The 55,808-nt window shown below is 60.7% G+C and carries 43 protein-coding genes, 2 tRNA genes and 2 pseudogenes; 30 read left to right on the top strand and 17 right to left on the bottom strand.

The window, feature by feature from the left end; all coding sequences use genetic code 11:
- The first annotated feature begins 466 nt into the window (after positions 1–466).
- The 7 genes from U9R61_RS01265 (at position 467) to U9R61_RS01235 (ending at position 9,173) form a co-directional block, all read left to right on the top strand.
- Positions 467–1,606: a tyrosine-type recombinase/integrase gene (locus U9R61_RS01265; RefSeq protein WP_322487014.1), complete on the top strand. Its 1,140-nt coding sequence runs from the start codon at positions 467–469 to the stop codon at positions 1,604–1,606.
- Positions 1,607–1,804: 198 nt separating this feature from the next.
- Entirely contained in the window at positions 1,805–3,121 is a 1,317-nt protein-coding gene (bchY, locus tag U9R61_RS01260) for a chlorophyllide a reductase subunit Y (RefSeq protein WP_322487013.1), read from the top strand.
- Entirely contained in the window at positions 3,118–4,599 is a 1,482-nt protein-coding gene (gene bchZ, locus U9R61_RS01255) for a chlorophyllide a reductase subunit Z (protein WP_322487012.1), read from the top strand. Before bchY ends, bchZ begins: the two co-directional genes overlap by 4 nt.
- A gap of 456 nt (positions 4,600–5,055) precedes the next feature.
- Complete coding sequence (gene surE, locus U9R61_RS01250; RefSeq protein WP_322487011.1) at positions 5,056–5,835, top strand: 5'/3'-nucleotidase SurE; 780 nt, start codon at positions 5,056–5,058, stop codon at positions 5,833–5,835.
- 880 nt (positions 5,836–6,715) lie between these two features.
- Positions 6,716–7,282 (top strand): peptide deformylase, encoded by a 567-nt coding sequence (gene def, locus U9R61_RS01245; RefSeq protein WP_322487010.1) that lies wholly within the window; start codon positions 6,716–6,718, stop codon positions 7,280–7,282.
- A gap of 169 nt (positions 7,283–7,451) precedes the next feature.
- On the top strand, positions 7,452–7,895 hold the full coding sequence (locus U9R61_RS01240) for an RpiB/LacA/LacB family sugar-phosphate isomerase (RefSeq protein ID WP_322487009.1): 444 nt from the start codon (positions 7,452–7,454) through the stop codon (positions 7,893–7,895).
- A 414-nt stretch (positions 7,896–8,309) separates the two neighbouring features.
- Positions 8,310–9,173 carry an SDR family oxidoreductase gene (locus U9R61_RS01235; protein WP_322487008.1) on the top strand — a complete coding sequence of 288 codons (864 nt, stop codon included), beginning with the start codon at positions 8,310–8,312 and terminating at the stop codon, positions 9,171–9,173.
- 140 nt (positions 9,174–9,313) lie between these two features.
- On the opposite strand, the gene U9R61_RS01230 is transcribed toward U9R61_RS01235, so the two are convergent.
- Both U9R61_RS01230 and U9R61_RS01225 read right to left on the bottom strand, forming a co-directional pair.
- Positions 9,314–10,474 carry an ATP-binding protein gene (locus U9R61_RS01230; protein ID WP_322487007.1) on the bottom strand — a complete coding sequence of 387 codons (1,161 nt, stop codon included), beginning with the start codon at positions 10,472–10,474 and terminating at the stop codon, positions 9,314–9,316.
- A complete protein-coding gene (locus U9R61_RS01225; RefSeq protein WP_322487006.1) occupies positions 10,467–11,342 on the bottom strand; it encodes a response regulator in 876 nt (291 codons plus the stop codon). The genes U9R61_RS01230 and U9R61_RS01225 overlap by 8 nt, the downstream gene beginning before the upstream one ends.
- A gap of 329 nt (positions 11,343–11,671) precedes the next feature.
- Here U9R61_RS01225 and U9R61_RS01220 point away from each other — a divergent pair, with 329 nt between their 5' ends.
- Positions 11,672–12,721, top strand: coding sequence for an HD domain-containing phosphohydrolase (locus U9R61_RS01220; RefSeq protein ID WP_322487005.1), 1,050 nt, complete (start codon positions 11,672–11,674; stop codon positions 12,719–12,721).
- A gap of 70 nt (positions 12,722–12,791) precedes the next feature.
- Here the strand turns inward: U9R61_RS01220 and U9R61_RS01215 are convergent, their stop codons facing one another.
- From U9R61_RS01215 to ruvB, 5 genes are all read right to left on the bottom strand, one after another.
- Complete coding sequence (locus tag U9R61_RS01215) at positions 12,792–13,415, bottom strand: SH3 domain-containing protein (protein WP_322487004.1); 624 nt, start codon at positions 13,413–13,415, stop codon at positions 12,792–12,794.
- 93 nt (positions 13,416–13,508) lie between these two features.
- Positions 13,509–14,432 (bottom strand): DUF3445 domain-containing protein, encoded by a 924-nt coding sequence (locus tag U9R61_RS01210; RefSeq protein ID WP_322487003.1) that lies wholly within the window; start codon positions 14,430–14,432, stop codon positions 13,509–13,511.
- On the bottom strand, positions 14,425–15,375 hold the full coding sequence (gene mmuM, locus U9R61_RS01205) for a homocysteine S-methyltransferase (protein ID WP_322487002.1): 951 nt from the start codon (positions 15,373–15,375) through the stop codon (positions 14,425–14,427). Before mmuM ends, U9R61_RS01210 begins: the two co-directional genes overlap by 8 nt.
- Positions 15,376–15,484: 109 nt before the next feature.
- On the bottom strand, positions 15,485–16,261 hold the full coding sequence (locus U9R61_RS01200; protein ID WP_322487001.1) for a glycosyltransferase family 2 protein: 777 nt from the start codon (positions 16,259–16,261) through the stop codon (positions 15,485–15,487).
- 1 nt (position 16,262) lies between these two features.
- Positions 16,263–17,315, bottom strand: a complete 1,053-nt coding sequence (gene ruvB, locus U9R61_RS01195; RefSeq protein ID WP_322487000.1) for a Holliday junction branch migration DNA helicase RuvB — start codon at positions 17,313–17,315, stop codon at positions 16,263–16,265.
- 237 nt (positions 17,316–17,552) lie between these two features.
- Here ruvB and U9R61_RS01190 point away from each other — a divergent pair, with 237 nt between their 5' ends.
- The 7 genes from U9R61_RS01190 (at position 17,553) to U9R61_RS01160 (ending at position 22,106) form a co-directional block, all read left to right on the top strand.
- Positions 17,553–18,992 (top strand): deoxyribodipyrimidine photo-lyase, encoded by a 1,440-nt coding sequence (locus U9R61_RS01190; protein ID WP_322486999.1) that lies wholly within the window; start codon positions 17,553–17,555, stop codon positions 18,990–18,992.
- On the top strand, positions 18,985–19,833 hold the full coding sequence (locus tag U9R61_RS01185) for a pepsin/retropepsin-like aspartic protease family protein (RefSeq protein ID WP_322486998.1): 849 nt from the start codon (positions 18,985–18,987) through the stop codon (positions 19,831–19,833). Before U9R61_RS01190 ends, U9R61_RS01185 begins: the two co-directional genes overlap by 8 nt.
- A 398-nt stretch (positions 19,834–20,231) precedes the next feature.
- The gene (locus U9R61_RS01180) at positions 20,232–20,438 is read left to right on the top strand and encodes a hypothetical protein (protein WP_322486997.1); all 207 of its coding nucleotides are present in this window, start codon (positions 20,232–20,234) and stop codon (positions 20,436–20,438) included.
- A 54-nt stretch (positions 20,439–20,492) separates the two neighbouring features.
- Complete coding sequence (locus U9R61_RS01175) at positions 20,493–20,909, top strand: hypothetical protein (RefSeq protein ID WP_322486996.1); 417 nt, start codon at positions 20,493–20,495, stop codon at positions 20,907–20,909.
- A gap of 3 nt (positions 20,910–20,912) precedes the next feature.
- Entirely contained in the window at positions 20,913–21,680 is a 768-nt protein-coding gene (locus U9R61_RS01170; RefSeq protein ID WP_322486995.1) for a DUF2341 domain-containing protein, read from the top strand.
- The gene (locus tag U9R61_RS01165; RefSeq protein ID WP_322486994.1) at positions 21,617–21,853 is read left to right on the top strand and encodes a hypothetical protein; all 237 of its coding nucleotides are present in this window, start codon (positions 21,617–21,619) and stop codon (positions 21,851–21,853) included. Before U9R61_RS01170 ends, U9R61_RS01165 begins: the two co-directional genes overlap by 64 nt.
- Positions 21,854–21,890: 37 nt before the next feature.
- On the top strand, positions 21,891–22,106 hold the full coding sequence (locus U9R61_RS01160) for an IPT/TIG domain-containing protein (RefSeq protein ID WP_322486993.1): 216 nt from the start codon (positions 21,891–21,893) through the stop codon (positions 22,104–22,106).
- Positions 22,107–22,538: 432 nt separating this feature from the next.
- Here U9R61_RS01160 and U9R61_RS01155 read toward each other — a convergent pair whose 3' ends face one another.
- Positions 22,539–22,730, bottom strand: coding sequence for a hypothetical protein (locus U9R61_RS01155; protein ID WP_322486992.1), 192 nt, complete (start codon positions 22,728–22,730; stop codon positions 22,539–22,541).
- 480 nt (positions 22,731–23,210) lie between these two features.
- Here U9R61_RS01155 and U9R61_RS01150 point away from each other — a divergent pair, with 480 nt between their 5' ends.
- From U9R61_RS01150 to U9R61_RS01130, 5 genes are all read left to right on the top strand, one after another.
- Positions 23,211–24,905: a collagenase gene (locus U9R61_RS01150; RefSeq protein WP_322486991.1), complete on the top strand. Its 1,695-nt coding sequence runs from the start codon at positions 23,211–23,213 to the stop codon at positions 24,903–24,905.
- A gap of 251 nt (positions 24,906–25,156) precedes the next feature.
- Entirely contained in the window at positions 25,157–25,567 is a 411-nt protein-coding gene (locus tag U9R61_RS01145) for a YkvA family protein (RefSeq protein ID WP_322486990.1), read from the top strand.
- A gap of 47 nt (positions 25,568–25,614) precedes the next feature.
- Entirely contained in the window at positions 25,615–25,893 is a 279-nt protein-coding gene (locus U9R61_RS01140) for a hypothetical protein (RefSeq protein ID WP_322486989.1), read from the top strand.
- Between the two features lie 192 nt (positions 25,894–26,085).
- Positions 26,086–26,277, top strand: coding sequence for a hypothetical protein (locus tag U9R61_RS01135; RefSeq protein WP_322486988.1), 192 nt, complete (start codon positions 26,086–26,088; stop codon positions 26,275–26,277).
- The gene (locus U9R61_RS01130) at positions 26,255–26,524 is read left to right on the top strand and encodes a hypothetical protein (protein ID WP_322486987.1); all 270 of its coding nucleotides are present in this window, start codon (positions 26,255–26,257) and stop codon (positions 26,522–26,524) included. Before U9R61_RS01135 ends, U9R61_RS01130 begins: the two co-directional genes overlap by 23 nt.
- Positions 26,525–26,658: 134 nt before the next feature.
- Here U9R61_RS01130 and U9R61_RS01125 read toward each other — a convergent pair whose 3' ends face one another.
- From U9R61_RS01125 to U9R61_RS01115, 3 genes are all read right to left on the bottom strand, one after another.
- Complete coding sequence (locus U9R61_RS01125; RefSeq protein WP_416208800.1) at positions 26,659–27,537, bottom strand: isoaspartyl peptidase/L-asparaginase family protein; 879 nt, start codon at positions 27,535–27,537, stop codon at positions 26,659–26,661.
- Positions 27,538–27,789: 252 nt separating this feature from the next.
- A tRNA-Ala gene (locus U9R61_RS01120) sits at positions 27,790–27,865 on the bottom strand.
- 5 nt (positions 27,866–27,870) lie between these two features.
- A tRNA-Ala gene (locus U9R61_RS01115) sits at positions 27,871–27,946 on the bottom strand.
- Positions 27,947–28,372: 426 nt separating this feature from the next.
- Between U9R61_RS01115 and U9R61_RS19880 the strand changes: the two are divergent.
- The 10 genes and pseudogenes from U9R61_RS19880 (at position 28,373) to U9R61_RS01065 (ending at position 36,333) form a co-directional block, all read left to right on the top strand.
- Positions 28,373–29,029, top strand: a pseudogene (locus U9R61_RS19880) (nucleoside phosphorylase).
- Positions 29,030–29,077: 48 nt separating this feature from the next.
- Positions 29,078–29,860: a class I SAM-dependent methyltransferase gene (locus tag U9R61_RS01105; RefSeq protein ID WP_322486984.1), complete on the top strand. Its 783-nt coding sequence runs from the start codon at positions 29,078–29,080 to the stop codon at positions 29,858–29,860.
- A 108-nt stretch (positions 29,861–29,968) separates the two neighbouring features.
- Entirely contained in the window at positions 29,969–30,565 is a 597-nt protein-coding gene (locus U9R61_RS01100) for an MBL fold metallo-hydrolase (protein WP_322486983.1), read from the top strand.
- Between the two features lie 146 nt (positions 30,566–30,711).
- A pseudogene (locus tag U9R61_RS01095) lies at positions 30,712–31,095 on the top strand (type II toxin-antitoxin system death-on-curing family toxin).
- Positions 31,096–31,127: 32 nt separating this feature from the next.
- Positions 31,128–31,874, top strand: coding sequence for a dienelactone hydrolase family protein (locus U9R61_RS01090; protein ID WP_322486982.1), 747 nt, complete (start codon positions 31,128–31,130; stop codon positions 31,872–31,874).
- A complete protein-coding gene (locus tag U9R61_RS01085; RefSeq protein WP_322486981.1) occupies positions 31,843–32,163 on the top strand; it encodes a hypothetical protein in 321 nt (106 codons plus the stop codon). Before U9R61_RS01090 ends, U9R61_RS01085 begins: the two co-directional genes overlap by 32 nt.
- A gap of 523 nt (positions 32,164–32,686) precedes the next feature.
- Positions 32,687–33,355: a hypothetical protein gene (locus tag U9R61_RS01080; RefSeq protein WP_322486980.1), complete on the top strand. Its 669-nt coding sequence runs from the start codon at positions 32,687–32,689 to the stop codon at positions 33,353–33,355.
- A gap of 102 nt (positions 33,356–33,457) precedes the next feature.
- The gene (locus U9R61_RS01075; protein ID WP_322486979.1) at positions 33,458–34,030 is read left to right on the top strand and encodes a hypothetical protein; all 573 of its coding nucleotides are present in this window, start codon (positions 33,458–33,460) and stop codon (positions 34,028–34,030) included.
- A gap of 15 nt (positions 34,031–34,045) precedes the next feature.
- Complete coding sequence (locus U9R61_RS01070; protein ID WP_322486978.1) at positions 34,046–34,558, top strand: hypothetical protein; 513 nt, start codon at positions 34,046–34,048, stop codon at positions 34,556–34,558.
- A 989-nt stretch (positions 34,559–35,547) separates the two neighbouring features.
- On the top strand, positions 35,548–36,333 hold the full coding sequence (locus U9R61_RS01065; RefSeq protein ID WP_322486977.1) for a sulfite exporter TauE/SafE family protein: 786 nt from the start codon (positions 35,548–35,550) through the stop codon (positions 36,331–36,333).
- A gap of 38 nt (positions 36,334–36,371) precedes the next feature.
- On the opposite strand, the gene U9R61_RS01060 is transcribed toward U9R61_RS01065, so the two are convergent.
- From U9R61_RS01060 to U9R61_RS01035, 6 genes are all read right to left on the bottom strand, one after another.
- Positions 36,372–47,840, bottom strand: a complete 11,469-nt coding sequence (locus tag U9R61_RS01060; RefSeq protein WP_322486976.1) for a LamG-like jellyroll fold domain-containing protein — start codon at positions 47,838–47,840, stop codon at positions 36,372–36,374.
- Positions 47,841–48,571: 731 nt separating this feature from the next.
- On the bottom strand, positions 48,572–49,777 hold the full coding sequence (locus U9R61_RS01055) for a glycosyltransferase family 4 protein (RefSeq protein ID WP_322486975.1): 1,206 nt from the start codon (positions 49,775–49,777) through the stop codon (positions 48,572–48,574).
- A 46-nt stretch (positions 49,778–49,823) separates the two neighbouring features.
- Positions 49,824–50,954, bottom strand: coding sequence for a glycosyltransferase family 4 protein (locus tag U9R61_RS01050; RefSeq protein ID WP_322486974.1), 1,131 nt, complete (start codon positions 50,952–50,954; stop codon positions 49,824–49,826).
- Between the two features lie 3 nt (positions 50,955–50,957).
- Positions 50,958–53,204, bottom strand: a complete 2,247-nt coding sequence (locus U9R61_RS01045) for a hypothetical protein (protein WP_322486973.1) — start codon at positions 53,202–53,204, stop codon at positions 50,958–50,960.
- A 23-nt stretch (positions 53,205–53,227) separates the two neighbouring features.
- A complete protein-coding gene (locus tag U9R61_RS01040) occupies positions 53,228–54,883 on the bottom strand; it encodes a polysaccharide biosynthesis C-terminal domain-containing protein (RefSeq protein ID WP_322486972.1) in 1,656 nt (551 codons plus the stop codon).
- Complete coding sequence (locus U9R61_RS01035; RefSeq protein ID WP_322486971.1) at positions 54,880–55,728, bottom strand: class I SAM-dependent methyltransferase; 849 nt, start codon at positions 55,726–55,728, stop codon at positions 54,880–54,882. Before U9R61_RS01035 ends, U9R61_RS01040 begins: the two co-directional genes overlap by 4 nt.
- Between the last annotated feature and the right edge of the window lie 80 nt (positions 55,729–55,808).

Raw genomic sequence — 55,808 nt, 5'->3', positions numbered from 1 at the left:
TGAGGGGCGGAAGGCAGCAGTGCCCCGCTCCCGCGCCAGTGAGAAAGGGACTGGAGGGTAGGATCAACCGGTCTCCGTATGTCATTGCGAGGGCGTGCAGTGCCCGAAGCAATCTCCTGCTTCAACACGAACGAACGCTGAGGGCACATCATCTGCACACGAAGGAGATGGCTTCGCCGCGCGACGGAAACGAGGTGAAACGTCGGAATGGCCACGAAAATATACAAAAGCCACATAACAACCCTTGTGACGCTTGTGGCTTTTGGTGGCTATGCTCTTAGCCCCTCTCCCGCAGCGGGGTTGAGGGGCTAAGGGTGGGAGCACTTCCCCGCAGCAGTGACAACAGAATAGCCACGAACACACACAAAACACACATAAAACCTTTGTGACCCTTGTGTCTTTTGGAGGCTATTCCATCACATCTCTTGTGGCTTTTTGCGGCTACTCCATCTTCCATGGCGCCATTATGACCGAACTCGCCGAACAACCACTCACGTCTGACACACCGATCGCCGTCGCCGGCGCGATCTGGCTGGCACGGTTATCCAGCGCCGGCCTCGCCGAGAGCGATGACGATGACGAGCTCGATGAGGATACCCGCGAGCGCCAACGCCACCATGCGCGCCAGACTATCGCCAGCTACGAGACGGCGGTGCGCATCTTTACCCGCTGGGCCGAACGCAACGGGAAAAACCGGCTGGGTGATTTGCAGATCGGCGATCTGGTGGCATACGCGCGCGCGCTGCGCAAACGTAGCTACGACCTCTCGCAGCGAGCAGCGACGGCACGAGCCGGCAGCCAGAGCATACGGCTCTCTGAGCGCACGGTGCATGCCTACGTGCGCCCGCTGTTCGGCTTTCTGGCGCTGGCTGACTCGCAAGGAGCGATTCCGTTTCGCGTCGCCGCGGCTCGCCCCGAAGTGAGCCGGGTCTTGCCGCGCTTGCCTACCCCGATCGCACCCACTCCGCCCGATCTACGCCGGTTAGTGCGTTTTTATGACAAGCCAGCCGGCGAAGAGCGTGAGCGGCAGATGCTAACTCGCCTGCGCAACGCTGCGCTGCTGCACCTGCTCTTTTCCAGCGGGGCGCGCATCTCCGAGGCGCTCAGCCTCGATGTGGGCGATGTAGCGCGCGACCGGCGCATCTTGGCGCGGGTGATCGTGCGCGGCAAAGGCCGGCGCGAAGGCACCCTCTTCATCCGCAAACACGCCGAACAAGCGCTGCACCGCTACCTCGCCGCGCGAAACTGGCCGCCGGCCCGCGAACCGCTGTTTGTCGCCTTCGATCCGCGCACCGGCGGCGGCAGGCTGTCGCGGATCAGCGGCTGGCGGATTGTCACCAGCGCAGCCAACGCGCTGGCCGATCAGCTCGTGTGGGAAGGCAAAGCTGATGAGGCTGAATTATTACGTCAAGTCACACCGCACACCTTCCGCCACTTTGTCGGCTATCATCTACTCAACGAAGGGGTTGCCCTCGCTGAAGTATCGCAAATCTTGCGCCACCGCAGCGTTGAAGTGACGCGCAGCTTCTACGCCAGCTACGCCGATGTGCAACTACAAGAGGTGCATGACCAGTTTAGCGCCGATCCGTGGCCGCTGGATGAATAGGGCACAGATTAGCACAGGTGTGACGGATTTTCATGGATCGGCCATCTGTGCCCATCCGTTTCATCCGGGTAGATCCGTATCCCAAGTTCATTCATATCTATTATGCAAGAAAATTGTTGTATAATACCAACTATTCGCGTCCCTGTTTGATCATCCCGGCATGCAGCAGAGCGGCTGTGTCCGGGCAGAGGAGTTGTTATGGCCGAGATCATTCCCCTGACGCCGGCCGGCGCCGAGGCCCCCGCCGAACCGTTTCGCGGCGGCGCGTGCAAGCTCCATCCGCAGACAATGTGCCCTGCGTTTGGTGCGTTGCGCGTGCTCACCCGGATTGAGGGCGCGCAGCCGGCAATGGTGACCGATACCGGCTGTCTGTACGGGTTGACGTTTGTCACCCACTTTTACGCGGCGCGCAAGAGCATCGTCGCGCCGGCGCTCGGCACGGCTGAGCTGTCGAGCGGCAAAGTGCAAGAGGCGGCCAACGCGGCGATTGCCGAAGCGGCGACGACGGCCAATACGTCGTTTATCCCGGTCATTTCGCTCTGCGTGGCTGAAACGGCTGGGTTGGCCGAGGAGCTGCTGCCGAAAGAGGTTGATGGCAAACCGGTGATTTTGGTGCGGGTGCCGGCCTACGCGATCCATTCCCACCCCGAAGCGAAGGATGTGGCGCTGGCGGCGGTGATGCGGCGGTTTGTCGATACCAGCGGCGAGCACGAACCGGGCACGCTGGCCCTGATCGGCGAGGTCTTTCCGGCTGATCCGTTGTTGATCGATGGCGTGCTGCGCAAGATGGGCGGACGGGTGGTAACGACCCTCCCCGGCCGGCACGTCGATGAGATTAAGCAGGCCGGGCGGGCAGCGGCAGTGGCGGCGCTCCACCCCTTCTACCGCGAGACGATCGGTGTCTTGCGCGAGCGGGGTGTCGCTGTGGTCAGCGGCGCGCCGATCGGCGCCGAGGGGAGCGCGGCGTGGCTGCGCGCCATCGGGGCGGCGCTCGACCTTGATGAAGATGTGGTCGAGCAGGTGGCCGCCGAAGAGGAAGCCGCCGCGCGCGGCTTTTTGGCCAGCAAGCCGCTGCAAGGCGCGACCATTCTCGTTTCCGGCTACGAGGGCAACGAGATGCTCTATGCCCGCTTGCTCATCGAGGGTGGCGCGCGGGTGCCCTATGTCAGCACCAGCATCGGACCGAGCGCCCTCACCGCCGCCGATGAAGCATGGCTGAAGGCCCACGGCACCGAGGCGGTGATCTACCGCAAGACGCTCGAAGACGATCAGGCGGCAATGGCGCGCTGGTCGTTCGATCTGGTGATCGGCACCACAACGCTGGCCGCCTACGCCAAAGAAAAGGGCATTCCGTCGGTCTACTACACCAACATTCTCAGCGTGCGCCCGCTCTTCCTCGCCGGCGGCATGGTCGCGTCGCTCAGCTTTGTGCGTGATCTGCTCAACCGCAAACCGATCTACGACCGCATGCTGGCGTTCTTCGAGGGTGATGAGGGCCGGGAGGCGAACCGATGAGCATTACCTTGATCCGTGATATTTCCGATACCAGCAGCTACTGGGGCGCGTCGTGGGTTTTTGGCTGCTTCCCCGACGTGCATATCGTGTGCGATGCGCCGATCGGCTGCTACAACCTGCTCGGTATGGCCGTCACCGATTATACCGATGCGCTGCCGCACATGGCCAACCTGACTCCGACCTCCATCCGCGAAGAGGATGTGATCAACGGCACGGCCAAGGCGCTGATCCGCACGATTGACGATCTGCGCACGATGGGGATGCTGGTAGGCAAACAGCTGCTAGTGGTTTCGACCGCCGAGAGCGAGATGATCAGCGCCGATCACACCCAACTAGTAGCGCAGATCGATCCCGAAGCGCGGTTCTTCTGGAGCCAATCACTCGAACAGGATGAGTGGACGGGACGCGAGCGAGCGTTATTGTTTGCGTGGGAACAGTACGGCAAACCATTTGTGCCGGCAGATGTCCAACCCCGCCCGCGCACGGTCAATATCATCGGCCCCTCGTTGGGATGTTTTAACGCGCCTAGCGACCTCTACGAACTCAAGCGGTTGATCACCGGCATCGGTGCCGAGATTAACCTCGTTTACCCCTACGAAGGCAGCATCGCTACCACTCCCAAGCTGGCGGAAGCGGCAGTCAACGTCGTGATGTACCGCGAATTTGGCCAAGGTCTGGCCGAAGCGTTGGGCCGGCCCTACCTCTTCGCACCGTTTGGCGTCTTTGGCACCACCGCCTTCCTGCGCGAACTCGGCCAACTGCTCGGCATCGACCCAGCGCAGGTCGAGGCGTTTATCGCCCATGAAAAGCGCACGACCCTACAACCGGTGTGGGATCTGTGGCGCGGCCCGCAGAGCGACTGGTTTGCCACCGTCGATTGCGCGATCGTCGCTGCGCGCAGCTACGCCGACGGTCTGCGCAGTTTCCTCGGCGACGAGTTGGGTATGAAGATCGCGTGGGTGTCGGGTCGGCCCCGCCGCGAAGACGAGCCGGACAACATCGAGATCCGGAAGCGGCTGCACGCCAAAGCGCCGGCGTTTGTGTTCGGCAGCATCAACGAGAAGATCTATCTGGCCGAGGCCAACGCTCGCGGCACCCACTACATCCCGGCCACCTTCCCCGGCCCGGTGGTGCGGCGCACAACCGGCACGCCGTTTATGGGGTATGCCGGCGCGGCCAACCTGATGCAAGAGCTGGTCAACCGCTTCTACGAGACGGTGATCAACTTCTTGCCAGTCGAGACGGTCACGCCGGCAGCCGGCGGCCCGCCCAAGCCGAGCGGGGCCGAGACCATGCCGTGGACGAAGGAGGCGACCGACCGGCTGAACGCGGCGCTCGACGCGGTGCCCTACCTTGCCCGCATCAGCGCCAGCCGCTCGTTGCGCGCCGCTGCCGAGCAAGCCGCCCGCGCGCGCGGTCTGAAAGAAGTCACGCTCGAAATCATCGAAGCGGCAATTGCTCAGGGAGCCGCCTCGTGATATGCTGAAAGCGGAGCGCGGTGGTCGGGCGAATGCACAGGTCTTAGGCACAGAGCGTTCGTGCGCAGCGGTCTGAGAACGCAATGTGTGGCTGCCGCTTTGGAGAGTGCGGGCCGCTGGCCCGCTAGTAACAGTACGTCGCTCCAAGCGGGCTGATGGTCCTCACCCCCTAGCCCTCTCTCCTGCCTCACGGCGAGAGAGGGAGATCCCCTAGATAGCGGGCAAGGGATTGCGGGAACGGAAGGCAGCAGCGCCCCTCGCCCACATAACGGGAGAGAGGCAGGGTGTGAGGATGAAATAGCGCTTCCCAAGGCCATAACCGCATCTACGCTCATGCGTTTTGCCCGCCCTTGAACGTGATAGGGGGAAGGGAACGCCTTATCACCGGCCACTAATGCCAGAGCCGGCCAGCGCTCCGCTTGACGCCACCGATCACGGGAATTGCGGAGTCTCTGCATGCATATCTTACTCACCAACGACGACGGCATCGACAGCCCCGGCCTTTGGGCGCTGGCCGGGGCCATGCGTGCCGCCGGCGCGCAGGTCAGCGTCGTTGCTCCCGCCGAAGAGCAGAGCGCGATGAGTATGGCGATGCCGCCGCAAGCGAATCGCGAACTGCGCGCCATCATCCCGCCCGCCGAATTCGATGGCCTGCTCGCCTTTGCCCATAACGGCTCGCCGGTCGCGTGCGTGACGATCGCTATGTTGAGCGGCGTGCTGCCACCGATCGACGCGGTTGTGTCAGGGATCAACCGCGGCCTCAACAGCGGCACCAACGTCATGCTCAGCGGCACCGTCGGCGCGGCCATGATCGGCGCGATGTGGGGCTTGCCGGCGATGGCGGTCTCACTGCAATACCGCGGCCCGGAACCCATGCCGTGGCACACCGCCGCCTACGCCGCCCAACGCCTCTTCCCGCTGCTGGCCCAGATCCGCGGGCAGGCGCCGGTCGTGCTCAACGTCAATGTTCCTCACGTCGCTTCACCTTCCGAACTACGCGGCTTTCGCCAGACCCGGCTCTCGGAATTCTTCTTCGGCCACTACCTCGACATCGCCCTCACCCCACCCGGCCCTGCCGAGCGCGCGCAGATTATGTTCCACTTTGCCCGCGAGCGCATCCCTGAATTCGCGCTTGACACCGACGACGGCGCAGTGCTGGCCGGTTACGTCTCGGTGACTCCGTTGCGACCAATGATCGACAGTAGTTCGGTACGGTTGGAATTACCAGACCAGTAAAAGCCACGGCGCGAAGTTGGCTGATCGCCCTTCGCGCCGTGGCTTCATCGGTCAGGGTGTAGAGCATCCGCCGCCATGACCGCCGGCAAAGAAGCGCAGCCATGCACCTTGCCTCACGGCACATACGGCGGCAGACCCATAACGACAAAGGTACCTCAGCACGCTTCATCACCAGATATTCAAACACTGACCGCGGGGGAAATTCTTCTAGACTAGCGCCACAACACGGGCCAAACGTGAAAACGCCACCCTCAGGATCCTCCAGTTGCACACCGATCAAGAAGTAATCATCACGCCATTTCAAGCTGCTTACGACTTGTCTGACCTTGAGACACCGGTGAACGTTGCACATGCCCTGCAATAGCGCCGGATAATCGGCAGGATCAACGTTGGGGACGTAGGCGATGATCGATTCATACGAACCGCCGAACAACTCAACGGCAGCCGCATAATCACCGCGGTGCAAGCGATCAAAAAACTCAATCAATGCCTGCTGGGCAAGCTGTTCGTCGGTAACGACCGGCGTGGGCAAAGCGGTAGCGAACACGGTTGGCGTGGGCAAAGCGGTAGCGATCGCGGTTGGCGTGGGGGGAAGCGCAACCGATTGCGCAGTACAAGCAAGCATGTTCACCATCACCATGCCGGCCAGCATAAGAGCTATGCGCTTATTCATAAAGCCTGCCTCGCGTAAACAACTGATGGCTTCTGATAAGGTTATCTGCTTCCGTTCCTCGATAGTCAATGAGCAGCAGCGCCACATTCAACGCCACGACCTCAACCGCCCGTTTGCAATATTTGCACCTTGCCCCTCACGCCGCGCTGTCGTAGAATAGAAAGAGTAACCGCATCAAACGCCTGCGGGCAAGGATAGAAATGTTCTATGGCTATTCGACGCATTCTCCGCATTGATGACGCCGAGGATCGCAAGATCCTCAAGATGCAGTGCCGCCCGGTCAAGCTGCCAGATCGCAATCTCAAGCAGTTGGTGGCCGATATGTTCGAGACGATGCACGCGGCCCATGGGGTTGGGCTAGCTGCGCCGCAGATCGGCATTCCGATCCAGCTCTGTATCATCGAAATTCCCGCCGAATACGAAGAACGCCCCGACGGCAGCCTCGTTGAAGTGGCACCGGCGGAACCGTATGTGCTGATCAATCCGCGTATCGTCAAGATGAGCGGCGAAGAGGTGATGCGCGACGAGGGATGCCTGAGCCTGCCCGGCTGGTACGGCATGGTGCCGCGCCAGACGTGGGTGACGGTCGAATTTCAGGATCTGAGCGGCAAACATCACCGGCTGCGCCGGGCCGACGGCTTGTTGGGTTGGGCCATTCAACACGAAGTCGATCACCTCAACGGCATCCTCTTCACCGAACGCATCCGCGACCTGAGCACATTGCGCGACATCACCAAAGAACGCGAACCGCAGCCGGCAGAAGCGCAGGGATAACGCAACCGCACCAAAATCGACCAGTATGGGGTACAGTAATGGCGCACCGGTGCAGTCTTGCAAGCCGAGCCACGAATGAAGGTAATGTTGCTGGCTTCGCCGATAGGGAATGGATCTCAATCCTTCCATCGGCAATTACACAGAACTACCCCATGTGGGAGGACGTGTTATGCGGATAGCGGTAGGCAGCGATGAAAAGAACTACCTCACCGATGCCCTAATCGCCGAATTAGAGCGGCGCGGATACGAGCTGATTCTCTTTGGGCCATTAGCCGGCGCTAGCGACCCGTGGCCCGACGTCGGGCGGGCCGTCGGCGAAGCGGTAGTCTCCGGCCAAGCCGATCAAGGGATTGTCTGTTGCTACACCGGCACCGGCGTCAGCATCGCCGCCAACAAGGTACCCGGCATCCGCGCCGCCCTCTGCCACGACGCGCAGACGGCAGCCGGCGCGCGCAAGTGGAATGACGCCAATGTGCTGGCGCTGAGCCTGCGCTTAACGACCTCCGAACTAGCCCGCGAGATGCTCGATGCATGGTTTGCCACCGAATGCCCGCCGGAAGAGCAGGCGACGATCGACCGGCTGCGCGCATTTGACCGGGTTGCTGGGGCATAGGAACCTCAGCGCGCACCGCTCCCGCTCTCGTGGGGGATTCTTTGCCGCGCGCTGCACGGCTCGCAATGACAAGCGGAGAGCAGGGCGTGCCCGCCTGTCATTGCGAGGGGGCGCAGCCCCCGAAGCAATCTCCCCCTTCAGCGCGAACGATGCCTGAGGAGACCTGTCCCGTGCTCGTGGGGGATTGCTTCGCCGCGCGCTGCGCGGCTCGCAATGACAATAGGAAAGGCGAAATATGCCCCGCTCGTAACATCCAGACCCATGGTATAGTACAAAAGGCAGCTCTTTACCAAGCCATGCCCCGGTTACAGCGCCGGGGCATGGATGTTCAAGGGAACGACATTGGCTCAGGCGTGAGGGCATTCCTGTGCGCCTGCACCATGAATGGCAATACACCTTTAGGGAGAACAGTATATGCAAGATATGCAAGGCAAAACGGTCATCGTGACCGGAGCCAATTCGGGGATCGGGTACGTTACGGCGCGCGAACTCGCCAAAATGGGGGCACGGGTGATGATGGTCTGCCGCTCACAGAGCAAAGGCGAAGCGGCGCGCCAGCAGATTATGAAAGAGGCGCCCAATGCGCCGCCGCCAGAGCTGGTGCTGGCCGATTTCGCCTCGCTGGCTTCGGTGCGCCGCGCCGCCGGCGCGTTGCTCGATCGCTGCCCGCGGATTGATGTCTTGGTCAACAATGCCGGCCTGTTCGTCTCTGAGCCGCTGGCCAGCGCCGACGGCTACGAACTCACCTTTGCCGTCAATCATCTCGCCCCGTTCTTGCTCACCAACCTGCTGTTGGAACGAATCATCGCCAGCGCGCCGGCCCGCATTGTCAATGTCTCATCGTATGCGCACGTCGCCGGCAATGTGAAAATTCCGCAGATCGCCTCGCCGCAACGCGGCAATATTGCGCAGGCTTACGGCGACTCGAAGCTGTGCAACATTCTCTTCACCAACGAACTGGCCCGTCGCTTACAGGGTGCCGGCGTCACTGCCAATAGTCTGCATCCGGGGGCCGTGGCCACTAACTTCGCCGCCGATGCGCGGGGCGCATTTGCGTTCTTCTTCCGGCTTATCCGCCCCTTTATGCTCACGCCCGAACAAGGCGCCGCGACATCGATCTATCTCGCCTCGTCGCCGGAAGTGGAGGGTATGAGCGGGTTGTACTTCGTGCGGAAAAAGCCGGCCAAAACCTCGGCGCGCGCCCAAGATGCGGCGCTGGCGCGCAAGTTGTGGGAGTTCAGCGAGCAGTTGGTGCGCGAAAAAGTGGCAGTGGCGTAGGCGGAAAGAACTTTACACGCAAAGACGCGAAGGCGCAGAGGGTTGTTTGGGGAGCGGGGGCTCAAGGGGGCCATATGCCTGCGTTGCCTTCGATTATCACTCTTTTAATGAGCCAGCAACAGCCCTTTGCGCCGCTGCGTTCAGGCATTTTCCCGTTGCAACGGCAACACGACCTTCACCGTCGTGCCACAGCCCGGTTCGCTCTGAAAATACAGGTGGCCGCCGTGGCGGGCCACAATCTCGCGCGAGATAGCCAACCCTAAGCCGGTGCCGCCGCCATCCGGCCACGTGGTAAAGAACGGCTCGCCGAGGCGGGCAATGGTCGCCGCATCTATGCCGATGCCGGTATCGCTGATCGTCACCATGATGGAAGTGTCATCACTCGCCGTCTGCACCGTCACCGTACCGGCATCGCGACAGGCATGGACGGCATTCATCAACAGATTGAGAAAGACCTGATTCAGTTCACCGGGATGACAAAGCAACGGCGGCACAACACCGTACTCTTCGCGAATCACGATCCGCGGTCCGCTCACAGCGCGCACCATGCGCACCGTGCTAGCCAACCCTTCGTTAACATCAGCCGGAACGAGCTGCGCCTCGTCGGGACGAGCAAACGCACGCAAGGCGCGCACAATCGCGGCAATGCGCTCGATCCCGATCTGGCTCTCGTGGATGGCGTCGTCCACATCGCGCCAGCCGAGATCATCAATGGGAGCAGTGCGCAACGAGGGCAGCCGTTCGGCCAGAAACGCGAGGTTGTTCGCGACATAGCCCAACGGCGTATTGATCTCGTGGGCCACGCCGGCTACCAACTGGCCAAGCGAGCGCATCTTTTCCGATTGCACCAACTGAGTCTGGGCCGCTTTCAAATCGGCATGGGCGCGTTCCAGTTGCTTGAGGGCCGCCTCGAGCCGCTGGTTCGTTTCAGCGAGCTGAGCCGTCAGCGCCACCGTGGGGTCAAGATCGAGACCGAGCGCCACGATACCGGTGATCGCTCCATGCGCGTCGCGGATCGGCCATGTGGTATAGCCGAGCAACCGCGGCGCAGCGCCGCCGCGGCGGTGAACGAGTTCCCAGTGCTGCACCCCGCCATCATGGATCGTCTGCGCAAGCATCGTCTGTGCTTTGGCAATGCTGAACGGATCGAGCAGCGTCACAAACTGCCGCCCGCACAGTTCAGCAGGAGCCATCCCGAAGAGCGCCGCCGCGGCTGCGTTGCAGTCGGCAATCCGTCCGCTTGGTTCTAGCAAGAAAGCGGCATACGGCGCTTGGGTTACGATTGCAGGCAACTCATTCATGGCTCTGCGCGGCCAGTCGGATCCGGTAGAAATTGACTAAATGGCCCATTAATTCGAGCAACATTAGCCGGCCCTCTTCCATATACACCGCGATCCGCTGTGGCGTTTGGCCGCGGCAAAGCTGGCGCAGGGCTTGGGTGTGAATTTCGATCAGATCGCGCGGGCCGGCCCACAATAAACCGAGCCGCTCGCTCAAGACCCGCAACCGGTCAGGCATCGAACGTTGGTCATGCAAGCCCCGCTGCTCGGCAGCCAAATCGAGCAAACTACGATAGGCGGCTACCAAATCGTCGAACGTCTCCGGCACACTCTGCGCCAGCGGACTGCCGATTGATGAAGTGCTGATCGGCGGCACCTCGCTCTCCCAACTGACCAGTTCGAGCGTCGTCAGGTAATCGGTCTGCAATTGATCGAGCATCTGGCGTAACATTGTCATCTGCGCCTGCGCTTCGCTAGCGGCGCGCCGCTCGTTCACCGCTGTCTGATATTCTTGCACCAACTGCTCAAGCTTCCGGCGAAGGGCGGCAATATCCCACGGTTTGGCCATAAAGCCATGCACCGAACCGAGGTTGAGGGCTTCGGCCAACGCCGCCGGATCGGTGTAGCCGGAAATGATAAAGCCGCGTGCATCAGGTTGCAATTCACGCGCCCGCGCCAGCAACTCGACCCCCGACATCGCCGGCATCCGCTGATCGGTGAGAATCACGGCAACTGGCTGCTGCTTGAGAATCTGCAAGGCCGTCTCAGCATCGGTTGCCGTGAAGACAGTGAAGCGATCACGCAATGAACGTGCCAGTGAACTAGTTACATTCGGATCGTCATCGACAATGAGCACTGCTGGGCGGTGTTCGTCACTAGCGTCAGTCATAGCGCGGCTCCTCGTCTATCCGATCGCGTCATACCCTTAGTAATGAGGTAAAACACTTCCCGATCAAACCGACAGTAATGCAATGGTAATCACAACGGTGTAAAACTAATACGCTATTCGCATCGTAAACGAATAATCATCGCCCATTACGCCCAACGCAAAGCCGTGCCAGCAACCGCGTTGCCCACCATCGCGACAACGCGTATGCTACAGCCGAATCATAGCCCTCACCAAAGGATCGGTCAAGCGCGTGGATCCGGCAGATAACATTATCCCATGATAAAATACAGCCGTGCGGATGGTTACACGCACCGGAAAGCCCGTTCGATATGCAAAACCACCCTTACAGCGTACTTGTTATCGATGATGATCCAAACGTTCGCGATATTCTGAGCGATTTGCTCAAACGCGAACGGTGTATGGTACGTACCGCCGCCTCCGGGATGAGCGGCATTGCCGCCGCGCACGAAACTCTGCCTGATCTCATCCTGCTCGATGTGATGATGCCCGATCTTGATGGGTTTTCGGTCTGCCGGATGCTACGCGACGATCCGCAGACGGCTGAAGTGCCGATCATTATGATTACGGCGCTCGATGATCGCGCCTCCCGGCTTGAGGGCGTCAAAGCCGGCGCCGATGAATTTCTCTCGAAACCGGTTGAGCATAACGAGTTGCGTTTGCGGGTGCGCACGATGCAGCGCATCAATCGCTACCGACGCCTGATCGAGGAGCGCGAACGGGCGGCGGCGCACGAACGCCAGCTTACTGAACAAGCCAAGCAGGCGGCGCAGGCGATTGCCGAAGCGTATGACCAGACCTTGATCGGCTGGTCGCGCGCGCTCGATTTGCGCGATAAAGAGACCGAGGGCCACTCACAACGAGTCGCGCAACTCACGATTGAGCTAGCCAAGGCGCTGAATATTCCCTCCGAAGAGCAGATCAATCTTTGGCGCGGCGCAATGCTGCACGATATTGGCAAAATCGGTGTGCCTGATTCTATTTTGCATAAACCCGGCCCCCTCACCGCCGAAGAGTGGGAGATTATGCGCCGCCATACCACATACGCGTATGAGCTGCTCTCACCAATTGCGTATCTTCGCCCAGCCCTCGATATTCCCTATTACCATCATGAAAAGTGGGATGGGACTGGCTATCCGCATGGCTTGCGCGGCGAGCAGATTCCGCTGGCGGCACGAATCTTCGCGTTGGTCGATGTGTGGGATGCGCTCACGAACGACCGGCCCTACCGTAAGGCGTGGACGCGCGAACAAGCCTGCCAGTATATTCGCGAGCAGGCCGGCAAGCATTTTGATCCGAATCTGGTTGATCTCTTCCTCTCGATCGCTGCGCCCGACCTAGTTGCTGCTCGCGAGCGGTAGCAGCGGCAAGCTATGAGAAGGATAGGACGAGTTACGGGCAAGGCCAAACTCACCCGTATATACCGCTCACTTACTGATCTGGGGCCAGAAAATCAACCGCCACATACCCTTCAAGGCCATCAGGGGTACGCACCGGTCGCCAGAGCCGATCTTCACCGGGGACATCATCACCAATCTGTTCGAGGCGGGTGCCGTCAGGCAAGGTTGCGATCGGCGGGTTAGTGCGATTGGGTTGCGGTCGCAGGAAAAGCCCTTGGCCGCCGGTATTCACCACGACAAAGAAACGCGGCGACGGGGGTGGCGCAGGTTGCGGCGCAGCATTGGCGCCCTCATTGCCAAGCAACGGGGTTGACTCACTGGTCGGCTGGGTGATCGCGGTTGGTTGCGGCTCGCCCAACGGCGCTTCCCGCCGATCACCGCGCAACAACGAGAGCGTCAGCATAAACATTACAACAATGAGTGCAAAGAAGGCAAGGAGATAGATCCATCCACGCACTTGCAGCCAACGCGGCAGATCATGCCAGATACTGTTGGTAGTTATGACAGAGCCACGACCACCTGCCCGTGGCGGACGCCAGTGCGGATTAGGAGCAGACGCATCTAACCGCTCGGTGCGCGACGTCTCGCGCTGGGATGGCACTATCTCTGACCGGCGCTCGACTTGGGAAGCGCGCCGTTCGCGCTCTTGACTCATGCCTGTCTCCTCCATTAACCCTGTCTTTACGTCATGATAGCACACTCGCCACTGGAATGCGGCAGTTAAACTGCCGCATTCCACATCACGCAGCTAACGCACTGCGTGCAAATAGGCCAGCAATGGTTGTAAATAGGGCTGAATCCCTTTGTAGGCCAGAATCGATGGTTCGACCTGCTGCAACAGGTTGGCGAGCGCCGCTGCCCATTGCCGATCGGCGGCGAGCCGCGCTATCGGCGCGACATAGGTGCGCACGGTAAACAACACGGCTGGATGACGAGCAAGGCGCACCAGCGTTTGCCGTTCGACCCGATAGAAGACACGCTCACCGGCATTTTCAGCGGTAATTGCCGCCTTTTCGCGATCGAGCGGGCCAAGCCGCGGCGAGAGGTCGAGATCGGGCAACACCACCAATGACCAGTTACGCCGCCAAACCGGACGCGACGGCTGGAGGCGCGCGATCAGTTGGTTCGTTGAGTCGGCTAAGCGCTCGCTAAATCGCGGTACTGGGCCGTGGATCGCGGCCATCGGTAATCCCATCTTCTCATCAAGACACCAGCGGTTGGGGAAGCAGAGCTGGCCGGCGATGAGCGGATGGCCGGCGGCTTCGTCAACTGCCAGTAAAAGCAGATCTTCTTGCACCTGCCGGCCTAGCCAATCGATCGGCCACAGATCGAGTTCGCCGCCGAGCCGGATCGTCGCCGTCTGCCCAAGCAGCCGGTTTTCCCAATACACGTCAGCGCCATGGCGCTGTACCACAAACCACTGCGGGTAACTGCGCACCAGTTCGGCCATCCCCCATTCCAACAGCTCCCACTGGGCCGGCAGGCTTGCTGGATACGCTTGCATGTAGTAGCGGTGATCGGCCTTCAATAACGCCTGTTTTAACGACAACTCGGCGTGATAGTGGGCAGGATCGACGTGAAACACCGGCGCGCCGTGCAGCGGGTAGGCGTTGACCCGCAAGACGTGCGGCGAGGGCATCACGAATGGATCAAACGGCCATGCTTCAACCATGCATCACCCCACTCGTCGCCCATGCTGCCAGCGCCCGAATGTGATCGGGTGTCGTCCGGCAACAGCCGCCGATCAAGCGTGCCCCGGCGTTGTACCACTGCCGGGCCTGCGCTGCGAAATCGTCCACTTCGGCAAGGCCGATCCAGCATTGGCCGACCGGATCGTACGCCTCGCCAGAGTTGGGGTAGACAACCACCGGCTTATCAGTGACCGATCGAATAGCGCGGATCAGATCAGCGATAAAGCGCGGCGCCGTGCAGTTGATGCCAATCGCCGCCACTTGCGGATGAGCAGCAATCTCGGCGACTACCTCAATGATTGGCTCGCCGCGCGAGGTATGCGCGCCATCGCGGGCGCTAAAGCTGATCCACGCCGTCAACTGGGGAAATTCGGGTAACAATGCCACCAATGCCCGAGCTTCATCCCAGCACGGGATCGTCTCGCAAGCGAAGAGATCGGGTTCAGCGGCGGCTAGCGCAGCCATACGCGGACGGTGAAAATCGATCAAGTCAGCTACCGCTAAGCCATACTCACCGCGATATTCTGAACCATCGTGCAGATACGCGCCATACGGGCCGATCGACGCCGCCACCAGCGGGCGGATGCGCTCGATCCGGTTGGCTGGTTTGGCCCAGAAGGCATCGCGAGCGGCGCGGGCCAGCGCCACCGAACGCTGCAAGAGGGCAATCGCCTCAGCCTCGCTCAGGCCACGCGCCATAAAGCCGGGGATGGTCGCCTGATAACTGGCTGTAATCGCCACGTCAGCGCCGGCGGCGAAATAATCGGCATGTACGGCTTGGATCAAGGCTGGGTTCTCGATCAACACCTTCGCCGACCAGAGCGGATCGGCCAGATCGCAACCGCGCCGTTCGAGTTCGGTCGCTAGCGCGCCGTCGAGGATCAGCAGCGGGCGCTGCGCTAACGCATCAGCAATCGGATTCATAACCGTATCCTTTGTTTGGATATAAACACGCAAAGACGCGAAGTCGCAAAGACATTTTGATAACGTTTGGCGATCAGAAATATGTTACGAATTTGCTGTTTTACTTACATTATGTCTTAGCGCCTTGGCGTTCCTGCAACCCGCGCAGCATACAAAACTTCACCACCTCGTGCCACGCCAGCGTCGCGCAGAGAAACAACCCCAGCCAGCCATCGCGCCAGCCGCCGAGCCGGATGTAGCGGCGGGTAAACTCGCGGGCCGGCGCGCCGATCAGGTTGCGCCAGCGCATGCGCCTGCCGGCGCGGTAGAACATGGTCGCTTCGGCGAAGGCGTAGCGGGCCTGCTTTTGCCACAACTCATCGAGCCGTTCGATGTTGAGGTGCAGCAGATGACCGCGCAGTGCGCCGGTTTCGCCGCGCAGCGTAGCGACTTCGTGGACGGCGACGCGCTCATCGAAATGCGCGGCCTCGCGGCGGAGCAGGCGCAGTTGGCAGTCGGGGTACCAGCCACCGCCGCGCAAGCGCCGGCCAAAGAAGAGGTTGTAACGCGGGATGCGGTAGCCGGCAATGTGATCCGGCGGGTCGCGCCGCAGCAGGGTCGCCAGTTCGACGAATAGCTCTGGCGTCAGCCGTTCATCAGCATCAATGAAGAGCACCCACTCGCCGCGACAACATTGCAGGGCGAAGTTGCGTTGGGCGCTAAAGCCGCGCCACAGCTCGATCAACACGCGCGCGCCGTGCGCGGCGGCGATCGCTGCGGTCGCATCGCGGGTCTGTGCATCGACAATAACCACCACGTCGTCGCTGAGACCGGCGACACTGCGCAGACAGCCGGCGATATGCCGCGCTTCATCGCGGGCGATGATCGCAATTGATAGGCAAGCCATATCAGAATAACGTCCCTTGCTGCGGCCCGCTCTCCTCATCGGGAAGCAGCGCGCGCTCCGGGTAGGGCAACCCCAGATGCTCGTAGGCGCGGCGAGTGGCGACGCGCCCGCGCGGCGTGCGCTGCAAGAAGCCGAGCTGTAACATGAATGGCTCGTACACGTCTTCGATGGCGTCAACCTCTTCGGCCAGCGCCGCCGCCAGTGTGCTCAGGCCGACCGGCCCGCCGTTGAACAGCTCGATAATCGCGCGCAACAACCGGCGGTCATTCTCATCCAACCCCAACTCGTCGATCTCAAGTTGGGCCAGCGCCGCTCGCGCCACCTCCAGCGTAATCGCGCCACCGGCCACTACCTGCGCATAATCGCGCACCCGGCGCAAAATCCGGTTCGCGATGCGCGGCGTCCCGCGCGCCCGCCGGCCAATCTCGCGCGCGCCTTCGGGACTGATCGGCACACCTAAAATCCGCGCTGAACGGCTGACAATCTCAGCCATCGCTGCATCGGAATAAAACACCAAGCGATGCACCGAGACAAACCGATCGCGCAACGGCGAAGTCAGCAACGCCAGCCGGGTGGTCGCGCCGATCACGGTGAAGCGGGGCAGACTGAGGCGCAAACTACGCGCCCCCGGCCCCTTGCCCACCACCAGATCGAGGGCGAAATCCTCCATCGCCGGATAGAGCACCTCTTCCACCGCCCGGTTCAAGCGATGCACTTCATCAATAAACAGCACATCGTGAGCCTGCAAGCTCGTCAAGATCGCCGCCAAATCACCAGCCCGCTCGATCGCCGGCCCGCTGGTAATCTTGATCTTGGCCCCCATCTCGTTTGCGATCACATTGGCCAGCGAGGTCTTGCCCAAGCCCGGCGGCCCGTAGAAGAGGGTATGGTCGAGCGACTCGTTGCGCCCGCGAGCGGCAGCAATTGCAATCCGCAACTGCTCGACGATCTTCTCTTGGCCGATAAACTCGCTCAGCGTGCGCGGGCGCAAGCTCTTCTCGACCTGCTGGTCGTCGCTGTCAGAATGAGGATTCACCAGCCGCTCGGCGCTCATGCCCATCCTTTCACCGCATTGTCGCACAGGTGTACGTATCTGGGCTGATTATACCATTGAATGAGGCAGGAAATGGTGAACGGGACACGGATTCACACGGATGTGACGGATTGGCGCGGGTTTATGACGTCATACCCGTGTCTATTTCAACAATATTCCATCAGCCGCTCACCAATCAGAAATTCTCGTATAATGAGAATAGTTTGCTTTTGCCCAGAGCACCTTACCTGATCGCCTATGATCATTCACTGGTTCCGGCGCGATCTGCGCCTGCGCGACAATACAGCTCTGCTAGCGGCGGCGGCGCAATCCGGCGGCGCGGTGATCCCGGTCTTTATCTTCGACGACGCGATTATCCACGGGCGCTTTGCCAGTCCGGCCCGCACCCAGTTCTTGCTCGACAGCCTCGCCGCGCTCGACGCCGAGCTGCGCGGGTTGGGGTTGTATTTGGTACTGCGGCGCGGCGAGCCGCTCCCCACCCTGATGGCCCTCTTGCGCGAGAGCGGCGCGCGTGGGGTGACGTGGAACCGCGACTATACGCCTTACGCCATCCAGCGCGATAGCGCAATCAAGCGCGAGCTGCGCGCCGCCGGTTATCTGGCCAAGAGCTACAAGGATGCGGTGATCTTTGAGATGAACGAGGTGGTGACGGCGGCCGGCCAGCCGTACACGGTCTACACGCCCTACGCCAAACGCTGGCGCGCCCGGCTTGAGAGCGAACCGGCGCAGGTGCAAGGCCTGCCTGCGCTGGCCGCCATCCCGTTGCCGGCGAGCGATCAACTACCGGCGTTGAACGAACTCTTGCCTGACGCGCCGGCTCGCGTGCCCCGCTTCGCTGCGGGTAAGACGGCAGCCCTCGCCGCCCTCGAACACTTCATCCAACATACCATTGCCAACTACGCCGCCGCGCGCGACCTTATGGCCGCCGCCGGCACCTCGCGCCTCTCGCCCTACCTGCGCTTTGGCGTCCTCTCACCGCGCCAATGTGTGGTTGCGGCGCGGGCCGCGCCGCCCGGGCCGGGGCCAGAGAGTTGGATCGGCGAGTTGATCTGGCGTGATTTCTACGTGCAGGTGCTCTACCATTTTCCGCACGCGCTGCGCGGCAGCTTCAAGCCGGTCTACGACCAAATCGCGTGGCCGAACGATCCAGCCCTTTTTGCCGCCTGGAAAGAGGGCAAAACCGGCTACCCGATTGTCGATGCGGCAATGCGCCAATTGCAACAGGAAGGCTGGATGCACAACCGCGCCCGCATGATTGTAGCGTCGTTCTTGACCAAAGACCTGCTGATCGACTGGCGGTGGGGCGAACGGCACTTCATGCATCTGCTGATCGACGGCGACCCGGCGGCCAATAACGGTGGTTGGCAATGGGCAGCCGGCACCGGCACCGACGCCCAACCCTACTTCCGCATTTTCAACCCGGTCAGCCAAGGGCAAAAATTCGACCCCGACGGTGCATATGTGCGGCGTTACGTCCCCGAACTGGCCCGCGTACCGGCGCGCTTCATCCACGAACCGCACCAACTGCCGGCAGCCGACCAGATTCGGGCCGGGGTGCAGATCGGGCGCGACTACCCAGCCCCGATCGTCGATCACGCCACCCAGCGCATGCGCGCGCTCGAACTCTACCGCGCCGCCACCCGTCACAACGGCACTGCCACGGAACAGTATGCTTGACGATCAGACCCGGCTCGAATTTCCGGCCAGCGGTCTGACCGACGTACCGCTGGTTTGGCAACCGCAAGTCGTGCGCTGCGGCGCCGCCGGCCCCGGCGGACGCCCGCTGATGGTTTTGATCGACACCGGCACCGACCCCTCGGCGATTAACCTCACACTGGCCCGCCGGCTCGATCTGCGCATCGGCGATTTCGCCCTCGGCTCTGATGCCACCTCTGACGCAGTGCCCTTTACCGAAACGGTGCTGCCTTGGCTACGCATCGGCGAATTGACGCTGCGCAACCTCTACCTGATGGCGGTTGACCTCACCTATGCCCCGTTTCCGGTGGACATCGTGCTCGGCTACAACGTTCTCCACCAGCTCAACCTATCTATCAACTACGCCACCCAGAGCTTGCGCCTCTGCCACCCCGACCTCACCCCGCCGCCACCCGGCTCCAACGGCGCTACCTTGCCGCTGCGCTTCTTCGAGCACTTTCCGGCGATCACTGCGCGCGTCACCGCGCCGCACCCAGCCGACCTACTGCTCACCATCGATACCGGCTCGAACAGCGACCTTACCCTCAGCCCTGATCTCGCTGCTGCAGTTGGCCTCAACACACGCGCCACCCCTGCCACCACCGGCCACGGCTTCGCCGCCGCCGCGCCGGTCGCGCTCGGCATGGCGGTCGATCTGCAACTTGGGCCATTCCACCTGCGCGACGTCGCGGTTGACGTGCCCGCCACCAGCCATGGCGACCTTGGCCGGCGGGGGAGGGCTAACGCCGGCAACCGGCTGCTCAGCCGCTTCCGGCGCGTTACCCTCGACTACCGGCGCGAAGTGTGCATTGTGGACGCTTAAGACGGCGCAGAGCGAGCAGAGGCGCAAAGCGGTTAACGCAAAGCCGCAAAGGACGCCAAGAACGCAAAGTTTTCAAACGCGAAGGCGCGAAGGATTCTGGGGGAGGGCTGGGGGTGGGGTCCCTCGCCCCCAGCGGGTGCGAGTTGAGGTAGAAGAGCAGCGCTAAAAAGCATACTATGTACCTAGTACGTCGCAAAACCAGTTCGAGATTGGGGAAGACGGTACTATTGATAGCGGGTATCAGGAATGAAGGTAATGCTAAACGAAATCTAAATCTTTGTTTAACGACAACTACTGCGCGCTATGAGACAGCCGAACCATCTTCCAGCGTGAGCGGTGCAAGTTATCACCCAGCGGGTCACACATTGCGCAGAAAGTTCTAGACAATGGCAAGTCCTATGCACCATTACCCTCGTAAACTTACCATGCTGCTCATCTTCGTGCTGTTGGTCGCTTCGCTGCCTGTTCCAGCTTATTCCTCAACGAACCCGAGAGTCACCTTCCCAATCATCCCCTACGGCAACGGAGAAGGCAATTTCGACGCCAATGGAGTTGGGCAAACCACCGGTGTCACACCTAACCCGCTGGTAGGCGATTACCGTTAGGGCTGGCACGATACGTCGGGTAATTACGATCAAGGTTGGTTCGATCAAATCGGGTTGCCCGCCAACCGCGTGTACTACGACGACTACAAACGCTTTGTGTGGCGCGCGTTGGAACGGGAAAAGGACAACTTCACCCCCGGCATTAACCTGATCGAATGGCACCTCGAGCAGGCGGCCCAGCGCGGACGCCGGTTTGCATTTCGGGTGATGATTTTGAGCGAGTATGAAGGCGATGGCGATGGTCAAACCGACGGCTTGACTGGCGTGCCCGATTACATTGCCAACGATCCGGCAATGGGCCGCAGGTTTGCATCCTCTAAGGCCGAATGCAACAACATGTTCGTGCCGTATCGGAACAATCCGGCCTTTCTTGATCGGGTTGAAGCGCTGATGAATGCGTTCAGCCGGTTCGACGGCGATCCGCGGCTGGCCTACGTTGACATCGGCATCTACGGGCATTGGGGTGAGTAGCACATGAGCGGGATGGGTTTTAGCAGCATTCCGCCAGAGATCAATGCCACGCCTAAAACTCGGATGCGGCTGGTTGATATGGTCAACCAAGCGTTTCAGCAGACGCGCGTCACCAGCACCACCACTGCCCCGCTGTACAACTACCCGGTGCAGGTCACACTCGACACTACCGCCTTGATCGCTGCCGGCAAACTGCGCCCCGATTGCGGCGACCTGCGTTTTGCCGACGAATTCAGCTCGCTCGACTATTGGCTTGAAAGCGGCTGCAATACCGCTACCACGCGGGTGTGGGTAAAAGTGCCGCACCTGCCGGTCGGCACGAGCGCGATCACCGCGACCTACGGCAACGCGCTGCACACCAGCGCCAGCAGCAGCGCCGACACCTTCTTGTTCTTCGATGACTTCCAAGACGGTGTGATCAGTCCTTTTTGGAACATTTCCATTCCGAGCGGCGCGTTCTCCACCAGCGCCGAGACCGGCGGGCAACTGCGCGTAACCGGCCAAACCACCGCCGCCAACCAATTCAACATCGCTGGCTTCTCGCCTCACACGTGGAAGCTGACCCTCCCGCAAGACGTGGCGATCGACACCGAGCTGAGCATTGTGAATGGCCCAGACGGATTTAAGGCCGGGTTGGGAACGATGCTCAACCTGCAGGGATCGGTTACTGGCGGCAGCACATTGCCTTTTGGCAAAGCGGCTGGCAAATGGTCGAGAAGAGCACCGTCACCAGCGGCGTCTTCAACCGGCGCACCTTCAGCATCGGTCTGACCGGTTCGACAACGCGAACGCTGCGCTGGCGCGAAGATGGCAATTTGAATACGGTGCTCGCCACGACAACCACGTTGACGCCAGTCCTCGGCTTCTTCAGCTACGGGCCAGTACCGTCGCCAGCTTTGACGTGCGCTTCGACAACGTGCGCATCCGGCCTTCGCCTTCCCTGAACCGCAGGCGACCGCTGGCGCAGAGCAGGTGATCGGCGTGCGCGTGCTGATCGGCGACACCCCCTGCCGGAACATTGTGCCAGTCGATGCGACGCTGCTGTACTCCACGGCCCCGCCGCACGCACCGGGATGGGTGGATGTGACGGCCATCAACCCCGACGGCGAACGCGATACCTTGGTCGAGAGTTTGTGGTGCGGCGATCAACCGCCCCCCGGCGTTCACCTGCTGTACGTACCGGCAGGGCAGCGCTAGGTCAGCGCCGAACCAACGCATGCGGAATAGCCGCCAAAAGACGCAACAGGTACAAAACGATCTTGTGTTTCTGGTGGCTCTTTACGACTATTCCCCATTGCCCTCCCAGCCTCCTCCCGCTGGGGGGAGGGCAAGTTTTACCGCAGAGGGCACTGAGGATGCGGAGGGGGGAAGCATCCTGTCATTGCGAGGGCACGCAGCGCCCGAAGCAATCTCACCCTTCGGCGGAACCCATGCCTGAGGGGATAGCTCCCGTACTCGCGGGGGATTGCTTCGCCTCGCTTCGCTCGGCTCGCAATGACAACCGGGAAAGTACATCTTACCAAAAAACCTTTGCGTCCTCCGCGGAACCGGACAGCCGTCCGGCGCTACCGCGGCTTTGTGTTATACCCACTGCGCCAATGTGCTGCCCGTTCAATCCTTAACACTCACCTACCGGCCATACCGCGCAGACAGCACCTCAGCCCCCAATCGGCCAAGCAGGACACGCCCGACCTCTCCCTCTGGATGCCATTCCATGCGGCTCCGTTCAAAATACTGGACAAGATAGGCCTGTCCATCATCGCGATTGACCTCGATACATTCTTCGCTAATGGGGTAGCTATGCCGTATCAGACCACCCATACTCTCCCAGTCGGTCTTGAACTGCCCGCGCAGGGTATGCCGCGTCTCCGGGAAATACGAGATAGCAGTATTGTTTGGTCACAGGGAGAAACGGCAGCTCTTGCGCAGCGCGGCGTTGGGCAGTGACCTCATTGCCCACCAGCCCCAACAAAGTCTGAACAGCCCACACGCCCGGTTTGAGTTCAGGGTGATATTCGAGCCGTGTGCGCTCGAAGTATTGCACGAGATATGACCAAGGAGCATCAGGTTCCAGCTTGAAACGCGACTACGAGATGGTCTCCTGCCAAGCAATAGTGATTGCCATCGAGCAAGAATGCCACAATCTGCAATCTGCGACAAACGTCAAAACAGCTTGGTGTACCATGAGCCATAGATATTGGCAATTCACGCACAGCGCCGGCGACCAAGCTCAACCATTACATTGCGCATCTGCCCGGAAATGAGGGATCACACGGCAGTGCGACGTGATACGTGACACCCATGCGCCACCTGCTCGCCATCTTCATCACGCTGACTCTGCTCATCCCGGCGGGATCACGGCTGCCGCTCGCGGTAGCGCCAGCCAATCCGCCGCCGGTCCGCACACCGGCTTGCCCGCAGCCGGCCTACCCCGATGCGGCGGCCCTACTGGCGGTGTTGCCGCAGGCGAACTATGACTGCACCGAGCAGATCGCGGCGGCGTTGCGGCCACGGATCGAGCCAGAGCACGTGCATGCGCTGTTGGGTATCGCTGGCGATGCGGCGGTCGATGATCGCACCCGGCGCAATGCGCTGCGTATCTTGGGCCGCTTGGCCGAGAGCGGGCCGGCGACGCGGGCCCGCGAGTTGATGGCGCAGCAACAGGGTGCCGTGCAGACAGTGGCAATCACGCTGCTTGAGCGCGAACGCGATAATTTTCTATTGCAAGATGCGGTTTGGTTGCTCGATGGAATCTATTACCCAAGCTGGGCCGCGGCGGCGGCGCTCGAACAGGTGGCACTCACGGACGGCTACGCGCCAGCCTTGCGCTACCGCGTCGCTCGCGCTCGCGCAAGGCTGATCGCCGCCGAACGCGGGCCGCTCAGCGCGGATGCGCGCCAGTTTATCGCGACGGCACTGACCAGCGCTGATCCCGGTGTGCGCACCGCCGCCGCTGAAGCGATCAGTTTTCTGCGAGATGACCAGCTCAGCGAGCGCACAACGTGGCAGCACGCGGTGGCGGCGGCGCTGGCCGCTGAACCGCCGTTGCAAGTAGCCGCGGATGGCGGCGACCCGCGTGGCGCGGCGTTGCTCACCTTCCTTGAGAGTACGCCGACTGCGCTGACCGCACGGGCAGCGTTGGCTCGCGCCGCCGACCGGCTGGCCGACAAATGGGCCGCTGCGCCGCGCTTTCATGCGGTGCGCCAAGACTACGAGCAACTGGCTTTGCCGGTTGAAACCACGACACCGACCGTCCTCCTCCGTACCGGCCCCGCCGCTGCGACGGATGCCGATACACTAGCAGCGACGGTGGCCAACGCTTATGCCCAGACCCGCCGCTTGCTGGAGCCGGTCGGCGCCACGCCGATCCCCAGCGAAGAGCGGTTGCCGCTGCGGGTGCTGATCTTTCCCAGCCAAGCCGCGTATCGCGACTATATGCGCGCCTTTACACCCTTTACCGTCGATGTTGATGGCATTTACGACGTGCAGCAGAACACGCTCTACAGCTACCGGCGCGGCGAAGGCCAGACCGCGAATGCACTCGAAGCGACGTTGCGTCACGAAACCTCCCATGCCGTCACTGCTGCGTACCTCTTCCCCGGCCAGTGGCTCAGCCCCGGCTACCACGCCGAACCAAAGGGTTGGTTTGATGAGGGTTTGGCCGAAGTAATGGCTGCGCAGACCCAACCTGAGGGGCCGCTGCAACCGCACCGCCGCCATCTCGCCACGATCTGCGCGCTGCCGCTCAAACCAGCGTTGGCCGATATAGTGGCCCGCCGCGAGGGGTACGATCAGTACGGGATGTTCGACTACCCAGCGGCATGGGCATTGATGCACTTCCTGCTCACCGAACGGCCAGCCGCCGCTGCCGCCTTCAGCAATGCGTGGCGTACCCAGACCTACCGCCTGCGCGATTGGCCACAATTGGGCGGCTGGCCGGATTGGGCCGCCGCCGAAGCCGATTGGCATGCCGCGATTGAGCGGTGGTGCCGGTAAACCGGTAAAGCCGCCCGGCGGTGCGGCTCTTACCTCGCCGAGCATCCCTATCGTACAGCCGCCCGGCGGTGCGGCTCCCCATCCCCGCACCAAGCAGTTTTCGAGTGTAAAGCACGCCGAGGGGCAACGTCATGTCGAGCCGCTCGGCGAGCGACCCCCACGTACTCAAACATATCGACACAAGCGATGATACAATTCGATAATAGCCCGTTCTCCAAGCAGGGCCTTGATCTAGCCATATCAGAGCTTACGTGATCGTAACATCGTTTATTCCAAACCCGACCATGCTCACTCCCCTCAAAACCCGCGCTCGCGCGCTCAAACACGAAGCCTACGCGCTCGCCATCGCGATGCGCGATCCGCGCACGCCGTGGTACGCCAAAGCATTTGTGGCCTTGGTGGTGGCGCATACCTTCAGCCCCATCGACCTTATTCCCGATTTCATCCCGGTCTTGGGGTATCTCGACGATCTCATCATCACGCCGTTAGGCATCTTTCTCGCTCTCAAACTGATCCCTCCCGCAGTGATGACTGAGGCGCGGCAGCAGGCTGCCATCCGCATAGCGCACGAGAAGCCAGTGAGTTGGGCCGGCGCGGTATTGGTGATTGGCGTCTGGATTATCGCTATCGGCGTGATTGGGTGGATCGTGATAGGCAACTAGTGCGCTCATATCCCAAATGATGTCGCCACGACATAGGGCAGAGACAGGTGATACTTCCCGATAACGCGATTGCTATACCCAATCTACCGCCGGCGCCGCGATTATTCGGTCGCCAGCGCCACGTCTATGCTATTCAAGCCCTGCTCAACGAAACCCGCCTTGTCACGAGCACTGGCGCTGGCGGCAGCGGGAAGAACCATCTGGCCCTGCATCTTACCCACTCGCTAATGGCACGGTTCCCTGATGGGGTCTGGTGGTGCGAGCTTGGGCCAGTCGCTCGGCAGCGGCACCAACGGCGGCTCAGCAGCGATCAGCTATGGTCGTGAGATCTCTGCGCAGACCGGCCAAGGCCGGGTGATCGCCCTCGGCGAAGACTGGCAACCCAAAATCATCTCCATAGCTATTGCACCCATCAAGCCATCCGATCCAGCATCGCAACTTGTGCGCTTAGTGATGCGCTCTAACTCGCTCACCGCGTTGCACCCATCAAGCCATCCGATCCAGCATCGCAACCCTTTATGCGAGTGAGCTGGACGCTAGCCGGCGCAGGTACGGCATCGGTAGCGAGCGCCACTACCGGCTACTTGCTGCAACGCCGCACCGCCGATAGAATCTGGGAAGACCTCGCCATCGTGCCGCCGGGAACGACTGAATGGGACGACACCACCGCTCAACCCAGCGTAGCCTATGCCTACCGGCTACAGCGGTAACGGCGGCGTACTTGAGGTACAGAATAGATGTGAAACGGCATTTGAGGTGGGTCAAGCCAATATCGCCCCAGAAGAGCGGGTAACGCTCGATGTGATGGCAACAGGAAACGAGTACATTCTCGTGTCAATATCTAGCAACTTCTCACAATACGTTCCTACCCAAAACACACCAATCGAACTCATTGGCACGCTTGGCAACCAAGCCATTACTGTGCGCTTTACGAAAACAGCCGAGCTGTGCGAATGAGCTATCCAAATCCACCCAGGCGTGCAGCGAGGTTGCAACCAGTTTTTGTCCGTGACAGCAGTAGCGGCGGGGACTGAACAATGTCCAGTCCCCTCAAGAGTGTGTTCAGCTTGCCCTAAGCCGCTCACATCCTCTCACACCCCCGACCGCATCTCGCCGCGCCCATTGATATAGGCGTACGCCATGCGCGGCGTATTCCACGCCAACCCGACCGTGCCGTCCGGTGTCAACACAATCACCCCGCCACGCCCCTCAGGCGCCAACTCACCCAGTAGACGGATCCCGGCCTCAGCGGCTTCTTGCGGGCTGATCCCGTCTTCGAGCAGCTCAACCACGCGGCGAGCCAGCGCCACGCGCGTAATCGCCTCACCCCAACCGGTGCAAACTGCCGCGCCGGCCGGCGTCGCATACAACCCGCAACCGATCAACGGCGTATCTCCCACCCGGCCCGGCAGCTTAAACGGCGTGCCGCCAGTCGAATTCGCCGCCACCAGATTGCCGGCCCGGTCGAGCGCAATCGCCCCCACCGTATCGTGGCCGCTCGCAGGCGGCGGCGCCGCACCTTTAGCCTTCCATTCCAGCCACAACTGCCGTTCGCGCTCGACGATCAGATCTTCATTCGCGCAAAACGGCATCCCCACCGCCGCCGCAAACTCCTCGGCGCCGGAACCGACCAGCATCGTCGCCGGGCCGGTGAGCACATGGCGCGCCAGCGTGATCGGATTGCGAATGCGGCGCAGACCAGCGACGGAGCCATAGCGCAACGTGCGCCCATCCATCAACGCCGCGTCGAGCTCCACCGTCCCGGCGCTGGTCAACACCGAACCGGTGCCGGCATCAAAAATCGGGTCATCTTCCATCACCCGCACCGCCGCCTCAACCGCATCGAGCGCGCTGCCGCCGGCTTGCAAACGCTGCCAACCCACCTCCCGCGCCGCCGCGCAGCCGGCGACATGGGCCGCCACTTGATCATCAGGGATCGCCCACGCCCCACCGTGAACGATCAACGCCATCAACGACTCGGTTGCCACTATGCACCTTCCATCATTCAAGCGTGTATATCGAGAACGCAGTATGGTTCTCTCCCCTTCCGAGGGGAGGGCTAGGAACGCAAAGACGCCAAGACGTAGAGAGTGCAGAGATTAGCCATCACCTCGCGTATACTTCGCCTAACATTCCTTTGCGCACTTCGCGCAGCCGGACAGGCGTCTAGCTCTCCTGCGCCTGACAAAATCAAAACCGCCGCCCCAAAGGCGGCGGGTCACTGGTGGAGCCAAGGGGATTCGAACCCCTGACCTCAACACTGCCAGTGTTGCGCTCTTCCAACTGAGCTATGGCCCCGAGCGTGGTGGAGGTGAGGGGATTCGAACCCCTGACCTCGACAGTGCGATTGTCGCGCTCTACCAACTGAGCTACACCCCCGCTCACACCGCGTCATCTTACCACGAATAGCGCCGGATGTCAAACGGTGAAGTGGGGTTGGGGAGAGACGGAGCAGCGCATTGGCTTAGGCATTTTAGAGTGTGACAAGCAGCTATCCTCATTGACAGCAGGTGTGGCAACAGGATACAAATAGTAGTAATGCATCTATGGTGTGGCCTATTCCCACACAACACAGCGTTTTAGGTAGATAGCCGGATCTGGTCAAGTGTGCTAGACAAGGTGTTAAGCAAAAGTTGGTTACAAGCACTGCTCAACCACACCACCCTTTCAACTTAGGAACCCGTGGCTTACAAAGCGGCATTGCGCGCGCAAGTTATCAAATCAAGGCAGGAATTTCACCGTATCTTTTGAAACCATCCGCGCTTACCCCAGCAACGTGTTGAATAATATAGACAACCTACGATCATGCAATTCTCGAATATGATCCTACCCGCGAAGCCCGCATCAAACCCGCCAACGTCGCTGGCTACCCATCAGTGGGAAGATGGGCCGCATCCCATCTTCGAGATAACTCATCAAGATCGGCGGTTAGCATTCTTCCGTCCCAGCGTTGGCACGCCGATAGCGGCAGGATTCCTTGAAGAAGCGATTGAGCTTGGCTGCCGAAAATTCATCGCTTGCGGCGAATGTGGCGGACTTGACCAGCACGCCGGCGGCTTGATCGCCGTCTCGGCGGCGGTGCGCGCCGAATGCGTTTCGTACCATTATCTTCCGCCAAGCCGCGAAGTCGTGGCCGATGAAACTGGCGTCAAGGCCCTCGTAGACACCATCCGCCAGCGCGGTCTCTCTTATCGCCTTGGCAAAACGTAGACGACCGATGTCCCCTACCGTGAGACAGCGCACACCATCACCCAACGCCAAGCCGAGGATTGTCTCGCCGTCGAAATGGAAACGGCGGGGATGATGGCGGTAGCACAATTTCGCGGGGTAACGTTTGGGCAGGTCTTATGCAGTGGCGACGATGTGAGCGGGAGTGTATGGGATCAGCGTGCATGGCAGTCGAGAATCGATATTCGCCAGAGTCTCTTCTGGCTGTGCGCCGATGCGTGTCTTGCACTTTGACGTGGTTGCCTAACATCGCCGGACACTAGCTAAGCATAAGGAAGCACTGTGAATCTACCTGCATACGAATATCGCGGCCTCATGGCGGAAGCATGGGATGTGCTGCGTAACGACACAGCGAACTGGGCAGACCGCCATTTCTACCTTGCCGTTATCCGGCAGTACGGCCAACCAGTGCTCGATGTGGGCTGCGGCACTGGACGATTATTGTTAGATTATATGCAGCAAGGGATTGATATTGATGGCGTTGACAATTCGCCAGAGATGTTGGCTATCTGCCGGCATAAAGCAGACCAACTGCACTTACAGCCGGTATTATACGAGCAATATTTGGAATGCTTAGCGCTTCCGCGCAGATATCAGACTATTCTCGTGCCATCAAGTTCATTGCAGTTAATCACTGACTTGGCGGCAGTGGAGCAGGTTATGGCTCGGCTCTATGAACACATGTTGCCGGGTAGCGTCATTGTCGCATCCTTCATGACGCTGTGGCAAGCAGGTGAACCGCTTACGTCGGAAGATGAGCAAACCGCCGTTCGAGCAGCGGACGGCGTCGCGTTTCGCAGAGTGGCGCGTACTTGGTTCGATCCGGTGAGCGACAGCGAGCATACAGAGGATGTCTATCAAAAGATCATTGCTGGTCATGTGGTTGAGGAAGCCTTGTATCGCCGCTCACCAGCAACTCGCTCGTACAGCCAATCGCAAGCGCGCGCGTTATTTGAACGAGCCGGTTTCCAGCATGTGCGCTTGTTGAGCGGGTTTACAAGTGATGCTGCCAAACCGGAAGATCGGTTGTTTACAGTGATGGGACACAAGCCGTTGGTTGCATAAAGGCGCTGCCCAACATTACTGGGCAAGCGACAACATCTGCCTCGCTCAAAGGCCAAGCAGTAGCATCATACCCGCACACAACCCAACCGAATCGGAGGCCTCAAGCCGATGCCAAATCCACCAGCGCCGATCACGATTGTCAACGTTGGCTACCGCTCAACTAACTACTGGGTTGTCAGCGCAGGCGCTTCACGCCTGCTAGTCGATATCGGCTATCCGGGAACGCTCGGCATGATGAAGGCGCATCTCAGGAAGATGGGGGTGCCGCTGCGCGAAATTCGCTACGCGCTCGCCACCCACTATCACATTGACCATGCCGGCCTTGCCGAAGAATTGAAACGCGAAGGCGTTCCCCTGCTTGTGCTTGATGTTCAGGCGCCGGCCATTCCGCTTATGAAACGATATACGAAACCAAGCGATCACTATGTTGAGATAACAGAGCACGGCAACGTCATCATCTCGTTCGCGCAGAGCCGCCAACTCTTGCGCCAGATTGGCATTGGCGGCGAAATCCTGGCCACACCCGGCCATACCGAGCATTGCGTCTCGCTGCTGCTTGATAATGGTTCAGCGTTTACCGGCGATCTTCCACCGGAAGCGATGGCGTTCGATAATCCCGTTGCACTCGCGAGCTGGCAACTCCTCAGATCCAAAGGGGCGCGCCGCGTGTACCCTGCCCACGGCCCGATATGGCAGAAATTGTAAGAAATCGCTGTGTAGTTTCAGATCAACCCTGAAGAGTTCCTCCGCATCAGTATCGAAGAGTTGCTGAATCGACCTGACAAAGCATTCCAACAAGCGTTAGCATATATCTTGCAGAAGAATGCTGAACTCTACCGGCGGCTAGCGTGATGCGTTATCTGAACGTTCGCCAGATTTTAGAAATTTATCGTCGAGTGATGCAACTGTCGGACGGCATTGGTATTCGTGATTTTGCTGCCTTAGAGTCGGCAGGAGCATAGCCACGCATAACCTTTGGCGGAGAAGAACTTTACCCGACAATAGTCGAGAAGGCTGCTGCGCTCGGCTTTTCGCTGATTCAAAATCACCCGCCTATCGATGGTAACAAGCGAACAACACACACCGCTATGGAAACATTTCTTGTGTTAAATGGGTTTGAAATTAGTGCAACCGTAGATAAACAAGAAAAAGTGATCCTGCAAGTTGCCTCAAGCGATCTAACACGCGATGCCTTTACGTACTGGTTGAACTCTCATATTGAACAAAGAGGATGAGCTAATATAAGGCCATCCAGCAGTATTTGAATTTGGGAGTCATTGATGAGCTCGAAATAACCCTAGTGGCGGTGTTGTTCGGCCTCGCCGATGACCTCCGCAAGGCCGGGCACATCGTCCATACGCTGGATCTCTTCGCTGGCCATATCTTCAATGACCTCGCGCAAGGGATGAAATTCGTAAACGGATTGGGTGTTGCTGAGGCGATGATGCGCGGCGAGCAAGCCGTGCAAACGCTGCCGCGAGACTTGGTCTACGCCGGATTCGCGCTGGGCGTGCTACCGGCCCAAAAGCCGGCCCAAACCCGCTTTGGCGCGCGCGGGGCGCTGTTTGTTAGTTCGTGTACGCCGGTCGCCGCGTTTGGTCTAGCGTGGCCGCCGCACCTGCCAGTGCCAATCTATGCCATAGAGGCCGATCCGATCTTCGTTGGCGACGGCGATAGCGAAGCGGCGCGCGACCTCATTGCCCAAGCTGTGTATGGCGAACTGTTGCTGTATCCGGGCAATCAACATCTGTTTATGGACAGTTCGCTGCCAGTTTATGACGCTGGAGCAACCGCCCTCCTCCTCAGCAGAGTTCTGGCATTTCTCGCAGCGATAGAGCATGCGGTTTGCGCGAACAGTGCCACCGCGAAACGCACCAATCACTCCATCCGCTCAAAAATATCCATATTCTGTTACAATATCTGCGTTGCAAAAGGTGCAACTTGGTGGTCATCGCATTATGTTTTGCAGAGGAGGTGGGTTTGTGACCGAAACGATCAAGCCATCAAACAGTAACCGGCCATTGGTACTGATCGGATTACTCGTTACGCAACTGCTGGCGCTGGTCTCAATTCTGTTGATCTGGCTGCCCGGCGCATTTATCTCGTTAGTGGCAGAGAACCCAGAGGGAACGGTGCCGCTGTGGTTAATTGCCTTCTACGGCTACCCCATCTACCCCTTGGTGATGTCGATCGGCGCATGGATCGCCTACGCTCGCCGCAACGATAAGCTCGCCGCCATTTTGGCCGCTTTGCTGATCCCGCCCATTCTGTTGTTTGTGGTTGTTATTTTCCTCAATTGGTAAACTACCGATAACCCCGTGCGCAGGGTTGCATCCTGAGTATACAGGACGACTTTGCCAGCAATGGTTCGAGTTGGCGAGCATATCTCTCTGCCCACCCTGCCGATAGCGCACCTCTTGGGTGTATACCCCTTTGCACTATCAGTTTGCTGCTCAATCCACATGCGCACCTGAAACTGCGCCGCTACTTGGTATTTCTCTATGAACACGTCGATTCTATCTTAACCTTTTTATCAAGAAGTTAATTGTCATTCACGAAACTATCCTTAAACATCTTTCTTTCATTAGAAGATAGTGATATGATCGTATTGAAGGATCGTATCCACCAGCACAATACTACGTTCAATGACAACAGTTCCAAATTTCAACTAATCAACCTCGCAAGTTTACCCAACGCAACTCAACACTTTCATATCGCTCCCAGCATCATGAGGATACACCTATTGCGATAGCGCGCAGGGAAGTTTACAACCGGCGCAACGACGGCTCCAACCGAGCCCATCACTACGCGAAAGGAGGATCTGCGATGAAACGCGCATGGTTGATTCTGGCGAGTATCCTCTTCGTCGCTTGCGGCCCGGCCACTACCATCGCTCCCACACCCACCGTCACCCAAGCGCCCACCAGCACGCCTACCCCCACCGTTATGCCATCACTTACCGCCACGCTCGTGCCGGCCGTGACGGCCACCGCTACTCCTACCCCTACTCCAATCGGCGGCACGTTCTCCACCGCTACCAGCTCCCCGGCGGGAAAAGGCTACGCTTTCGAGTTTACCCATGAAGTCGCGAGCGGTTTCGCCACGATCCATGGAGCAGCGCACACCTGCGCCGGCTTCCGCGGGCCGTGGGACGGCACGTTTGAGATGATGTTCACGGCGGAACGGTTGCAAGCCAGCGGCTCAGGGGCATTTCAGTTCACGCTGCCGCCTGACAGCCTCTACGTGTCAGGGAAAGCGCCTTATTCCGGCAGTGGCGCCGCCGGTCGCTGTGCGATCGCGGATGTAAGCGGGCCGCTGACGTATGAGTTAACGTTTAGCCCGGATGGCCGCACCGTTGATGTGATCATGGGCAGCACTGGCGCCGAAACGATCACGATCGTGTGTGCTGATATGACCGTGACCATTCCCTTCGCTATCGCGTGGGGGCCTGATTCGCTGACCGTCCCGATCACGCCGTACCAAAATTGCCCGTAACAATGCTGCCCATGTCGCTTGCCGTGGTGGTATGGTATCCACAAAGCAACTCGCCATCACAGCACCTATCGGTACGAGGGCAGCGATCATCGCATCAATAGTATGGGCTTAACCTGTCTGAGCTTCCACGTTTACGCGCGTGACACCGCTAGCGACTCGTTGCCACACCAAGCGGTAGCACTGGCTGTCGCAGCGGCCCAGCGACTTGGCTTTGAGCCAGTGGCCCGCGCTGAGGACGCCGAACGCACCCTGATCGCCATCGCCGAGCCGCCATGGATCAGTTACTTTGACCTCGCTAACCCGCCCGTGATCAGCGCAGAGACCATCGCGTGGGGTAAACAGTTCTCAGCCGCCGCCACCGGCCCGGTGCTGCTCACCTCGGTTTGGGATAGCGATGGTTTCGCGTTTCTGTCGTTTCAGGATGGCAAGCAAGTCGACACCTATGTGTCACGACGCGGTATGCTGCCGGGAAGATTGCGCAAATGGATGCCACAGCAACGAGCGACAGCGTGGAGCACATGGTTTGCGCGGACGGTTGCGCTGGCCGAGGTTGAGTCTGTAACTGCTCACGGTCTATTGATGGCAGACGCCTTGCTGAGGCGACTAAGCCAGATCGTTGGGTTGGCGTACCCGCTCTTGGCGCGCATCGCTCAAGACTTGCAAACTACCCCGTAGCCAAATCAGCAACTCGTGTATCTGCGCTCGCTCCCCGACCAGCAGACAGGTGGCCGTGTCGAACAGAAATACTCGTATCGGCATGTTCAGACCAAAGCAATCGCGCTGGCTGCCGGGAGCGAGACGGTTATCGCCTTTGAACTACACGGCCCGATCGGCGCGTTCAACGATCCGCGCTTAGAGCTGACCGGGCCGGCGATTGCAACCGATTTAGTTCACGTCGTCGAGGCGTCTGTCATCGTGGCCGAGGATGCACAGGTCATTCTCGCCGGTAAGGCCCATCGCTTCACGCCAACGATCGAGCAGCGCGAGCTCGATGGCCAACGCTGGATATGGATCACGGCGCATACAGTATCGGCTCAGCAGTGCGGCATTCCAGCCGGTAGACGATGCGTTGCGATCTATCTGTTGAAGCTGCGGGGCAGCATGGCTGGCAGTGGCACGTTCAAGGCGTTTTGTGCGCCTGACCCACGGACAATCCACACCATCCCGCTCCGGCCTCAGTTTATCGTGCATGTGCAAGAGTAGCCGGATGGCCGTGAAAGGAATGCCTATGACTGCCCTTACCCGCCGTCTGGCATAGTTACGGCGCGCTAGGTTGTGTAACGTTGCCTTCAGCAAGTTCACCGCAGATGCATATCATCTTCGGTACTATCGTGCCAGCAGCAGGTGCGGCCCTAATTATAGTCGCGGGGCCGCTCTATCTCGTTTCACAACCGCTCTCGGCGCGCGATTGTTTCCGACTGGACATGGGTGAACCGCAGATAGCGACTCAGTTTTCAACCGCGCTAGAGGCGTATCGATGAAGCGGAGCGCAGCAGACCAGTTTGCTGCCAGACAGCGGCTAGGCGAATGCGATGATGCGCTACTGTATGATTTGGCTGCAAACCACCTATTGCCAGTGCCGCGACCACCCCTACCACACTCTCATGATCTTGTTTGGGTGTTGTGTCGCGATCTGTCTTGTCACGATACCCCCGCATGCCCAGCACGGCGCTGGTCAGCGCGCGCTAGGGAGATTGTGCATCTGCGCGGCGTAGCCTTGCCATCGTTGATCCGTCACCCCAAGAGTTGAGGAACGAACAGAACATTTGATCGCCCACAACCGTTGATCGCTGTGTGATGCCTCAACGCTTGGCGCTGCACTCCCCTCTCCCGCGCTTTGTGCAATGCCTCAAAACTTAGCTCTGCCCCCCTCTCCCGCGCTAGCGGGAGAGGGGCTGGGGATGAGGGTGAAACGACACATCGTAAAGCCATCAACCACATCTGCGTTCATGGGTTCTGTCCGCCCTTGAACCCGCGCTTGTGAGAGAGGCTGGAGATGAGGGACACCGGCGCATCTCAACGCCATCGACTACATCTACGCTCGTGTGTACTATCCGCCCTTGAACCCCAAGAGCAAGCTCCTTCCAAGCTCATCATCTGACACTCTCCGCCGATGGCGCACAATGCAGTAACGTCGCGTATAATCAGCGCACAGCTCGTAAACCGTCTATATTATTGCGAAGGAGCATGGCATGTCTCAGGCGGCGGCGTTTGGCTGGGGAGCGATCATCGCTGTCCTCGGCGGGTTGATTGGATTGGGAGGGGCTGAGTTCCGGTTGCCGGTGCTGGCCAGCATCTTCAAGTATCGCACGTTGCAAGCGATTGTGATTAATCTGGTGGTCAGTTTGGTGACGGTGATCTTTTCGTTTATCTTTCGGACTGGGTTGGTGAATCTTGATCTGATCACTGCTCATGTCGATGTGATTCTCAATATTTTGGCCGGTTCGTTATTGGGTGCGTATGCCGGCGCCAATTTCGCGCTGCGGATTAACGAACGAGCATTGAAGCTGGTGGTAGTGATTTTTTTGTTGGTGTTGAGCTTTATTCTGATCGGCCATACCTTTATCGAAGGGTTGGGCAGCCTATCTTTGCCCGTTTGGCTGCGCACGATCACCGGATTTGCGGCTGGGATTGTGATCGGCATCTTTAGCAGTATGCTGGGGGTGGCCGGCGGCGAGATGATTATTCCCACGATTATGCTGGTCTTCGCCATCAGCATCAAGATCGCCGGCACGTTGAGTCTGGCGATTAGCATTCCGACGATCATGATCGGCTTGACCAAATATTACCGCCAAGGCAAACTCCACGAACTACGCGCCGAACGCGGCTTTATCGGCTGGATGGCCACCGGTTCGATTGTTGGCGCGTTGATTGGCAGTTCATTATTGCCGTTTGTGCCGAATGCGTTGTTGCACGTGTTGCTAGGCGTGATCTTGTTCGTGTCGGCGCTGAAGTTGTTGTCGCATGGGAAAGCCTAGCGACGGCCTCCGTGACCGTCGCTAGGCTGGTGTGAGGTCTACCGGAAAATCACCGGCATAAAGACGCGGTTCGGCCCGTTGAGCGGCAATGGTCCGATCATGCGCGTGTTGCCGGCGGCGTCGCGGGTCGTGATGTAGATGCGGTGCGGGCCGGGTACGCTCAACGCCGCGACGTAGCGCCACTGGTTGCCTTGCAGATCGGCGGCCCCGTTTTCAACCAACCCATCGGGCCGTTCCACGCGCACGGTGATGGCCGTAACCCCCACCGCGTCGGCATACGTGCCGCCGATCAAGACGTTCCCTGCCGGCAGCGGCGCGGCGGGTGGCAACAACCCGCCGGTGATAGTTGGCGCAACCGTGTCGATCACGTAGTCGAATTGGCGGGCCGGGCCGCGATTGCCGGCAAGGTCAATCGGTGTCAGCCGCACGCGCTGCGCAGCTTGCACAACCCCCTCGCGAATAGGCAGGGCGTAGCTCCAATTGTCGTCCTCGTCAACCCACACCTCTTCGCACTGAAAGCCGCGCCCATCCTGCTGATCGACACAGATTTCTACCGCCCACGCAGCACGGTCGTCTTGCACCCGGCCCTCTAGTTGCAACGTGCCCACGCTTACCGATCCCATTCCCAAGCGCGCTTCGCTGCCATCGCTCAAGATCAGATTGGGGAGATTAGCATCCACAACCAGATCAACCGGATCACTCCAGGCACTAGTTTGGCTGCCGGCATCGGTGGCACGAACTCGCATCGTCACCGGTGTTCCATCGGCTGGATTGCCGATATTGACCGTACACTGCCCCTCGCCATCGTCGGGGGTGGGGTCAGCGCAGGTGGTGATCGCGGGGGCAGCCGTACCCACCCGCGTCTCGATCTGAATCTGCGGCACGTCCGATTCGTCCCACGCCACGCCGGACACCGTGACCAGACCGGGTTTCACATAGGCGACCGGATCGTAGATCGCGACATACTCCGGCGGCGCGATGTCAACCGGATGGTCAACGAAGAACCAGTCGAGTGCATCGTCGAGACCGGTGGCATCATCGTGGAAGGAGATGTCCACCGTGGCCCAGTCTTCGTCTTCGCCCGCGTCGCGGGCAATCTGGCGATCGACCACGCCGGTAAAGGTGGCAGTGCCGCTGGTGTTGGGGGCGATGGTTCCCAAGGTGATGAACTGTTCGTAGTAGGGTGTCCCGCCCGATCCAATCACAAGGTTGCCTCCCGGCAGCCGCAGCGAACCCCAGTTGACGATCCATGCCTGCACGTTTTCGGCTGGCGCTTCCCCGACATTTTCGTAGTGGATCGTGTAGGTGATAACCTGGCCGTCAAATAACGGTGGATGTTCGTTGTCGATTTCATCCAAGCCGGTACTTGACACGTGGTTATTGGTGTCGAGAAGCTGGCCCTGCGCGTCGATCAGCTCGTCGGTGAAGATTGAGTAGATCGATCCCACCGGGGTGGCCGTGATGCGGAACCGCACATCAGCCACGACCTGCCCTGCGCCGGGGCACAGGCCGGGGCCGAGATTGGCCCACGTGATCACGTTGGTGAGCGCGATCTGATTGGTAATCGCTTCGCTGCTGCGGCTATTGAGCACCCGCGGACTGGTGAGCGGGTTGTTGGCCGGCATCACTGCCCACGTGCGCAGGCTGTCTTCTTCGGTGGCGTAGGCCAGCATACGCGCCTGCGTCGTGGCCGGGCTCGTGATATTAAGCACCGCAAACGGCAGGTAGGCCTCGAACAGATCGGGTTGGGCAGCGTCAACCCACACCTGCCATGCGCCGCTCATCGCCACCCACGCCGCGCCATTCCAACGCAACAGACTGATGGTCTGCGCTTCATCGATCCGCAGCAGGTAGTCGGGGGCAAAACCGTCGGGGAAGCGCAGATCGGGCTGGCCGGCTGACATCCCTTGCGTATAGACCGCCGGCGCGCCGCCGGTAGCGGTGTCGAGGTAGAGGTACAAATCCTCGCTTGCCCCCCAGATAGCGCCGCGCCATGCCACCCGCAGCGCCCGATCGTCCCAGCTCGCATAGAGACGTTGCACGTCGCGGGTTGCAGCCAGTTCGCTGGCGCGGCGAGCCAAGGCGCTGTTTTGACCAACCAACGCACACGATCCATCGCGCCAGCCAGTGGCAATCGTCCGTTCCGGCATCGTCAAACTGGTTTGCGACACGGCATCAGGCGTGAGCGGCGTGTCGTAGATGATCGGGCCAAAGGTCTGGATGCGTTGGTTGCCGTTGGCGTCTTGCTGTACCAAATGCGCATAGAGGATGCTGCCTTCGGGTGGCATAGGCAGATCGTGGCTGCCGGGGCCAGCCCCATACGTGCTAAGAGCGGCCAGATTCGGCTCGCGGTCGGTGCTCCAACCGGCGCGGAAGGTGACCGGGCCGGCGTTGTCGCTGCCTGCCCCCCATTCCATCCGCAAACCGGCGCCGGCGGTACGCACGGCATCGCCTTCGTTCAACGTTGCGCCGCCGATCACACGCAACGTCGCCGTCTGCGCCGCCGGCGGGCGGACATCAACCACCATCGGCTGCGCTGTGGCCGTGATCGTCCGCCCGGCTGCATCGGTCGCCCGCAGATCCATCGTGAACGACCAGTTATCGAGGTCGTTAGCCGGCTGGTTGAGCGGCGCCCACCAGCGCCCGCTCATAGCCAGATCGGGAGCGGCATCGATCCACGTCACGCCATCGAACGAGGCTTGCACATTCGTGATCACACCGGTATCGGTCACTTGAATCGGCAGCGCCAGCGTATCGCTGAAGGTATTGGCTGAGGTTATGGTCGCGGTGGCAAAACCAAGTGCAGTAGGCGCTGCCGTATCGACAAAGAGGGTCATCTGGCGGGTAGCGAGACGATTGCTCGTATCGGTGACTTGCACTTCCAGCGCGTAGCGACCCTCTGCCGGCGGCGTCCACGTGGTCGAGAAGGAGCCGGTCAGTTCGCCAGACCACATCTGCTCGAAGATCAAGCTGCTATTCACCAACACTCGCACTCGGCTCAAACCGGCATCGGCCCGCGCATTGCCGGCAATTGTGATTGTGCCAAGTGTCGTGAACATATTGCCGGTTGGCGAGGTAACGAGCAGATCGACCACCGGCGCAGGTGGCGTGACCGGCTGCGGCGTACCGCTGCCGGCGCGGCCCAGCGTGTCTTGGGCCGTCGCGGTGCTGGTATAGGTGATATGGCCATTGACCACGTAGGTCACATCGCGCCCGTGCAGCAGCCGCACCTCGTCGCTGAGCCGGCGCCACGCCGGGGGCTGGTAATAGACGAGGGTGTCAGTCTGTTCGAGGATCGTGCCGCTGGGGGGCGGGCAGACCAGCGTTGCGCTGGCGAGATTGATGTCACGGGCTTGGCAGGTGATGGTAGTACGCGCCAGTGTGCCGCTGCCCTGCTGCATCACAGTGATGGAGACCTGCGGCGCGCGCAGATCGACCATGCCCCGCCAGACAATCACCCCCGCCGGATCAACGGTGCGATTGCCAAGCGCGTCGGTGGCGCGTATGGCGAGCGCATACATCCCGTCGAGCGTGTTCGGGACGGGCAGACTCCACGTACTAGCGGCGGCACCGGGTGTGGCGAGCGTGACGTTCTGCCACGTGAGATCCGCCGCTGCGCGCAGATGCGCGACTTCATCGGCAGCGAACGCGTAGCCGTATAGATAGACCTCATCGAGCTGGCCGGCAAACCCACCCAGCCGCGCTTCGGCGGCAGGTAATGTGCCGGCGACACAAGGAGTGTTCGTCACTACCGCACCATCACCGTAAACGGCCAGGGTGGAACCATCGTAGGTCAAGGCCAGATGTTGCCAACCCGTGCCGGCTAGTGTGAAAGTAACCGCACAAGACCCGCTATCGCCACGTAGTTGAGCACCGGTAGTCGTAAGTTCGACGTAACCGGGCTGACCGGCTTGGCCGCGCTCGAACACCCTGCCTGTGCCGTTGATCCACGCTGCGACGCTGAATCGGTTACGATCACCGAGCCGGTCAGCGATGGTGAGCGTTTGCGCGCCGCTGAGCGTGACCCCTTGCCCCACCCGGCCACTGGCGATCACCTGGGGGCAATTTGCGCCGCTACACGTCGCGATCAGCGCCGCATCCACCGCATTGGCGAACGCTTCGCTGCCTACCGGTTCATCAAACGGCAACCGCACCGCCGCGCCAGCTAGCGCATCGGCCTGCTCAAGCGGTACCCACGCCGCTACCAGCGTCTGCACCCCGCTCGCCACCGAACCGGTGTCGGTCACTACACCGGTTAAGGTCAGAGAGGTTGTGATCTGCTCACCGGGATCGGTTGCCAACGCAATGGTAGGCGGCGTCGCATCAAGCCTCAGCAAAGTAGGCCGCTCGACGGTGCGGACATTGCCGACCAGATCGATGGCGCGCAATGTAACTGTATACACACCGGTCGGCGGCGTTACCCGGCCATCAAGCCCGCCGCCAGTGGTGAGACGGTAGTTGTGCTGCCACGCATCCCCGGTTGCCGTCACCTCTTGGGCAAGACTCGTCACCGCATCGGCGCTAGCCGGCAGCAACTCCAGCGTGAGTTGCGCACTACCACTGGCGGCATCGTTCAGTGTCCCGGCGAAGGGAAAAACCCAACCGCCATTGGCATCGAGGGTCGGACGCACGATTGACGTTGGGATATCAGGTGCCAAGGTCAATGTTGGCGGTGTGCGATCAACACGGAATGTTACCGATGCACTCGGCGCACCTTGATTGCCGGCAGCATCGCGAGCGCGCACACGCAGCGTATGTGAGCCTTCCGGCAGGCTGCCCACATCGATCGTGGCAGCCCACGTTGCCCCCGGCGACGCCGTCTGCCACGCGCCACTGTTCAAGCTGATTTCAACCTGCTCGATCGGATTGGTATCGGTAATCAGCCCGCTCACCACCAGACCGCTATTCACGTTGGCTGCCGGCACGTAGCTGCCATTGACCAGCGAAAGGATGCTGGCCACCGGCGACGTGTTGTCAACCACCAACCGTAACGGTACCGGAAACGTCCCGCTATCGAGCAAGCCCGACTCTTCACCCACAAGCTGGGCCTGTACCGTCCCAATCTGGATTCCGCCGCCGCTCAACCCCGCCGGCGCCACGACGCACGGCTGGCCGCTGGCGCACGCCAGCGCCGCGCTGACGCCAGCAGGCGCGTCAACCAGCCACGCAAAGCGTTGCGGACTGCCCAACAGCCGGTTCTGGCCATCAACCGCTTGATAGAGCAGATGGGCGCGATTGGCGATTCGCGCGCCGGCGGCGACCACAAAGTGATCGGCGGCGGCAGCCACGGTTGGACTCGTCAAACTCGCATCGCCATCCGAGAGCAGCGGCGATTCATCGAGCGCCGCCGTCCCGGACAGCAAGCGGCCCATCACCGAGCCGTTGCGCAGATAGACCAGCAAAGCCCGTCCGAAAGCAGTACTATAGGCCAACGCCGGTTTGGTTTCATCGGCGGGGGTGGCGGTGATTTGCGCCGGCGCAGTCGCGCCGCCATCATCGATCCGCACCAGCCAAATATCGCGTTGTGACGCCGCTCCGCGTTCGTAGGTAATCAGATAGTTCGTACCGGCGGCAACGGCTGTCACCGCGCTGCCAGCCTGCGCATTGCTATCGAGCGCCAGCACCGACCCGGCGACCGTGCCATTCGCGGCGACGCGCTGGGCGCGCACTATCCCGCTGTCGAGCCACGCTACCACAAACCCGTTACCGTTGCTCGCCACCGCCGGCGCTGTCCCGTTACCGAGCGTCACCGGCGGCGAGACTGTCGCGCCAGCCACGCGCGCCATCCGGATTGCGCCGCCACTCTGCCATGCCACCAAACAGGCGCCGCTCTGGCAAGCCACTGCCGGTTGCGTCCCGCTAGCCACGTTCAGTGGGGCCGGCAGGCTATCGGGTTGGGCAGCAAAGAACTGCACTTGCCCGCCGCTAGCCGTCACCAGCGCGTAGGGCGCAGCGGCACCGGGAACAGTCGCTACTGCGAGCGCGCTCACATCGGTGCCGGCCCGCTCGGCAAAGGCCGGTTGCACCCAACGCGCCGTCGGGTTGCCGCCCAAACTGTACTGCGCGATCGCGTCGAGCACGAACGGTCCTTCAGGTGTGCCAGCCGGGATAGTCAGATTGGTGACAAAGCTCTGTTCCTGCCCCGGCAGCAACTCGAACGACTGGGCCGGGAAACTGGTCAGCGGCGTATTCAACCAGACCGCGCCGCGCAGCGGGCGGCCATCAGGCGGCAGATAGCGCAAGGTGACGGTGTAGACCAGCGACTGGCCGGGCCGCACAACAAGGTTTTCATCGTTCACAACGGGGAAGACGCCCAGCGGCGCTTGCGGCGCGACCAGTGTCGCCGGCGTACTCGCCAACTCCGTCGCCGCCAACGCCGCCAAATTCGGTTGGGCGCTGACCTCAGCCGCCGGCAGCGCGCGGGTGAACAGGCGGGCATGGGCCATCACCCCCACAAACCGTTGCGGGATATATTGGCGATCCCCCAACCGCAGCTCGTTCTGCGACCAATCGACATCGCCGATCGCGCCCGCCCCGTGGTAAGTATGCACCGCCGCGCCGTTGAGATAGGTGGTCACCACGCCGCGGTTATACGTCACCGCCACGTGCGTCCACTGATTGAGCGGCGCCACCGCGCCGGTGTTGATCCACGTCCAGCCGGGATTGGCGTTGGCAAAGGCCCACTGGATGGTACCATCAGGGAAGCGCGCAACCTCATACTCACCTTCACGGTTGATCAGCATGCCGTTGGCGTTAGCGGTGGGATAGATCCAAACCGCAAAGGTCATCTCATCCGCCATGCGGAACCGCTCATCACTGATGACTAGAAACTGATTGCCATCGAAACTCGTGCCGGTGCGTCCGGCCACCGTCACTCCAGCGGCAGGACAGGCTCCCGCCAGACAGCCAAACGCCATCCCGCCAAACGAGTCAGTAAAGGTCGTCGCGAGCGGCCACGCGCCCAGACGCGAACGCGCCGCCACCGATCCACCTTGATTAAGCCACGCTGCATCAGAAATGCCATCACCGCGCGAATCAGCCGCCAGCGGACTAGTGCGGATCAGCAAGAGCTGCCCGCTCACCGTCACCAACTGGCCGTTCACCTCTTGGGCATCACTCAGCCCGTCGCCATCGGTATCAGTGCGGGTCGGGTCAGTGCCCCAGCGCGCCTCAACCAGATCGCTCAAGCCATCGCCATCGGTATCGGCCAGCCGCGGATTAAAGCGCATCCCTTCGTTGGCGCGCTGGAGCTCAAAGGCGTCGCTCAAACCATCGCCGTCGGCATCCCACGAACTCTCGTTGGGATCGACTTCGCGGCGGAGGCTATCAAAGTCAGCGTCGGGCAGCGGCGAAAAGGCGATGTTGCCGCCCCAATCCATGCGCACAAACTCATCGAGCGTCGACGGGAAGACATCGAAGACCACGCTATCGGCCAAGCGCGAGTTATAGCGTTGCACATCATCATACGCGCCGCACCAGAGGAAAATACAGCGCTTATACGGCAGATTGAAGGCCGTGTTCATCCACAGCGCCGTCGAGCGGTTGATCCCCGCTGGGAAGGAAAAATCAACCGAACGCGGATATGAGTCTTGGATCGGCGGCCAACTGGGCCAGACCGCGAGATTCTGCTCGTGCGTGGCCACGGACGCCGCGCCAGAGACGCGCTGGCGGGCTTGCCAGTCATTCCACGGGTTACCAAACCAACGATTTCCGATCCGGTTCGGATTCCACGCCAGATTCGGGTAAATAGTCGCACTAAAGCGGAGCGGGTTCCACGCGGTCATACCTGCCGCCGGATTGACCAGCCCCAAACTCGTGCCGCCTACCGTTGGGCGCACCGTCAAATAGCGCGATTCGTCCACGATAAAACGCGCGATCTGCTGGAACAGCCACGACGAGAACGACGTCGCGCGGCCTAAAATCAGCGAGAGTATCACCGACAGCACCGCGTCGAGAATGGTAATGACGGCCACAATAATAAAGCCGACTTTGGGGATAAAGGTCAGTGCCGTCAAGAACACGATCCACGCGACCTGCAAGACCGTCGCGATGATCAGTTGGGCTAGCGCCACGCCCGACAATTGGTTCGAGATCGCTTCATAGATCGCCAAGCCAATCGTCGCCACGACCAACACCCCGCCCACAAAGATCGTGAGCGCCGCCGAAGCCGCCGTTATCTTCTGCAAGCCGAATTTGGCGATCAAGGCAAGATCAATGCCGTTTTTAACAATCGTCGCCACCGATGAGGTGACATGGGCAACCAATTCCATGCCGCCGGCCAACAGCCAGCGGTTCAGTTCGGGTGAAAACTGGCCGAGGTGGGCTGTCGCCGCTAAGATCAAGCCAGCTACCAGTGCGCTAGCGATCGCACCGTAGATGGCATCGCCGGCCTTCGCCTTAAAGCTGGTCATGAACCGGCTCGAAACCGCCCAAGCCGCGGCTGCGCCGCGCACCGAGCTAATCGCCAGCCCCTTCACCACGCCGCCGATCATCTTCAGCACCGAATTGGTATCCGACCCCTGCGCCGGCCCTAGCGCCGCAAGTGCATGCTTGAGCGCACCGACCCCTTGGGCAGCCAAAGCAGTGTTAATCTGGGCCAGCGAGGCATCAGGAGCTGCAAACCCAACCAGCGGTCGCTGTTCGCCATTGGCCGCCAACGCCATCACGCCTTGGATCAGCACGGCAAGATAATTGCGCAACAACACAAGCTGGCCTTCGCGCGTCTCTTCATCGGCGCTGGTCTGCCCGCGATGGCGATCGATAAAGCGTTGCACCGTCTGCTCTGGCGACAAGGTGCGCCAATCGCCGCCGGAAAACTCATAGCCAGTCATGCTCAGGTAATTGGCGGTCTGCACCAACACTGCATTCTCGCCGCTGGTCGCCAAATTCATGGTCAAGACGGTATCCGACCACGTGGCATTGTTGCCCAAGCTGTCAAAATTGAGCGCGCGGAAGGTCTCGCTGCGCAGATGGAGGATCAACGGCTGGTGCAGGACCGGGATCTGCGCCAGCAGATTGCGGTTGAGCGTAGCCGCGTCACGAGCCATGCTGAGCGTATCGCTGCGGGTATACGCGCTGGCGAGGAAGATATTCGGCAAATCCCAACGTTCTTGGACCGGCACGCTGCCATTGCTCAAACGGTGGAAACGGTTCGCAATCGTCGCCGGCGAGAGATCGGCCCGGGCGCGCATAAAGCTCTGGTTCAGACCGTTCGTCAGGGCCAAGAGCGCGTCATCGCGGGCCACTGCGTCTCCCTGCGCCTGCGGATCGGCCACTACCAACGCGCCGGCCACGCCATGGTCTTCGCGCACTTGCATGCCGGTCATTAGCCATGGGTCATTATCGTAAACGTGGATCAGGCCGGGTTGATCGAAGCCATCAACGTCATTCTTCATCTGCACGGCCCACACCAAGCGCACACGGTGAGCATTGCCCCACGCCGGCGCCCCCCGATAGAGCATCCGGCCCGCAAAAGCTACCCGTTCGCCGGTCTGGCCATCGGTGACAAGGCTGAGCGGCACATACGCGACGATGGTGTTGGCGTCAGACTGGCGCAAGGTAATGCCTTGCGCGCTGAGCAGCGGCGACGAGAGGTTACCGTTGCCGTTGTCGGTATACGGCGGCAGCGTCGCAAACGAATTGGCCGGGATCGAAATTTCCAGCAACGGCAGCAGTTGGATATCATCGGTCGTGCCGTTGCGATCCTGCACTTGCCCGGCGCTATCGTTAGGCCAATCGAACCGGCTCTGCGCATACCACAAGTGGCGCGCGTTTTGCGTGCGCACCTGAATATCAACCGCTACCAACTGGTTGGCCGTCAGATTATCGAAGCGCAGCCAGAGCGCCCGATCGCCGCGAAAGGCGCCGCGATCCGCCGAGTGGGTCAACGGCGAGAGATCGAGCCGGTCGGGCACGCCATCGTTATCGTCATCGTAGTCAAACACATCGGGAATGCCATCGCCATCGCTATCGCGCGCCACCAGCAAATTGCCGCTCCGGCCCACCTCAAGACTATCGAGCACGCCATCGCGGTTGGTATCTTGCGCTAACGGGTCGAGCCGCCAATCGCGGGAGGCATAGGTGAAGCCCACCGCCTCGGCAAAATCGCTCAAGCCATCACCGTCGGTATCGGGATCGAACGGGTTCGTGCCGAGAAACTTCTCTTGGAAGTCGGTCAAGCCATCGCCATCGCTATCGCGGCCATCATCAACCAGCGCCGCTGGCGCGCTGGTGAACGCCGTCGCCGCCTGCGTGGTAAGCGCCGTCAGCCGCGCCGGGCCATCGGCAGCCGCCTGCGGATTGGTGCCCAGCAACGCCTCTTGCGCGTCGCTGAGGCCATCGCCATCGCTATCGATCGTCGCATGGCCGCGCGCCGCGCTCAACCACACATCAGATAGCAGCCGCGCCGCCGCCACAGCAGGCGGCAACGACGCTTCAACCGCTTGAGAGCGGTCTAGCTCAGCTTGGGGTTGGCGGTGATAAGCCGTTTGCGCAGCCAGCTCGGTCTGGGCCGCATCAACCCGCTGCGCCGTCAGCAGCGGGCCGCCCACCAGCGCTACAATCAGCGCCGCCGCTAAACCGCCCGCCAACCGGCGCGAACCGCGCCAGCGGATCAGGAGAGTCATGGCACCCAACCCCGTCAAGAGCGCGCCTACCACCGGCAAGGCCGCATCGCTCGCCCCGCGCAACGCTCCCAACCACTGCTGCCAGAACAACGGCATCCCCGGCGGCAACGGGCCAAACTCGGCAAAATCCATGGTCACCTGCGCGCGGCTAGCCGGCTGATCGCCACTAGCCGGCAAGATCACATGCAACACTTGGCGCGCCGGCAAGCCATCAGCAGCTAGCCACAGCTCACCGCTGCCCCGCAGCCGGTGATACTCATCCGCCGGACGCAACTCAACCCCCGGCGGCAACCGGTTCGCCTGCCGCAACGCCGCCTGCTGGCGTTCGCGTAGATAGCGCTCGAGCGCCATCGCATCGATCTGGAAGGCATAGCGCGTCACCGTGCGCCCAGCTATCTGCTCCTCGCCCAACGGCTGCACATCACGCACCGCATTCAAATACCCCAATACATCACCGCCGGGCGCAAACAGATCGCCAAAACCGCTGTACTCTTCCCATGCCCCCTCACCTTGGCGCACCCACGTCTGCCCGGCGACAATACGCAGCATCACGCTGCCCTCACCGGTCTGCACATTCCCACCCTGCGTCCACAACCGCAGCTCAGTCGTCTCAGCCGGCAGATCAGCCTTGCCTTGCAGATAGATTTCGTGCTGGTCAGGAGGTTGACCGGCATTCACCGGCGAAGCAACCGGGTCAGCAATGATCGTCGCCGTAGCGTCAAACCGGTAGCTGCCGGCGCTCAGCGCGCGCTGCCACGCGGCCCGGATCGGATCCGGGTTCGCCGCCGGATACAACCGCACAACCATCAACAGCAGAAACAGGACGATCAACGCAATCGACACAACAGACGCAAAGAGCGCAAAACGGCGTGGCTGGCGCATAGCGAGGTCCTCCAAAACATCGAGTGACGGCGAAACAGAGCGATGAGAGAGCGACGAGCTAGCAAAACAATGTTTTGGCCATACCGAGAGCAGGTGCGCGCCGGTAGAGGAGACAGAGACGTACCGGTTCGTTATCCGGTGGCCGCACCTCGCAGAGGCGCAGACTATCTGCACACAGCGCGCAGAGGACACGATTGAGGGTACATTTCGGTATTCGCTAGCGGCAGCGCCGGATCGAATTGGGGCAAACGGTGTCCTTTGACGATGAGATTCTTTGTCCGCCAGTGTACAAGTTTAGCGTAACAAAAACATTACAAGCGCCGGCGATCCGGCGCTTCTAACTATGTAGTGCGGCAGTCCAACTGCCGCACCCCTCCTGTCATTACGAGGCGCGCGCAGCCCCTGTCATTGCGAGAGCACACCCCTCCTGTCATTGCGAGGGCGCGCAGCGCCCGAAGCAATCTCCCCCTTCAGCGCAAACCAACGGCGTGCAGGTACAGCTTCCGCTGAAGCAGGAGATGCCTTCGCCGCCTCCGGCGGCTCGCAATGACAACCGGCGAGCGAGGGGGCGCAGGAGTGAAACCCACTCCCCCGCGTTCTCTGCGCTCCCTACGGTAACACATAACTACGGGTTCGCCCGCTTTCCCTCTATGGAGTGCGGCAGTCAAACTGCTGCACTCCATAGCTTCGTGGCTATTCCCTAAAGCGACCGAGCAGCTACGCAAAACCCTTTACACCACCCCTTGATACGCCTCGATCACCTGCCTCACCAACCGCTCTGGCGCAAATCGTTCGCACACCGCCGTCCTCCCGCCGGCGATAATCCGTGACCGCAGCGCATGATCATCGAGGAGGCGGAGAATGACGGTGGCTAGCGCAGCCGCATCGTTGTACGGGATCAGAAGACCATCCTCGCCATCACGAATCAGTTCGTTAATCACCGGGATGTTGGTGCTGATGACCGGCACTCCTGCGGCCATCCCTTCCAACACCGGCAAGCCAAACCCTTCGTAGCGCGAGGGAAACGGCAAGACGGCGCTAGCCCGCAAGAGGGCTAATTTCTGCTCTTCGCTCAGCGTGCCGAGAAAATGGATATTGGCCGCCACGCCAAGCTCGCCGGCCAGCCGTTGCAGTTCGGCCCGTTGGGCCGGGTTGTGGGTGACAAAGACGAAACTGGCCTGCGGGTAGCGGGCAATGATCGCCGGCATCGCCGCTACCAGCACGTCGTAGCCTTTGCGCGGCGTGAGCTGGCCGATGTAGGGAATGATCGGCAGGGTGAAGGTGGCGGCCAACGGCGGCGCCGGCCCCTCCATAAATGCCATGTCGAGCCATAACGGCACAACTGTCATCGGCTGCGTAAAACCCAGTTCGCGTAAGACCTGCGCTTCGTGCTGCGAGCAGGGGATGAACGCCGCCACATCGCGCAACGGGCGATGAATCGCGTAATTACGCCAATGATCGCGCCACCGCCAGTCGCGCAGGCCGCGTTTGAGCAGTTGCGGCACGGTGTAGATGAGCCGTTCGGGGTGGATCGCCGATTCGTAGGGCCGTTCCCGGTCGGCCACCAGCCAACGATCATGGTATGGGCCGAGCCACGTCCACACGACCGGTACCCCACGCCGATGCAGCCAGCGCACCGCTTGCAAGGCCAACACGTTGCGCGGGTGGATGACATGGGCGACATCGGGCAACGGCATCGACTCTAACGCCGCAACCGTTTCGTGTCCCGGCCAGAGTTCTGGCTTCACCCGCCGCACTACGATGCCGTCAATCGTTTCGCTACGTTCACCTAACCCAAGCTGTGGTTGGTCGGGCTGCCAATAGGTCAGCGCCATTACTTCATGACCGGCAGCGACGAGTGCTTGGCCGAGGGTACGTTCGGGCCAATTGCGGAACGCGCGGCTCACGCCGCCCAAACCGATAATCAGAACGCGCATGATGTTTTCCAAACGTAATTCGGAAGGGGCGCATAGCCGTGCGTCCCTACCGCGCCCTTACGGTCTCCCCCACCACTGCCCGATACACCGCCTCAATCCGATCCACCACCGCCGGCCACGCAAATTGCGCTGCCCACGCCGGGGCCGCTGCGGCCATCGCCGCGCGCCGGCCCGGATCGGCGAGCAGCTCGTTGACTGCCGCCGCCAGCGCCGCCGGATCGCGCGGCGGTACCAGCAAGCCGGTCTGACCCTCGGCCACCACTTCTGGGAAGCCGCCAAACCGGGTAGCCACCACCGGCAACCCACACGCCTGTGCTTCAACCGGCCCGATCCCGAAGGTTTCGCTGGCATAGCTGGTGGCGACCAGCAGATCAACCGATGCGTAGAGCGCCGGTAGTTGCAGACGCGAAACATTGCCCCAAAACTGCACCCGTTCGTTCAAGTCGAGTTCGTTGGCGATAGCGGCTAGCCGCGCCCGATCTTCACCATCGCCGGCAATGATGAGGTGGGCCTGCGGAATGTACGATAACGCACGAATGGCCGTCTCTACTCCTTTCCATGGCTGCAAACGTCCAACAAAGAGCAGCAGCGGCGCAGTTGCCGGCACACCTAGTCGCGCGCGCAGGGCGGGGTCGGGTGGTTGCGGGTGAAAGAGATCAGTATCGATCCCGTTGAAGACAACTTCTGGCGTGAACCCGTAGCGCCCGGCGATAGTCTGCGCATTGAACCGCGAGCACGAGACAGCGGCGTCAACATGTCGCGCCAGCCAGCGGTCACCACGGTAGAAATCTTCGCCATGACAGCCGAGAATGACCTTGGCCCCGCTCAATCGCCGGGCGAGAAGTGCCGGCAAGAGATCGTAGGGTTTTTGTAAGTGAATGAGCTGGTAGTTGCCGCGCACTAGTGTCGGTAAGGCTGCAATCGCCATCGTTAGCCGTTCGAGCAGTTTCGCTTCGGCATACGCCCGACGTAGCGGCGGTAGAGCCTGCCAAAACTGGCGTGAGATGAAGGGAAAGGTGAAGACTCGCGCCCCGGTGTTCTCGCGCCGTGTTCCCACCCCACCCAGAATATCTACCGAATGGCCGCGTTTCACCAATTCGCGCGCCAAATCCCATACAAAACTCTCGACGCCGCCGATTTTGGTGGTGGTCGTGAGATTGTAAAGCGCAATCCGCATCGCTTACCAGATGGTGTACAGCGTCAGTTTGATAATGACCACGAAGGTTAACGTCAAGCCGACGCAGACGATTAATCGTCGCCGATCAATCGTCCCGTTCATCAGATAATAGGCCGTCACAACCGCTGCTAGCGGATAGGTAAACATCCAGATTCGTTCAACTTCGCGATTGAATAGGCCGCTGAGCCACATACCTAGCACTAATGCACCGAGCGAACCGAGGAGTGCTGCCCACATTGGTTGCCAACGTTCGGCTCTTGCCCGGAGATAGAGCGCACTGAGTGCCGCGAGTATCCATGGTGTGAGAAAGACAAGGTACGAGACGAGATTGGCAGCAGCAAATCGGAGATAATAGTCGTAGCTCGGTGGTAGGAAGGGAGTCGGTGGCTGACCGTACTCGCGAAACCGTTCCATCATCTCGCCGTTGATCTGAGTGGCGGTGCGCGCAGCAGTAATCACGTTAAAGCCGGTCATCAGGAAGATCACCAGATAGATCAATATAATGACACCGGCAGCAACTGCGCCTTGACGAATAATCATAAGCAGTGCCATCCGCCAACCGTATATCTGCCGATGGCGCGCCAATGCGAATGCTGCCACTGCTACTCCAAAGAAAAAGAGTTGGGTTGTGGCATAGGTCATAAAGAGCGCGGCGGCAATACTGAGACCGGCAACCACGGCTAACCATAGCCGATATGGCGGTTCTAACGCGAGGAAGAAGGCAGCAGCACCAATCGCGATCAAGAGGCTGAATACGCCATCAAGTGAGGTGACGCCATAGATCATCTGGCCCGGCATCACCACGGCAATAATACCGGCGGCCAACGCCAATTGACCACCGCCAAGCCGCCATCCTAACCAAACTGCGACGAGTGGTATAAGCGCCGTCAAGCCAATGGTGAGCCAACTCGTCGCTACCGGCCCCGGCCCAAACACCTGCTCGATCAGCCACAAAAATAGGATAGCTCCCGGTGGGTGGGTGCTACCATGCACGGATAACATCGGGGCAATGGTCTCGAAGTTGGTCATAAACCCAATTGGATCGCCGGCCACATACGGTGTGTCGCGCAGGTATTCGTAGGGGCTATCGCGAAAGAGAGCAATCGGCGCGTCAAGCCCATGCACAGCGATATCAAACATTACCGGCAAAACAAGAGCACCCATGAAGGTGTAGATGGTTACCGGCACCGGTTGCAATGGCCGCGCCAACCATCGCCAACCGAGCGCAAACCAGAGGATTGCCCCCCCAATCGGCACCATCACCCACCACGTTGGTGAAGGATCGATCCGCGATTTGAGCGGCCACACTCCGCTATGCCCACTAATCCGTTGCAACAACCAGAATGCACCGAGTAACGCACCGCTCCAAAAGAGGATGACCGTCAGCTCGCCTAGCCATGGTCGTCGCAACGAGAAACGACGGGCGACCGCCAAACCGATCACGCCACTCCATATCCCGACCACCATCGGCAATGCCCAGCGCAGCGTACCGGCTCCAAACGGTGTGAGGCCACCGACCAGCGTATAAGTAATCAAGCTACTGATCGCGACGACCATGCCGGTTGCGAGTAAGAGCGGTACTCCACTCAACTGAAGCAGCGCTAACCAGCCGACTGCGAGCGCCAGCCCAATAAGCAAGCCGAATGGCGCCGGAATTACCGTGCCGGCAGCTGCCAACGGCAGCACGCTTAGCCCGTGGAACGGCACTCCCAACCGGCGCGGATTATTCGGATCACGCACTACCGCACTCTGAATGGTCACACAAACGTCGGCGCCCGGCTGCTGGTCAGCGCCGGTCAAGAGGGTATAGCGACGGAGTGCGGCTCCCAGCGGCACCTGTAGCGGCTCTGCCATACCGGCCTGTAACGTAACCATCTCAATACCTAAACCGCGGGCATACGCACCAGACAAGCGTACCGTTACCAGACTGCGCGGCGCCGTGCCAACATCGGTCACACAAATCTGACTATTCCCATCCGTCCAACGAAAATCACCCCACTCGCTCACTTCGACTCGGTTCAAGTCGGCCAGTAACCAACGGCTAGCGCTCGCCGGAGCAATCGTCTGCGGCTGACCGGCGTTGGCGAGCAGCCAATTGAACCCAACCACACAGAAAATGACCGTGACATAGGCGGCTAATACCCGCACCAACTGCACCCTATACGTCGTCGGTAACCTCTCCCACCGGTGACTGATGGTAATCCACATCCGAACACGCCCATCTTTTGTTGTCAGTGACGACTGACGCATATCGCCTCAAGGCAGAGCAACCATCACAACAATCGTCGGATCACACCTTGCAACGGCAAACGCCACTTCAGCACTTGTGTGCGGTCGGCCGGGTCAAGCCCACCAAGGAGGCGTAGTGTCAACAAAAAGATCAACGCCCCGATCCCGGCCAACAGCACCAATTGGAGAGCGATCCCCAAACGTGACACCAGATCGACGGTACCGTCGGGCAGCACGATAACCTCACGCAAACCGTTCACAACAACACCCATCACCGCTGCCGCCGCGCTCACCCGTAGGGTAAAGCGCCACGGCCAGCGTAAACCGAGCAGTCGCATCCCGACCAGCGTTGCCCACAAGCCGGCTGCCACCCGCGCCAAACCAAACGTTAACGCCATGCCGATCAAGCCGAATTGGGCCGGCAACCAAAACGCCAGCGCCACTACGGTGAGCAATGCTACCAGCCGGGCCGCAATCACCGTGCCGAGCCGCTCGTGAACCATCAGTGCATTGTGGGCCGTGGTGAGCATACTCTCGCTAAACAAACACGGTGTTAACACCCATACAATCGGCGCTGCGTCGAGGTACTGCGGGCTGATTACCAGCAATCCCGGCCCGGCCAACAACACCAACCCTACCCCGCCGGGAACCATCAACAGCAACTGCAAGCGCACCAACGATTGGTACGCACCGTTGGTGGTGCCGCCTTCACCTTGCCGCACCCGCGCAAACAACGGCACCTGCACGCCCACCATCGGCGTGTAGAGGTAACTAAGCGCCATGCGCACCAACAGCGCACCGGCAGCGAGCAACGACACATCACGAATGTCGCTGTTAAAGAAATTGATAAACTCAAAGCTCGCGATAAAATCGGTCGCCGTCATCAGGTACGAGACGGCGGCGTAGCGCACGAAACCGGGAGGCAATGCGTGTCGCAGATCACGTAGTCCATCGCGCACATCGGCCCATACACTCGATCCCGGCTCGTGTGCAATACCGGCCTGCAAGCGCCAGACCTGCCAACCGGCCAGTGCCACCGCTATCGCCGGCGCCACCACCATCGCTACCAACACACCGAGGATATCCCACCGGTCGGGCAAAGCGAGTATCGCCACTACCACCAAGACCTGCGGCAGCAGACCGGCAGCTAATGCGATACTGTTCCACGCCTTTTGGTGGAAGAAGCTGCTCAGCACCGCCATCAGCAGATCATAGAGAGCGCCCAAGCCGAGCAAGATCACGATCGCGGCAATAATCAGCCCGTGAAACTCAGCCACGAATTGGCTGAGTTCGGCGCGCACCGCCGCCTCGACCGCCACTTCGCCACCGAGCAAGCCTTGCAAATAGCCCTCGATCTGGCGATGTGTCAACGCCAAACCGATAGCAATCACCAGCAAGATCGCGAGTTGCAGCGTCGCAACCAGCAAAAAGAGCCGCCGCGCCGCTCGCGCGCCGCCTGCCCGTTCGGTTTCGGGAATGTATTTGGGCAAAGCGCGGGCAATGCCGAGATCGAGCGCCGTACCGAATAGATTGCTCGCCCCGCGCACCAACGCCAGCAAGCCGAACGCCGCCTGCGAAAGCTGGTTAAGCTTCACCAGCGTTGCCAGCACTTCCGCCAGCAAGCGCAACGGTGCAAAGAGGGTATTCCACCACACCGCCTGCGACACTTGCGTCGCCAGCGAAGGACGCCGCGCCGTCATGCGCCCTCCTTGCGCAGGTCAAGCTCGAACATGCCGGTGTAAAAGCTCCGCTGCCAGCGGTACGCCGCTCGCTCCAACCCGACCCGCCGCAACAGCGACCGCGCCGCCCGCCGCCATAGCCGCCGGCTCGGCAGTTGGCCAGCCAGCAACGCCTGCTCGCGCAGATCGGTCACGGCAAAGCCGAGCCGCTCGCACAACCGCACCAGCTCGTGGTAGTGAAAATAGTGCATCTCGCTGAGCCGCTGCATATCGCGGAAGGCTGCACCGCGCTTCGTGCGCCCGCGCAGCTCGATCAGCGCCTCGGCCACCGGTCGCGGCAACCAGTTGATCCCGCGCATATGGTAGTGCGGATCGATCCACGCTCGCCGGTTGATCGCCGTAATCAGGGCATGGCCGCCGGGCCGCAACACGCGCACAATCTCGCGTAACACCGCTACCGGGTCTTGCACGTGCTCGAGCACATCCCACGCGACGACCAGATCGAACGCGGCGCTCGGCAACGGCAGTGATTCGCCGGCAGCGTTGACAATCGGGAAACGCAGATTGTAGCGCGCTGCGCGCAAGCGAATGATCCGGCAGTAGGCCGGGTTGTACTCGCACGCCGTCACCCGCGCACCGGCCAACGCCGCCGCCACCGCAAACCCGCCCATCCCCGCACCAAGGTCAAGCACCCGCGCGCCGCGCAACTCGCCAATCGCCGCGCGCGCCTGCGCTAAACGCTCATCTTGATAACGCTCTTGGCGCAATCGGCGCTCGCGCCACGCCGCAAAATCGCGCCGCCACGTCATATGTTGCAGCCACGGATCAATCGCTGCCGCGAGTTGGTGATCGATGTCGGTGGTCATAGCGTCCAATCTGCACTCCTGAATCCACGCGCCACAGGGAGTGCGGCAGTCAAACTACCGCACTCCATATTTGCTGCCGT

The organism is Chloroflexus sp. (assembly GCF_034431535.1).
In the GTDB taxonomy this organism is placed as follows: domain Bacteria; phylum Chloroflexota; class Chloroflexia; order Chloroflexales; family Chloroflexaceae; genus Chloroflexus.
Note: the sequence above shows the minus strand (reverse complement) of the source record. Positions and strands in the feature narration are given on the sequence as shown.

Bases quoted from the DNA above. Each gene is read 5' to 3' on its own strand.
- U9R61_RS01265 (WP_322487014.1), top strand. From the start codon at position 467: ATGACCGAACTCGCCGAACAACCACTCACGTCTGACACACCGATCGCC.
- bchY (WP_322487013.1), top strand. From the start codon at position 1,805: ATGGCCGAGATCATTCCCCTGACGCCGGCCGGCGCCGAGGCCCCCGCC.
- bchZ (WP_322487012.1), top strand. From the start codon at position 3,118: ATGAGCATTACCTTGATCCGTGATATTTCCGATACCAGCAGCTACTGG.
- surE (WP_322487011.1), top strand. From the start codon at position 5,056: ATGCATATCTTACTCACCAACGACGACGGCATCGACAGCCCCGGCCTT.
- def (WP_322487010.1), top strand. From the start codon at position 6,716: ATGGCTATTCGACGCATTCTCCGCATTGATGACGCCGAGGATCGCAAG.
- U9R61_RS01240 (WP_322487009.1), top strand. From the start codon at position 7,452: ATGCGGATAGCGGTAGGCAGCGATGAAAAGAACTACCTCACCGATGCC.
- U9R61_RS01235 (WP_322487008.1), top strand. From the start codon at position 8,310: ATGCAAGATATGCAAGGCAAAACGGTCATCGTGACCGGAGCCAATTCG.
- U9R61_RS01230 (WP_322487007.1), bottom strand. From the start codon at position 10,474: ATGAATGAGTTGCCTGCAATCGTAACCCAAGCGCCGTATGCCGCTTTC.
- U9R61_RS01225 (WP_322487006.1), bottom strand. From the start codon at position 11,342: ATGACTGACGCTAGTGACGAACACCGCCCAGCAGTGCTCATTGTCGAT.
- U9R61_RS01220 (WP_322487005.1), top strand. From the start codon at position 11,672: ATGCAAAACCACCCTTACAGCGTACTTGTTATCGATGATGATCCAAAC.
- U9R61_RS01215 (WP_322487004.1), bottom strand. From the start codon at position 13,415: ATGAGTCAAGAGCGCGAACGGCGCGCTTCCCAAGTCGAGCGCCGGTCA.
- U9R61_RS01210 (WP_322487003.1), bottom strand. From the start codon at position 14,432: ATGGTTGAAGCATGGCCGTTTGATCCATTCGTGATGCCCTCGCCGCAC.
- mmuM (WP_322487002.1), bottom strand. From the start codon at position 15,375: ATGAATCCGATTGCTGATGCGTTAGCGCAGCGCCCGCTGCTGATCCTC.
- U9R61_RS01200 (WP_322487001.1), bottom strand. From the start codon at position 16,261: ATGGCTTGCCTATCAATTGCGATCATCGCCCGCGATGAAGCGCGGCAT.
- ruvB (WP_322487000.1), bottom strand. From the start codon at position 17,315: ATGAGCGCCGAGCGGCTGGTGAATCCTCATTCTGACAGCGACGACCAG.
- U9R61_RS01190 (WP_322486999.1), top strand. From the start codon at position 17,553: ATGATCATTCACTGGTTCCGGCGCGATCTGCGCCTGCGCGACAATACA.
- U9R61_RS01185 (WP_322486998.1), top strand. From the start codon at position 18,985: ATGCTTGACGATCAGACCCGGCTCGAATTTCCGGCCAGCGGTCTGACC.
- U9R61_RS01180 (WP_322486997.1), top strand. From the start codon at position 20,232: ATGCACCATTACCCTCGTAAACTTACCATGCTGCTCATCTTCGTGCTG.
- U9R61_RS01170 (WP_322486995.1), top strand. From the start codon at position 20,913: ATGAGCGGGATGGGTTTTAGCAGCATTCCGCCAGAGATCAATGCCACG.
- U9R61_RS01165 (WP_322486994.1), top strand. From the start codon at position 21,617: ATGGTCGAGAAGAGCACCGTCACCAGCGGCGTCTTCAACCGGCGCACC.
- U9R61_RS01155 (WP_322486992.1), bottom strand. From the start codon at position 22,730: ATGGGTGGTCTGATACGGCATAGCTACCCCATTAGCGAAGAATGTATC.
- U9R61_RS01150 (WP_322486991.1), top strand. From the start codon at position 23,211: ATGCGCCACCTGCTCGCCATCTTCATCACGCTGACTCTGCTCATCCCG.
- U9R61_RS01135 (WP_322486988.1), top strand. From the start codon at position 26,086: ATGCGAGTGAGCTGGACGCTAGCCGGCGCAGGTACGGCATCGGTAGCG.
- U9R61_RS01130 (WP_322486987.1), top strand. From the start codon at position 26,255: ATGCCTACCGGCTACAGCGGTAACGGCGGCGTACTTGAGGTACAGAAT.
- U9R61_RS01125 (WP_416208800.1), bottom strand. From the start codon at position 27,537: ATGGCGTTGATCGTTCACGGTGGGGCGTGGGCGATCCCTGATGATCAA.
- U9R61_RS01100 (WP_322486983.1), top strand. From the start codon at position 29,969: ATGCCAAATCCACCAGCGCCGATCACGATTGTCAACGTTGGCTACCGC.
- U9R61_RS01080 (WP_322486980.1), top strand. From the start codon at position 32,687: ATGAAACGCGCATGGTTGATTCTGGCGAGTATCCTCTTCGTCGCTTGC.
- U9R61_RS01075 (WP_322486979.1), top strand. From the start codon at position 33,458: ATGGGCTTAACCTGTCTGAGCTTCCACGTTTACGCGCGTGACACCGCT.
- U9R61_RS01065 (WP_322486977.1), top strand. From the start codon at position 35,548: ATGTCTCAGGCGGCGGCGTTTGGCTGGGGAGCGATCATCGCTGTCCTC.
- U9R61_RS01060 (WP_322486976.1), bottom strand. From the start codon at position 47,840: ATGCGCCAGCCACGCCGTTTTGCGCTCTTTGCGTCTGTTGTGTCGATT.
- U9R61_RS01055 (WP_322486975.1), bottom strand. From the start codon at position 49,777: ATGCGCGTTCTGATTATCGGTTTGGGCGGCGTGAGCCGCGCGTTCCGC.
- U9R61_RS01050 (WP_322486974.1), bottom strand. From the start codon at position 50,954: ATGCGGATTGCGCTTTACAATCTCACGACCACCACCAAAATCGGCGGC.
- U9R61_RS01045 (WP_322486973.1), bottom strand. From the start codon at position 53,204: ATGCGTCAGTCGTCACTGACAACAAAAGATGGGCGTGTTCGGATGTGG.
- U9R61_RS01040 (WP_322486972.1), bottom strand. From the start codon at position 54,883: ATGACGGCGCGGCGTCCTTCGCTGGCGACGCAAGTGTCGCAGGCGGTG.
- U9R61_RS01035 (WP_322486971.1), bottom strand. From the start codon at position 55,728: ATGACCACCGACATCGATCACCAACTCGCGGCAGCGATTGATCCGTGG.